Consider the following 44,642-nt stretch of genomic DNA (forward strand, 5'->3'; position numbering starts at 1 on the left):
TGTTTGAAAATTCTCTAGCTGAAAAAATGATGGTTTTTCAGTGGCCTCGTCTCATCGCCGGCGTTTCTTTTGTTTAGAAGGAAGTCATTTCTATACTAATAGCTCTATAGCTCTTCAACGACCAATGCGTCTCTAAAAATCAAGACAAGAATCGCCACGGCAAAGCAATAGACCGCGAAGTACATTAATTTGCTTTTTCTCAAAAGGCTAATCAACCAGACAATCCCTAGCCAGGAAGAAACAAATGCTACCACAAATGCCGCGCTTAGTTCCAGAACACCTGTGCTCGCAAGAAGCGCACCGGAAGACAGATCGCCGATGGCCAGCACGGATGAGCCAAGAATTACCGGAATCGAGAGCAGGAAAGAATAACGGACCGCCGTTTCTTTTGATAGCCCGGCAAACATCCCGGCAATTAATGTGGTCCCGGAGCGAGAAAGACCGGGAATCAGCGCCAGGGTTTGACCAAGACCGACGACAATGGAATCAAGAAACGTCATCTCTTTTTCTGTACGGTTTCCATGTCTGATAAAACGTTCTATAATGATAAGGAACAACCCAGTAACCGCAAGCGCAAGGGCAATGAAAACAGGAGCTTTAAACGTTTCGCTTATATAATCTTCGAAAAGGATGCCTGCGACCCCTGTAATCCCTGTTGCGATGATAATATAGAGACCAAAAAAGAACATCGTTTTGTTCTGGGCAGAACGGTCTGTAAAATAGGCAAAAAACCCGCGAATAATCTCGATTAAATCCTTTCGGTAAAAGAGAATGACAGCGAGAACGGAGGCCAGGTGAAGCAAAATTTCAAAACTTAGTCCTTCAAAAGAAGTGTTAAATAGGCTCTGTACGAGAATCAGATGGGCGGTGCTTGAAATTGGTAGAAATTCACTAATGCCTTGCACAAGCCCGAGCACAATTGCTTCAAATAAATCCATGAGTGATGGTTCCTTTCTATTCCAATAAGTAGAAGTAACTTTTTCATTCTAGCAAACTTTAAAGCAATCGAAAAGAGGAGATTGTTTACTTTAGAGAGGATGACCTAAATGAGAACAAAACGTGTCGTGACATTCGCCGTACTGATTCTCGCGGCGGTTGCGATTTTCCTGTTAGTGTTTCAATTTGACTCCAAGCAAGTTGGCGTTCATGAAGGCAATATTGCCGAAGATTTTACACTTGGCATGCACGAAGCCACTGAAGGCTCTTTGTCTGACTATGAAGGCGATGTCATCGTTTTGAATGTATGGGCCTCATGGTGCACACCGTGCGTGCGAGAGATGCCGGCGTTAATGGAACTTGCGGACGCGTATGAGAACCAAGGCGTCTCCGTGGTGACGGTGAATTGGCAAACCTCGGAAGTGCAGCCGAGCAATAGTGTCGATTTTATTGAAGAGCAAGACATTACCCTCCCCGTATTTTTCGATGCAGAAGGAGCGTTTAGCGAGCAGTACGGCATACGCTCCATGCCAACGACGTATATTATCAATCGAGACTTTGTAATCGAAGACATCATTGAAGGAGAGGTTCACTACGAGATGATGGAAGAACGCGTGCACCCGCTCCTTTAAATGAAGGAGGTTGAAACGTGACAAGAGCTCATGTACGTGTAACCGAGATACTGAAGGAAACCTCTGACGTCCAGCTGTTGCAAACATCCGCTGGTGCAGGCGAGGCGATTCTTTACAAAGCCCTTTTTCGCCCTGCCCAAGTAGGAGAGGAACTCACGGTCAACACGGCCGCGAAAACCTTAGGTCTTGGTACAGGAGGCGTCGATTTTGTGACCTCTACCTCTGGGGAATCTCCTACCCCCGTAGATGGACACATCCTTAAGTGGCGCTACACGCCAAATCAGCATGCCGTGGAAGCAGTGGAAGCACAGGAGTCCGCCTACCACTCTCAATTTAGGGACTCCTTTTCGCTGTACGGGGCCCCGGTGCTGCTGGCTGAACTGCACAGTATGGTTCCCATTATTCACACTGCCGCTAGAGAGTTTATAGAAGACGGTCTCATCGCTTTTATTTTTGATGATCAGGCCTCTTTATCCCTTTCCTTTAGCCGTCACCTCCAGCATTTAAAGAAGCAGCCGAATGTGAAAACGGTGACGATTGGTCAGGCGACGGGCGGCGACTTTGAAGCCGTCACACTTGTCTCTGCCTTGCAATTCGCTAAAGAAATTTTGGGCGCGCGTCTGCTAGTTATCTCGGTGGGTCCGGGCGTTGTGGGCACGGGCACGACATATGGGTTTTCTGGGATGGTAAGCGCCAGCTGGGCGAACACGGTTGGCGCGCTTCAAGGAAGGCCCGTTTGGGTCCCGCGCCTTTCCTTTCTCGAACAGCGTTCGCGGCATTTCGGGCTGAGTCACCACACGATCACGCCGCTGTTTTCCTTCACCTATGCGTTGTCGCTTCTGCCGCTTCCCAAGCTTTCTTTCGAGGAGCGCCATCTTCTGGATCAACAACTGACCTACGCAAGCCGAGGGGCGCTTAATCGACATGGGGTCGTCTACATGAGTGATGGTCGCGGCGAGGAGTTCCTCCTGAATGTTCTCTCCCATCTTAAGACAGATGTTCAAACAATGGGGCGATCGGTTTCTTTGGATCGAGCGTTTTTGATCGGCGTGACCGAGGCGACACGCTTTTGTTTGAGGGGACTTTCATAGACCGCTACTTGCCAGTCTCGAACGGTATCAAAAGTATGAGCCATTTCTTTTAATTTTGCGAGCACTTCCCATTTTTTTCCGGTTAAGACAACGCTAGAGGCGTGGACGTAGATGCGCATTTCGACCCTCCTTTTTTTCGTAGTGTGATACACTCATATGAAAGACATACGTAAAACATGTGAGGAGAGAGTGAATGGTGGATCATTTAATAGAGAAGACGCTTGCCAGAAAGACCCTATACAAAGGAAAAATGATTGATGTGTACCTCGAGGATGTCGAGCTGCCGAATGGCAAGCAGTCGAAACGGGAAATCATCAGACACCCTGGCGCTGTAGCAGTTGTTGCACTAACGAGCGAAGGAAAGCTCGTGCTCGTTGAGCAGTACCGCAAAGCGCTTGAGAAGGCCATCATTGAGATTCCAGCCGGCAAGCTTGAACCGGGAGAAGAACCGAAGAAGACGGCAGGGCGCGAATTGGAAGAGGAGACGGGCTACCTCGCAAGTCAGCTTGACTTCATCGCTTCCTTCTATACCTCACCAGGGTTTGCCGATGAGCTCGTGTACATCTATGAGGCAAAGGGGCTGAAGGCAGGGCGCGTGAGCCTTGATGAGGACGAATTTGTGGACCTGCTAGAAGTCACGTTAGAGGAAGCGGAACAGCTCGTGGCCGAAGAGCGGATTCATGACGCGAAAACATGCTATGCGATCCAGTATCTGCGGCTCGCGCAAAAGAGGAGCTGACTCGGTTTCTCGCAAATACGCTTTTAAGCTGTCATAATCCCCTCGCTTGTTCATAGACTTATGAATAAGCAGAGGAGGGACAGGCCGTGAAGTCGAATCGAATCTATGAAGCGATACATGCTCATGTGGCCGAGCACCGGACCGTCTACATTTTTACATCCATCTTGTTTCTCATCGGCGTTGTCTTTGGTGCCATTGTTGTGAACAGCTTGAATGTGACACAGCGCCACGACCTGTTTACGTATGTGAGCCAGTTTTTTTCGGAGATGGACAACGGCTTTGTGGCCTCATCAAGCGAGCTGTTTGTACATAGCTTCTTGCACTACGGGAAGTATTTTGGTTTCATGTGGATTCTTGGCATCTCGATTATCGGTTTGCCCGTGATTTTTGTATTGCTATTTATCAAGGGCCTTGTTGTTGGATTTACGGTCGGGTTTCTTGTTAACCAAATGGGGGCCCAGGGGTTTCTTTTAGCTTTTGTCGCTGTTCTGCCACAAAACATTATTCTTGTCCCAGCCTTTATTATCGTTGGAACCGCAAGCGTCGCCTTCTGCTTGAAGATGATCAAGCAAACGTTTGCGAAAGGAATGAACGAGCCGATTTTTCCGCAGTTCCTGCGTTATTCGCTCTTGGTGCTCTGTGTAGGAGCGTTTGTAACAATCGCCTCCTTTTTTGAAGCGTATATTTCACCGGTGTTAATGAGAATGATTGTAGGATCTTTTTAAACTGAATGTTACTTGATAATCATTATAAAAATTTTACTTAATAATCATTATCAATTGACACTGTTTCTTCTTCCGTCTATAATGAGAATCAGCTTCACTTGTTAGGAGGGGGACTCAAGATGGAAAACCGTTTAGAGCGCATTAAAAAGCAGTTGCATGCTCAAAGTTACAAGCTCACGCCTCAGCGTGAAGCGACGGTCATGGTTTTACTTGAGCACGAAGAGGATCACTTGAGTGCGGAAGACGTGTACCTCCTCGTCAAGGAAAAGGCCCCAGAAATTGGACTCGCCACCGTGTACCGCACGCTTGAGCTGCTAACAGAATTGAAAGTCGTTGATAAAATTAACTTCGGGGACGGTGTTTCCAGGTTCGATCTTCGCCGTGAAGGAGCCCAGCACTTTCACCATCATCTGGTTTGCATTGAGTGTGGGGCCGTTGACGAAATTCAAGAGGACTTGCTTGGAGATGTGGAAGCTGTCGTCGAACGTGATTTCTTATTTAAAATTAAGGATCACCGTTTAACCTTTCATGGCGTGTGCCATCGATGCCAAGTCGCGGAAACTTCTGATGACAATGAGAATCAACCAGTGGAAAAGCAGTTAAACGAACAAGTATAAAAATGATTAGAGGGAATCGTCGGTGGAGGCGGTTCTTTTTTTGTATGGCGAGGGAGGCGATGACCGAGTGAAGGGGTAGGCAAAATGTGAGCGAGAAGCGCTGGATGTGCGGGAGAAGGGCTCGGATGTGAGAGAGAAGCACGCGGATGTGGGTGAGAAGCACATGGATGTGAGAGAGAAGGGCGCGAATGTGGGTGAGAAGCATGCGGATGTAGGGGAGAGGCACGCGGATGTGGGGGAGAGGGCTCGGATGTGAGAGAGAAGCGCTGGATGTGCGGGAGAAGGGCGCGGATGTGGGTGAGAAGCACGCGAATGTGGGGAAGAGCCCCTAATGTGAAAGGAAGAATCCGGAAAATAAAAAACGCATAGCAACATCTGGGCTTGCATCAACCAATCCAATGTCTACAACCAAATGCAAGGGTATAAAACGCCTCTCATCTGGCATAGATTGTACCAAAGGGATGAGAGGTGAGGAATTTTAAATGAAGACAGGCTTTCAAGTGGTTCTCCAGACGGGGAAGACGATGATTCTATTTGTCGGGTGCACGCTGCTCTTCTATTATGGTATTCTATGGATAAATGAAGAATACTCTAGCTTTCATCGCTATGATGAGCCAAGTGGAAAGGCGATGAAAGTGTTTAAGATGGAAGAGGGGGAGCGTCCTTTAACGGTACAGGAGCGCCTGGCTCTTTTTTATCGAATGGGGGAGTAGCAGGAGGCTTTCGGCGATGAAGCATGACATTCAGGAGTTTATTCATTTTATTCAAGTCGAGCGTGGGTTATCGGTGAACACGGTTGTTTCCTATCGGCGTGACATTGAACACTACGCGAAGTATATGGAACGAGTGGAGCAAATCACGTCATTTGGCGCGATTGAGCGTCCAGCGATTGTCAATTATCTTTATGAGTTAAGGGAAGCCGGGAAGTCAGCGAGAACGGCTGCTCGCTCTGTAGCTTCCATCCGGGCGTTGCACCAATTTTTGCAAAGAGAGGGTTTCTCAGATTCTGACCCGACCGCGCTTCTGGAAACGCCACGAGCGGAAAAAAAGCTCCCGCAAGTACTTTCCTTAGAAGAAGTCGAGGCGCTTCTCGCGTTTCCAGGCACGAGCTCTGCTTTCGAGATTCGAAATCGCGCGATGCTAGAAGTCATTTATGCGACAGGGATTCGCGTGACGGAGCTGATTACCGTAAAAACCGCAGACGTCCACTTGTCTTTAGGGTTTGTGCGAATCGTAGGCAAAGGCGACAAAGAGCGAATTGTTCCGCTTGGGGGGAAAGCAACCGAGGCGTTAGGCGATTATTTAGAACGTGGACGACCTGAGTTGCTCAAAGCCAAACGTCATGATACGCTGTTCGTAAATCATCACGGGAACCCGCTTAGCCGGCAAGGGTTCTGGAAAATATTAAAGCAACTTGCAAAAGGTGCCCATATTGAAAAAGAGTTTAGCCCTCACACACTCAGGCATTCGTTTGCGACCCATCTGCTTGAGAACGGCGCAGATTTGCGTGCCGTACAAGAAATGCTTGGGCATGTGGATATCTCGACAACGCAAATTTATGCGCATGTGACGAAGACGCGTATGAAGGATGTGTATTCACAGTACCATCCGCGAGCGTAAGTGCTCGCTAGCTTTACTTGTCAGACCTCTGACAAGATACATAAAACAATTGGATTGTATGCGGCTTCAGAAAGCGGGTATAGTGGAACTAGGGAGGAAATGGAATGAAATACAAGTCGTTTAAACGCGTCTTTCTGATTGTGATGGATTCGGTGGGGATTGGAGCCGCTCCGGACGCGGAAGCATTTGGTGACGTAGGAACGCACACGCTTGGTTCGATTGCGAACCATTTGAACGGCCTAAACGTCCCGAATCTGGAGAAACTAGGGTTGGGTCGAATTCGCACGGTCAATGGAATAGCCCCTGTGGAAACCCCACTTGCGAGCTATGGCATTATGCAGGAAGCATCGGTCGGAAAAGATACCATGACCGGCCATTGGGAGATTATGGGTTTGAACATCAAAGAGCCCTTCCGCGTCTTTCCGAAAGGGTTTCCAACGGCATTGCTGGACGAACTAACAGAAGCGACAGGGCGAGGCATTCTCGGAAACAAAGTCGCCTCGGGCACGGAAATCCTAGACGAGCTAGGAGCCGAGCATGTGCAGACGGGCGACCTCATCGTCTACACATCCGCCGACTCCGTTTTGCAGATTGCAGCTCATGAGGCCGTTGTCCCGGTTGAGGAACTTTACGCGATCTGTGAAAAAGCGCGAGAGCTCACGTTAAAACCGGAATATATGATTGGTCGCGTGATCGCCAGACCATTTGTTGGCGATGAGAGTGGCTGGAAGCGGACGGCCAATCGTCACGATTACGCATTGAAGCCATTTGGCAAAACCGTCATGAATGAGCTAGAAGATGGCGGCTATGATTCCATTGCCCTTGGGAAAATTTCGGACATTTACGATGGTGAGGGGGTAACCGAGGCGATTCGCACGGTTTCCAACGACGACGGGATGGACAAGCTGATCGCTACAATCGACAAGGATTTTACCGGGCTGTGCTTTTTGAACCTCGTAGATTTCGATGCGCTTTATGGTCACCGACGGGACGTTGAAGGCTACGGAAAGGCGCTTATCGAGTTTGACGAACGCCTGGATGAAGTCATCACCACTCTTCGTGACGACGATGTATTGATAATTACAGCCGATCATGGAAACGATCCGACGCACACGGGCACCGATCATACACGAGAGCTCGTCCCTTTGCTCGTCTACGCCAAAAACAGCCCGGCGTCTGATCTAGGAAAAAGGCAGACGTTTGCCGATATTGGGGCGACAATTGCGGAAAATTTCCAAGTCGAAAAGCCTGCCTACGGGCAAAGTTTTTTACCATCACTAAAACGCAACCATTAAGGATCGACGTAGAGGAGAGACAACAATGACAGAGATCAAGCATGTGCAAGAGGCGGCGCAGGCGGTGAAGGAAAACATCGCCGTTGCTCCAACGATCGGATTAATTCTCGGTTCAGGCCTAGGGGTGCTCGCTGATGAAATTAGCGAAGCCGTGAAGCTGCCGTATGAACAGCTGCCTCACTTTCCGGTGTCAACGGTCGAAGGTCACGCTGGCCAGCTGGTCGCAGGGAAGCTAGAAGGACAAGCGGTGATCGCCATGCAGGGACGATTTCACTTCTATGAAGGGTATTCCATGCAAGATGTCACGTTTCCTGTGCGCGTGATGAAAGAACTTGGTGTCACGCAGGTGATTGTCACTAACGCTGCTGGCGGCGTGAACGAAGCCTTCGACGCGGGAGACTTGATGCTCATTACGGATCATATTAACCATATGGGCGCAAACCCGCTCATTGGAAAAAATGAAGAGGCGCTTGGCCCACGTTTCCCGGACATGTCGAATGCTTACAGCGAGAAGCTCCGCGCTCTAGCTCGGAAAAAGGCAGGAGAACTAGGGCTTCGCTTGCAAGAAGGGGTGTACCTCGGAAACAGCGGTCCCACCTATGAAACGCCCGCCGAAGTTCGTATGGCGCGAAAGGTTGGTGGGGACGCGGTCGGGATGTCCACGGTGCCCGAGGTCATTGTCTGCCGCCATGCCCAACTGGAAGTGCTTGGCATTTCCTGTATTTCCAATATGGCTGCAGGGATTCTGCCCCAACCGTTAACGCACGCCGAAGTAATGGAAACAACGGAACGAGTAAAGAGCGATTTTCTCGCACTGATCAAAGCGATTGTGCACGATATGAACTAAAGGAGACGAGAAGCGATGAGTTTGCTAGACAAAATCAAAGAATCGGTCACATTTATTCAAGAAAAGGGAGCTCTGAAGCCGGAGATAGGCCTCATTCTCGGTTCAGGCCTTGGCGAGCTTGCCGATGAAATCAAGAATCCAACGAACATTGCTTACGAAGACATTCCGCATTTCCCAGTCTCTACGGTTGAAGGCCACGCCGGTCAGCTTGTGCTTGGTGAGCTAGAGGGGAAACCTGTGATTGCCATGCAGGGACGCTTTCATTATTATGAAGGCTATTCTATGCAGGAAGTGACCTTTCCGGTTCGCGTCATGAAGGCGCTTGGCGCAAGCCTTTTGCTTGTGACCAATGCTTGCGGGGGCATGAACAAAACCTTTAAACCTGGCGATCTGATGGTCATTACCGATCATCTCAATATGACTGGAGACAACCCGTTGATTGGAGAGAATGTGGCAGAGCTTGGCCCCCGCTTTCCGGACATGAGCCAAGCCTATTCCTCACAGCGTGTGGCGTACGCGCTGAAGGTGGCCAAAGAACTCTCGCTCGACGTGCAGCAAGGCGTCTATGCTGGGGTTACGGGTCCTACATACATGACCGGCGCGGAGCTCATCATGCTGCGTGAGCTAGGCGGGGATGTCGTTGGCATGTCCACCATTCCGGAAGTCATCGTGGCTGCGCATGCGGGACTTGAAGTTTTGGGTCTTTCCTGTATCACCGATATGGCGATTGGCGAAACCATCGAAGGCATCACCCACGAGGAAGTGGTCGAAGTGGCCAACCGTACCAAGCCGGTGTTCATTCAATATGTCAAAGCGCTCGTAAAAGACGCATAATAAGAAAAGCGAAGGCGGGTTGGTCAGGAGCGAGAATTTTGGAGGCCTGACAAAAGAAATCCCGCCTTTGGATTTCGTTGTCAGGGCGAAAAATCTCGACGCTCCTACCCGCCGTAGCTAGACAAAGAAAAGCGAAGGCGGGTTGGTCAGGAGCGAGAATGTTGGAGACCTGACAACAGAAATCCCGGTTTTGGCTAACGCTTGCCAGGGCGAAAAATCTCGACGCTCCTACCCGCCGNGGGCGAAAAATCTCGACGCTCCTACCCGCCGTAGCTAGACAAAGAAAAGCGAAGGCGGGTTGGTCAGGAGCGAGAATGTTGGAGACCTGACAACAGAAATCCCGGTTTTGGCTAACGCTTGCCAGGGCGAAAAATCTCGACGCTCCTACCCGCCGTAGCTAGACAAAGAAAAGCGAAGGCGGGTTGGTCAGGAGCGAGAATGTTGGAGGCCTGACAACAGAAATCCCGGTTTTGGCTAACGCTTGCCAGGGCGAAAAATCTCGACGCTCCTACCCGCCGCAGCTAGACAAAGAAGCGGAGGCGGGTCACAGAAGGCCCGGCCTTGGCTTGATCTGGCGGCGTGAAGGACTTCGAGCGAGTGGGCGCCGAAGCGAAGAGAATAAAGAAAGGGGAGCGGACAATGAGGATGGTAGACCTGATTGAGAAAAAGCGGGACGGAGAGGCGTTAACAAAAGAAGAAATCGAATGGATGGTTGCAGGATACACGAACGATGAAATTCCTGATTACCAAATGGCGGCACTTTCCATGGCGATCTATTTTCAAAACATGACCCCAAAGGAACGGGCGGAGCTTACGATTGCGATGGCGAATTCCGGGGATACGATTGACCTGTCAGGAATTGACGGTATCAAAGTCGACAAACACTCGACCGGTGGGGTTGGCGACAAAACCACCATTGCTCTCGCACCACTTGTCGCCTCGCTTGGCGTCCCCGTCGCTAAAATGTCGGGGCGTGGCCTCGGGCACACGGGAGGAACGATTGACAAATTGGAAGCGATTCCGAATTTCACTTGTGAAATCGATACGGAGCAGTTCCTTTCCCTCGTCAATGAGAATAAGCTCGCCGTCGTCGGGCAAACGGGCAACCTTACCCCTGCAGATAAAAAACTTTACGGTCTCCGCGATGTCACAGGAACGGTGAACGCTCTTGGCTTAATCGCCAGCTCCATCATGAGCAAGAAAATCGCTTCAGGGGCAGATGCGATCGTACTTGATGTGAAAACCGGGTCAGGTGCTTTTATGAACAGCCTTGAGGACGCGAAAGAGCTTGCAAAAGCGATGGTTGATATCGGCAATGACATTGGCCGTAAAACGGTGGCCATCATTTCTGACATGAACCAGCCGCTCGGTCGGACGGTCGGAAACGCGCTTGAAATCCAGGAAGCGATTGACGTCGTCAAAGGAGGCGGGCCCGAGGACGTTCGCGAGCTCTGTCTCACCCTTGGCAGTCAAATGGTCTACTTGGCAGAGAAAGCGAACTCGGTGGAAGAGGCGAGAAGCATGCTTAAAGAAGCCATGGCCTCTGGGGCAGCGGCGAAGACATTAAAAACATTTATCGCCGCTCAAAACGGGGACGACAGCGTCGTGGACGATCCAAAGAAGCTGCCGCAGGCGACGTATACACATGAAATTAAGGCCAATGAAACAGGTTATGTTAAAGTTATTGCCGCAAATAAAGTCGGTGTGGCAGCGATGCAGCTTGGAGCAGGACGCGCAACGAAAGAAGATACGATTGATCTTGCCGTGGGGCTTGTGATGAACAAAAAAATCGGGGATTATGTGGAAGCAGGAGAATCGCTTGTCACCCTCCATGCCAATCAAGAAGTGGTAGATGATGTTGTCGAGGTGGTTATGAGCGCCTATGAGTTCAGCAAGGAAACCATAGACAAACCAACGCTTATCTATAAACAAATGTGAAAAAGGCGCCGGACCAAGTCCGGTGCCTTTTGTCTAGCTCCAGCGGGTAAGAGCTTCGAGGTTTTTCGCCCTGGCAAGCCTTAGCCAAAACCAGGAGTTCTTTGTCAGGTCTCCAACATTGTCGCTCCTGCCCAACCCGCCTGCGCTTGTCGTTTTCGCTACGTAAATGAAACCGTTTCGGGGGTGTCGTCCTTGCTGTTCATTAAGCGAATCGTCTCTGGCTGAAGTTCTAAAATGATCATGCTCTCATCCTCCGGCCCGTCAAAATAGAGCCCCATCGTGTCATTCCAAAAACGCTCGCGCCACTCTTTGCCTTCTCGGATGACCGCTTTGCCTTGAAATTCAATGAACTCATCACCAAACCCCTCCCCGTCATAGCCGAGGAGGACATGGATGGCTGGATTTTCCTCCACTTCTTCTGTCTTATACGTTTCCTTACTCGTCGGGGTAAAGAGGGTAAATTTTTCATGGAAGAACGTCATATAGCGGGAGTGCGGCTTTCCGTTTTTCACTGTTGCAAGCGAACCAACCTTGTAATCGTCCATAATCGCTAAGGCTCGCTCTTTAGCATCTAGTTTATTCATGATAGAAATCTCCTTTCCTTTCTTAAACTAGTCGTAGTATTCCTGTTCACAGCAAAATAAAACCTCAAAACGCATGTTTAAACTTTCTCCCTAACGTGTATACAGTAAGTGAACGATTTAATGAATCCAATGAGTGATAAAAGGAGTGTTTTTCTGATGGCAGATATCGTATACACATCAAAAGCGACAGCACAGGGTGGCCGTGAAGGGCATGTGGCCTCCGATGACAAAAACATTGACATTGATCTTGTGAAACCAGGGTCAAAACAGGAAGGCACGAATCCAGAGCAGCTGTTTGCCGCTGGGTATGCTTCTTGCTTTGACGGTGCATTGAATCTCATGGCATCGAATGCAAACAAAGAGATTGAGTCTACAACGACTGCCCATGTTTCCCTTGTTAAAGATCCTAGCGATGACGGATTTCAAATTGGGGCTGAGTTAGAAGTCTCCATCAAAGGCGTTTCCCAAGATGAGGCGCAGGACCTCGTGGAAAAAGCGCATAACTTCTGCCCATACTCAAAAGCAACGCGTGGGAACATTCAAGTGAAGCTAACAGCTAAAGCGGAATAATAAGGGGGATGATCGTTTGTCACTAGCAAAGAACCTCAAGCATTTAAGGCAAATTCATTGCGAGGACGGTTGCTTAAGTATTTATTTACGTACCAATCAGGCAAGCACGGACCAGCAAAAAGGCGAATGGAAAATTCGATTGAAGAATGGGCTGAAAAAGCTAGAAGAATATTTGCAGGCAAGTGACAATGATACAGAACTCAAGGCGTTCCAAAAACTGAAGAAACAAGCGGAAGCACAAATTACGGATTTGCAACCGGCGATGCCAAAAGCTGTCGTTTTTATCGGCTCTGCTACGGGAGAGGTGCAGTTGACGAAACTTCAAGTGCCTGTGGAAAACGAGTTCCGCTGGGAGAGACAGCCTGTTGTTGACCAATTAGAGACACTGCAAGCCACCTATCCACGCTCTGGCATTCTCCTTATCCAAAAAACAGACGTGATCGCTGTTGAGACAAGCCTTGGAGAAGTAGAGGAAGAGAGAACGTATTCCTGGGATATTGAAACAGAGGACTGGAAGGAGTATGTGGGCTCCGGCTCAAGTGAAAATGTCGGGGCTGCACTCCATCGTGACCAGTTCGACGATCGCTTTGATGCGAATCAACAGCGCTGGTTCAAGCAGCTAGCTGCAAAGATCGATAAGCGAGCGAAAGACCGCGGGTGGAACTCCGTCCATCTCGTTGGGTCACCGGACCAAACAACTGAATTTGAGCGGCAGCTGACGTTTAAAGAGGTGGTTGTCGTGAAGAAGAATTTAGCGAAGCTCAGATCCCATCAGATCGTGGATGAAGTATTTGAGCCGAGTGCTTAATAAATCAAAAGCCTTGCCAAAGTCTCGATAGACGTTGGCAAGGCTTATTTGTGTGTGTCAGAAAACTAAATAGTTCGGCTGTCGAATCAAATCTGTTGACAGGTCCCCAACGGTTCATTATAATCGTCACGTAGAGAAAACCAATGGGTTTTTGAGTGACTCACTGGTTTAGTGGGCCATGAAAGGGGAGGGTTCTCCTGATGAAAGAGAAGATTCTACAGCAAGCGTTGAAACTCTTTTCCAATGAGGGATATTTTTCGACGCCGATGCAAAAAATTGCCCAGCAATGTGGCATTTCAAAAGCGTCATTATATAAGCAGTTTGAATCCAAAGAAGATTTGTTGATCCAAGCGTTTGAGTATAGTTTAAAGCAAATGTTTCACCGGGCGATGAGCATTAATCTCGATTCGTCCCTATCCAAAATGGAACAACTCGAACAAAAAATTGTGCTTGAGCTCGAAGTCAATAAAGAGCAGCGAGCGTTCATTCAAATGATTGTGCGCAGCTTGCCCAAGGAGCATAATAAAGAAGTCATTGGATTGATGAAACGAACACGATCCGCTCTGCTCAACTGGCACCGAGACTCCCTGCTTGAGGCTTTTGGAGAGGAAATTGGTTCGAATGTCTGGGACCTGGTGCTCGTGTTCCAAGGAACCCTTCGTGAGTACGTGACACTCGTGGTTGACGATAAAAAGAAGCTCTCGCCGCCACTGATCGCAGAGCAAATCGTGAAGATGCTTCAGACGCTTGTAGAGCATACCAAGAGCTGGCCTGAGGTTCTGACGGAATCTGCGATGAGTGATGTCAAAGAGCAAAACCATAAGCTTCATATTAGCAACGAAGAACGCCTGCAAGAACTCGCCAGGCGGATGGTTCAAAAGGTAGAAGCCACTTGCTCTCTTCCCCAAGGTTCCAATGTCCATAAGGCAGCCTATGAGCTGCAAGAGCAACTAGAAAGAGAAGAACCGAAACCTTACTTGGTGGAAGCTCTTGCTCTATATATCCTGACGCATGTAGATATTAAGGATGAAATCGAAACGGTGCAGGCGCTTTTAAACGCCTCCCCGTAAATAAAGAAGGTACAAATGTATGAATAACCGAAAACCAACTGAACCAGCTTCGTTTAACAAGAAACCAATCGTTGCGGTCTTGCTCGTGGGCGCCTTTGTGGCGATTCTCAACCAAACCCTTTTAACGACCGCCTTGCCTCATTTAATGGACGATTTGGCCATTAACGAGAATCAGGCCCAATGGGTCACGACGAGTTTCATGCTGGTGAATGGGATTATGATCCCGATTACGGCTTTTTTAATTGAAAAATTTTCATCACGTTCGCTTTTCTTATTCGCAATGACTTTGTTTGCCGCTGGAACGCTTCTCTGTGCGCTGTCGCCGACGTTCCCCATTTTAATGGTAGGTCGGATTGTACAGGCTGCGGGCGCTGGGGTGATGATGCCGCTCATGCAAACCGTCTTTCTTCTTATTTTTCCAATCGAACGTCGGGGTGCAGCGATGGGGATGGTTGGACTTGTCATTTCTTTTGCCCCTGCCATTGGCCCGACGCTGTCCGGGTGGCTTGTCGGCTCCTATCATTGGACGATTCTCTTTTGGATTATTCTTCCGATAGTCATCATAGATATCATTGCTGCCATCTTCCTAATGAAAAACGTAACAACGCTTCGGAATCCAAGACTGGATATTAGTTCCATTGTCCTGTCGACGCTCGGGTTCGGTGGCTTGCTCTATGGGTTTAGCAATGCCGGACAATACAGCTGGGGAAGTATGCTTGTTGTCCTCCCGATAATTATCGGCGTCATCACGCTGATGATGTTCATTTATAGACAGCTTCATCTTCAAACGCCTGTTCTTGAGTTTCGCGTTCTTCGGTACAAAGTGTTTACATTGACGACGGTCATCGGGATGCTTGTCTTTGTGGCTCTTGTCGGACCGGCCACCTTACTGCCGATCTTTATGCAAAATACCCAGGGGTTCAGTGCGCTGGAAACAGGATTAACGATTATGCCTGGAGCCATTTTGATGGGGATCATGTCTCCAATCACTGGTCGCATTTTTGATAAAGTCGGGGCTCGAACTCTTTCGATTGTCGGACTTGCGCTCGTGTTTATAACGTCAGCCATGTACACCAATTTATCGACAACAACCCCCTTGACCTATTTAACCATCGTCTATGCCATTCGCATGTTTGGCGTTTCGCTTGTCATGATGCCCGTCACTACCGCTGGAATTAACGTGTTGCCGAGGGAGTTAATTCCGCATGGAACGGCGGTCAACAATACATTGCGCCAAGTCTCGGGTTCAATTGGGACAGCGATCCTGGTGACCGTTATGACCTCTTCGGCTGCCGCCAGTCCGGGGGATGAGAACGCGATGGTTGACGGATTCAACCATGCCTTTATGGTCGCTACGGCTATCGCCTTCATTAGCTTAGTTCTAGCGTTTTTCATTAAGCGTAACGAACGTAACGATGGATCGCAGGAACAGGAACAAGAGACACAAGGCTACAATCAAAAGCCAGTCACTGAAAGTTAAGGGAAAAAGAAGTTTGCCTCTCCGTTGAACAGGGTATTTTATTTGTAGAAGCAGATAGAAGGAGAGATAGACAATGAAGGAATATACGGTTGTACCAAACAAAGACGCCACCACATGGTATGTAAAAGCGGAGGATGTCGCTCCCATTGAAGAATATGATCGGCAAACAGAAGCCGTGGAAGAGGGAACGCGTCTAGCGGAAGTGCACAAACCGAGCAAGCTGATTATTTTTGATGAAAACCATGAAAAACAAGAAATCAAAACGTTTTAATCGCGAAGCGCAGGTGGAAGCCTGCGCTTTTCGGTTATAAAAGGGAGCATGGCCTCTTCTTCGTAAAATTTTCCTTTCTCCTCTATCGAACGTATGTTATGCTATTTTAGATAAGCAAACAAACGATCGTTCGACAGTTAGGAGCAACATACCGTGACGGGAAAAACACATATGGTCGGCGGTCTGGTTCTGTGTCAAGCGCTTGATAGCTACGTACTGACACAAGCAGGCACGCCTCTTTTTTACATAAGCGGCGTGGGCGGGGCTTTGCTTCCAGATATCTGCCACGCTCATTCAAAAATCGGAAGGCGCTTGCCTATCGTGTCGCGCGTGATCGCTGCTGTTTTCGGTCATCGTACATTTACGCACAGTCTTCTGTTTCTGGTGCTTGTTTCGTTTCTTTTGAATCTCCTAATGCCGGATGCAACGATGGTGCAGCTAGGCATCCTGACAGGCGTTATCAGTCATGTCATTCTGGATGCCTGGACGGCCAGAGGCGTTCGTCTTCTCTACCCGCTCGACTTGCGAATTCGCTTTCCTCTATTCATTCGTACGGGCGGCTGGGGGGAAAGCGTGGTTCTTGGACTTGGCGTTCTTTTTCTTGCCTGGCAGTGGTGGGGAGACTTCATCCATCTGCTAGTAGGTGCCGTGGCATAAGATGACATCATACCACTCATACTAACTTCAAATAAAGCTAAGGAGATGGAATGATGTGTGGAGGCAACTAGTGCTTTTGGCGATTCTTTTCGCGTTGCTTGTTGGTTGTTCGTTCAACCAATCAGGGGAGACGAGCGAGCGCCTGCACCGCAGGGAGGACATTTCCCGAGGACATGTCGTTCACCAAGGAGACGATGAGGGCGAGCCGCAAGAAGTAGGGGATACGGAGGGGGAAGGACGCACCCAGTCAAATGTAGTGGATAACGTGACGTTGCAGAAATTGTATCCAAACGTTTTGGCTTTGCACGGTCCGGGAGATGAGAATGTCATCGCGCTGACCTTTGATGACGGACCCGATCCCACATACACGCTGCCGCTTCTCGATCTTTTGAAAAAAGAAGGAGTGAAGGCGACTTTTTTTGTCTTGGGGTCGCGGGTGCACGATCATCCGGAACTGCTACGGCAGGTGGCCGCTCGTGGCCACAGCATCGGCAACCACACCTACACGCATAAAAAGCTCGTTGAATTAGACGAACAGGAGCTTGCCGAGGAGATAGAGCTTGCTGAAAAGGTGATTAGCGATGTCATTGGCCGTAAGCCGAGGATGCTTAGGGCGCCTCACGGATTTCTTAATGAAGAAGTGATGGACTCGCTTCATGAGCGTAACGTTTCCGTCATCGGCTGGAGCATCGACTCTCTCGACTGGCAAGAGCCGCCCGTGGAAGAGTTGGTTGAAAATGTAATGGGGCAAGCAAGCCCTGGAGGAATTGTTCTTCATCACGACGGAGCGGGCAACCTTTCGACAATGCTTGAAGCCGTGGAGCAAGAAATTCAACAACTGAAAGCAGAGGGGTATTCGTTTGTCACAGTCCCTGAGCTGCTCGATATTCCGGGAATGAACTAAAGAAGGGCGTACGCGTAAATGGCGTACGTCTTTTTGTGTCTAGCTCCGGCGGGTAGAAGCGTCAAGATTTTTCGCCCCGATAACGAAATCCAAGTACTAGATTTCTTTTATCGGGTCTCCAAAATTTGCGCTTCTGAGCAACCCGCCTGCGCTTTTCGGTGTTGTTTTTTTGAGCGGCTAGGCTAGCCCCATGTTGGTGTCAGTGATACCGAAGCCGACGTGAGCGGTAATGTAGAGAGTGCGACCGTATTAAAAATGACCTGAGTGAGATCCTGTCCCTTCTTAGCGAGTTCAGTTTCGACATGGTGGCAGGGTGGTTTTCCTCTCCATTCCTCCCCATAGTAGTGGCACTCCCGGCAAGAGGTTTCCCACTCATACACCCTTCACTTTTTCCACCCCTCCCCACGTATAAAAGCCGCGAGAATGGGAAAACTAGCGAATAGTTTTGTATGCCATTGAGACGGAGGTCGAAAGATGAAGAAGATATGGATTGGGTTTTGGGTGTTTCTACTGTTTTTCGCAAGTGTGACGCCACATGCATTTGCGGAAGAAGAGAAAAAGCCTGGGGATGCGCTGAATTTGGCAGAAAAAGCGTCGTCTGCAATTGTGATTGAGCGCGATACCGGGGAAGTGCTGTTTGAAAAGGATAGCGACAAATCGTTTCCACCTGCGAGCATGACGAAGATTATGACGATGCTTCTTATTATGGAAGCGATTGATGAAGAGCGATTGGCCTATGATGATATGGTTCGTGTCAGTGAACGCGCTGCGTCTATGGGAGGTTCCCAAGTGTTCCTGGAGCCGGGAGAAGAAATGACCGTGGAGGATATGCTTAAAGCGATTGCGGTGGCTTCCGGAAATGATGCGGCTGTTGCGATGGCTGAGCATATTGCTGGCTCGGAAGACGAGTTCATCAATAGGATGAATGAAAAAGCAAAAGAACTCGGTCTTGAGCATACGGAGTTTCATAACTCGAACGGATTACCGGTGGCCGATCACTACACGTCTGCCCACGACTTAGCGGTCATGAGCAAAGAGCTTTTAAAATACGAAGAAATTACACAGTATACAGGGATTTATGAAGATTATTTGCGAAAAGGCACCGATAACGAATTCTGGCTCGTCAATACGAACAAGCTCGTGAAATTCTATCCGGGGGTCGACGGTTTAAAAACCGGTTATACAAGTGAAGCGAAGTACGGGCTGACGGCAACGGCTGAGAAAGACGGCATGAGAGTGATTGCTGTGGTTATGGGTGCTCCTACGCCGAAGGAGCGCAATGCACAAATCACGGCGATGCTGGATTATTCCTTTAGTCAATATTCGACCACACAAATGCATGAGCGCGGAGAAGTGATTCAGGACGTCAATGTAGCCAAAGGGGAGAAGGATCATGTCCAAGCCGTTGTCTCCGAAAAAGTATCAATTCTCACCAAAAAAGGGATGAAGGTCGATGACGCCACTGTCAAGGCAGACGTAAACGAACAACTCCAAGCGCCGGTTAAACAAAATGAGGTCATCGGTAAGCTTGTGGTTGAAAACGACGGCGACGTTTTGTCGGAAACAGATCTAGTTGCAGGCGAAGATGTGGGAGAAGCTTCCTGGTGGACGTTGGTTAAGCGTATGATGACGAAATTTGGAGGCTAGCCTCGACTTATCCGTCTTTCACACTAGTTTTGTCACACACAAGGATTCCCCCCCTTCTTAAGCGAATAGTGTGTGTAACAAAGCATCAATGTGTGCTAGTGGAGGTGTCAGAAACATGAGCTTGATCATCGATCTTGAACAAAAAAACGATGTGTTGCTCGTTCGCTTAGAGGGCGAGTTGGATCATCACGCCGCAAAGAAACTGCGCGCCGATATTGAAGAAAGACTGGATGAGACGAAGCACATCGTTTTGAATCTAGCTGAACTGACATTTATGGACAGTTCTGGGCTTGGCGTCATTCTGGGCCGCTACAAACAGGTGAGGGCCCAAGGAGGGGAGATGGTCGTGTGTGCCATTTCACCGGCCGTGAAGCGATTGTTTGAGATGTCTGGTCTCTTCAAGATTATTCGCCTTGAAGAGAACGAAACGTTCGCACTGCAAAAATTGGGGGTGGCGTGAGAATGGAAAACAAAATGGATTTAGTCTTTTCGGCGATCAGTGAGAATGAGGCGTTTGCCAGAGTCACAGTAGGCGCGTTTTTGGCACAGCTTGATCCCACCATGGACGAGTTAACAGAAATCAAAACGGTCGTATCTGAAGCGGTCACGAACGCCATCATCCACGGCTATGACAACAACGCGGAAGGGATGGTCTATATTTCAGCAACGATGGTGGAGCGCGAAATTGAACTCATCATTCGCGATGAAGGGCTTGGCATTTCGGATTTGGAAGAAGCGAGACAGCCTCTCTATACAACGAAGCCAGAGCTCGAGCGTTCAGGCATGGGTTTTACCATTATGGAGAACTTCTGTGACAGTGTAAAAGTCATCTCGGAGCCGTTGATTGGAACGACCATCTATCTTAAAAAGCAGTTGTCTGTTACCAAGGCAATCTGCAGTTGAGGAGTTTTGCCTATGGACGTTGAGGTGAAACACACAAGCAGAAAAAAAGAAGCCCATTTCACGGACAACGAAGTAAAAGATCTGATCGCAAGAAGCCAGGAGGGGGATACAGAGGCGCGGGACGCGATTGTGAACCGCAATACTCGACTCGTCTGGTCCGTGGTGCAACGCTTCATGAACAGAGGGTATGAAGCGGATGATCTTTTTCAAATTGGCTGTATCGGCCTGATTAAATCGGTGGACAAATTTGACCTCTCCTACGACGTGAAGTTCTCCACCTATGCGGTACCGATGATTATTGGTGAAATTCAGCGTTTCTTGCGCGACGATGGCACGGTGAAAGTGAGTCGATCGATCAAGGAGCTTAGCAACAAGATTCGCAAGGCTAAAGATGAGCTGACCAAGTCTCTCAAACGAACGCCGACGGTGAATGAACTTGCCGAGTATTTGGGGGTGACGCCAGAGGAGGTTGTCTTTGCTGGAGACGCGAACCGAACGCTTTCCTCCATTCACGAGACCGTCTATGAAAACGATGGCGATCCGATTATGCTCCTTGATCAAATTGCGGATCACACCCAAGTGCGCTGGTTTGATAAAATTGCATTAAAAGAGGCCATTCGTGATTTGAATGAGCGAGAGCGGTTGATTGTTTACTTGCGGTATTACAAAGACCAAACCCAGTCAGAGGTGGCTACGCGCCTCGGCATCTCTCAAGTACAAGTATCTAGACTTGAGAAGAAAATACTTGAACAAATGAAAGAAGAAATGACGGACGATTAATGAGTAAGAAGCAAGCCTGCTTTGAGGAGAAGCAGGCTTGCTTCTTTTGTGTGAAAGGGGCTAAGGAAGAGGAATCTGAAGGATACGTAGGGTAGAACGGAACAGTACGAAACAGTGGACAGATCTAACAGGTGGAGTAGTAGGCCGGATAAACAAAAGCCTGAAGTGAAACCGAGGAAAGAATGATCCACCTGAGGATGCGGATACAGAAGGTGTATGAATAGTATAGACTAGGCATAAAGATTATGTCAAACGTTTTTTTGACAAAATGCACAAAAGTTCGTGCTTTTTTCCTATTGCGCTATTTTCGCGCTTGCACGAGTTCGACCTCCTTTCCTTTTCGCAAGGAAAGTGAATGAAGTTTTTGATTCTAGTCATACTACAACTAAGAAAACGTTCGAAAAGGGGGCTTGTATATGCTAGATAAAGCAAAGCAGGAACAGTACAAAAAGAACATCGCCCTGTATCTTCCCAAGCCCCATTTTCTCAAACACTCGGTTCTGGCCTTTGTTTCAGGCGGCCTTTTTTGTGTACTCGGCCAAGCCCTTCTGCGCCTTTATGAACAGCTTCTAAGCGTTAGTGAAATGGAGGCAACGGGTTATATGCTGGTTACGCTGATTGCTTGTGCGTCTCTTGCAACTGGAATGGGATGGTACAACAAATGGGCGCAGGAACTTGGGGCAGGACTGCTTGTGCCAATGACAGGGTTTGCGAACGCGATGACGAGCGCGGCTCTGGAGCATCGATCCGAAGGGCTTATTTCGGGCATCGGAGCGCAGATGCTTAAGCTTGTAGGTCCGATTATCGTTTTTGGGATTGTCTCTGCGTATGTGGTCAGTTTTTCGCGACTGATCATTCGCACGATTATTCAATAAACCTCGGAATAAAGAATGGACGGTCATTTAGTTAGATAAGAGAGGCGAGAACCATTGATGAAGCGTCTAGGAAGACAAACGTATGTATTCAAAAGTGGTGTCTATGTGGAGGCAACAGGCACAGCCGTCGGGCCGCGGGAAGGCGAGGGCCCCTTAAGGGAAAGTTTTGATTACGCCTTTTCCCGTATGGATTGTGGAGAAAAAAGCTGGGAGCAGGCGGAACGAACGCTGATGCAAAAGGCAATCGATACTTGTCTTGAAAAGAAATCCTTAACGCCGGATCGCGTCAATCTTTTGATAGCTGGCGACCTGTCCAATCAAACGGTCACGTCAAGCTTTGTGGCCCGTGATCTTGGCATTCCGTATTTGGGTTCGTATTCGGCCTGCGCGACCTCGATGGAATCGGTGGCGATCGCTTCGATCTTTATCGACGGAGGATTCACTAGACGAGTCATGGCTGCAGCAAGCAGTCACTACGGAGCGGCTGAGAAGCAGTTTCGCTACCCAACGGAGTTTGCGGTCCAAAAGCCTGACAGTGCACAAACCACGGTGACTGCTGCCGGGGCGATTCTACTCCATAATAAGAAAACAAAGATTCGTGTGTGTGAAGCGACCATCGGGGCTGTTCAGGACTTAGGCGTTGGCAACCCGCTCGATTTAGGGTCGGCAATGGCACCTGCGGCGGCGGAAACCACACTCGCTCATCTGGCGGAAACAAAGCGCTCGATTTCCGATTACGACCTCGTGGTGACAGGAGATCTTGCGCGTGTCGGGAGTGAGATTTTCAGGAAGCTGCTGCGAGAGAAAGGAATCGTAGTAACCCATACATACGAAGACTGCGGCGTGATGATTTACAACACGGACCCAAGCCTGTACGCCGGGGGAAGTGGGGCAGGCTGTTCTTCTGCCGTTGTGTTTGGACATGTGTTACAAGAAATTCAATCAGGGCGGCTTAAGCGTGTGCTCGTGGTCGCCACGGGGGCACTCCTGAGTCCGCTCATGATCCAGCAAAAGCAATCGATTCCCGCGATTGCTCATGCGGTGACGTTTGAAGCGGAGGATGCGTGATGGAATATGTCTGGGCGTTTCTTGTTGGAGGGACAATTTGTTTTGTCGGGCAAGTCCTACTCGATCAAGCCAAGCTCCCCCCGGTTCACATGCTTGTGGTCCTCGTGGTCATTGGCGTGATATTGGATGGCTTTCACTTGTATGAAAGGCTTGTTGCATTCGCCGGAGCGGGCGCAACCGTTCCGATTACCGGGCTTGGCTACTCGCTCATTCACGGCGCGATGAGCGAGGGAGCGCGCTTTGGGTTATTTGCCATCGGCGACGGAGTCTTTGAACTGGCTTCTACGGTGCTGACGTTCTCGGTCGTTTTTAGTTTTTTGACTGCACTCATTTTCAAGCCAAGAGGGTAGGAATGAACCATGAAACAGGTAATTTTCGTGACGGATGGCGATTTGGCCGCCCGTCATGCGATTGAACATATAGCCGAAGAGCTTGGCTGCTTTTGCATCAGTGCCTCAGCGGGCAACCCCTCGATGCTAACGGAGAAAGAACTCTGTTCGCTCGTCTTGCAAGCGCCCGATCGTCCTATCTTCGTCATGTTTGACGACTGTGGATATAGAGAGAACGGCCCAGGTGAAAAAGGGATGCGTGCCCTCGCTCACCATCCGGATATTCACGTGCTCGGGGCCGTCGCGGTCGCCTCCGCAACCCACGCCAAAGAGTGGGCGCATGTGGATGTATCGATCGACCGTTTCGGGGAGCTGACGGCGTACGGCGTGGACAAAGAAGGGCTTAGCGATATGGAGATTGGGCGTATTAATGGAGATACCGTCTATGTCTTGGATGAACTGGATCTTCCTATCGTGGTTGGCATTGGAGACATTGGCAAAATGGCTCGATTTGACGACATTAAAAGAGGGGCTCCGATCACCAAACAAGCGATTGAGTTAATATTTGAAAGGAGCGGGTATCGTGACAGATAAACAGGAGCATAAGCCTGAATTGTTTTCTTCCGATCTGAAGAAAAACGAAGCGCGACTCAAAGAACGGCTCGGTCTCGGCACGTCTTTTGACGTAGGCGTACGAAAGCTACATGTTTTGGATCGAGACGTCTACATTTACTATGTGACGGGTTTAGTTGATAACAACTATCTTATTGAAATTTTAAAAGAATTGATGGACCTGGAGGCGAGGGGCCGAAAGACAACACACGTCTTTTCTGCAGTTAAAAACCATCTCACCCATGTGCAAGTTGAAGAAACGGACTCGATGGACAACGCGATTACGCAAATGCTTTCAGGACTTGTCTTTATTCTCGTTGACGGGGAAGAAAAAGCATTCATTGTCGATGTTCGTGAATACCCTGGACGTTCTCCAGAAGAGCCAGACACGGAACGTGTGGTGCGTGGGGCTCGTGATGGGTATACGGAAAACATCATTTTGAACACAGGGATGACACGGCGGCGCATTCGAGATGAGCGATTGCGCATGGAGATTTTGCAAGTCGGGGTACGTTCGAAGTCCGACATTTGTCTTTGTTATCTTGACGGGGTGGTCGACCCGAAAATGATCAAGCTTGTGAAAAAAGAGCTGGACGGGATTGATATTGATGGATTGACCATGGCGGATAAAGTGGTTGAAGAATACATCGTGAAGCAAGGGGCCAATCCATTGCCACTGGTCCGTTACACAGAGAGGCCAGACGTCGCGGCAACGCATATCTTAGAAGGGCATGTGGTCATGATTGTCGATACGTCTCCTTCTGTCATTATTACGCCCACGACGCTCTTTCATCATGTACAGCATGCGGAGGAGTATCGCCAATCCGCTGCAGTAGGAAGCTTCCTCCGCTGGATGCGATTTGCTGGGATTCTCTTTTCGCTTATGATTGTTCCGTTTTGGTTATTGCTCGCTCAGAATCAAGAACTGCTTCCTCCAGCTCTTGATTTTGTTGGGGTGGAGGAGAATAATAATGTTCCAATCGCCGTGCAGGTTGTTCTCGCTGAAGCAGGCATTGAACTGCTCAGGATGGCCGCGATCCATACGCCTTCTCCGCTTGCCACAGCTCTTGGGCTTGTGGCGGCCCTACTCATTGGCGATATGGCGATTGAGGTGGGGTATTTTACGGCGGAGGTCATCCTTTACGTTGCACTAGGGGCGATTGGGATGTTTGCGACCCCAAGTTATGAGCTTAGCGTAGCGCTAAGGATCGGGCGTTATGTGCTAATTCTTGCTGTCGCCTTGTTTGGTCCGATGGGCTTCGTGCTTTCCATGTTTCTGTTTTTTATCGCGATGGTAGCGATGAAACCCTTCAGCAAACCGTATTTGTGGCCGTTCCTGCCCTTCGATCCACCGGCTCTCTATCAAATCATGTTCCGAACAGCGGTGCCTTCCGTTCGCTGGCGCCCAAGCATTGTTCACCCACAGGATAAAATCAAGCAAGCGCCAACCAAATAAGGGCGCAATGCGTATAGCCAAAAAGAGAGAACTTTGGTACACTGGGGTTAAAATCGTGAACGGGCAAAGTAGCTACTGTACACATCCCTGTAGCTACTTTTTGTCTAGCTCCGGCACCCACTCGCTCGAGGTTTCTTCAGACCGCCAGATCAAGCCAATGGCGGGCTTGATGCTGCCGTTCTTCCAGAACTTGTCGCTCGTGAGCAGGGCGCCTACGCTTTTCGGTATTGTCTAGTTCCGGTGGGTAAGAAAAAGGAGAGAACCACCTATGTATTTACACGGAACAAGCAAAATAAATGTAGCCAATCGCTTGGAAATTGGCGGCGTGGATACCACTGAATTGGCGGTTGAATACGGGACGCCACTTTTTGTCTATGATGTAGCGCTCATTCGCCAGCGGGCGGAGGGCTTTAAACAAGCTTTTGAAAACGAAGGCGTTGCTTACCAAGTGGCCTACGCTAGCAAGGCCTTCAGCTGTCTTGCCATGTACGAACTGGCCAGCGAACTGGATGTAAGCATTGACGTCGTTTCTGGGGGAGAGCTGTATACGGCCCTAGCGGCCGGCGTTGACCCTGGACGCATCCACTTTCATGGCAACAACAAAAGCCGCGATGAACTGCAAATGGCCATTGACGCTGACATCGGCTGCGTGGTTGTTGACAACTTTTACGAACTGAGGGAGCTGGAAGCTCTTTGTGCGGCACAGAGGAGAGGAATGGACATCTTGCTGCGCATCACGCCCGGGGTTGAGGCTCACACCCATGAGTTTATCTCCACGGGGCAGGAAGATTCCAAATTCGGCTTTGATCTTGAGAGCAACCAGGTAAGCGAAGCAATTCGACTCTCCATGGCGAGCGCCCACTTAACATTGCTCGGCATCCATAGCCACATCGGCTCGCAAATTTTTGAGACCGATGGCTTTGTCCTTGCTGTAGAAAAGGTATTTGAACATCTTGGGCAGTGGCGGGCAGAAGAAGGGTTTGTTCCTTCGGTGCTAAACTTCGGAGGCGGCTTTGGCATCCGGTATGTCGAAGGGGACACGCCACTTCCTCCGAGTGCCTATGTTTCAAAGTTGGTTCAAACGGTAAAAACACTCACGCAGCAGCAAGGCATCGATGTACCGGAGATCTGGATAGAGCCAGGCCGCTCTCTCGTCGGTGATGCGGGTACAACGCTGTATACGATTGGGTCAACGAAAGATATCCCGAATGTGCGCCGTTACCTGTCCGTTGATGGCGGCATGAGTGATAACCTCCGTCCGGCTTTATATGATGCCAAATACGAAGGCGTGCTTGCCAATCGCGCGAGTGAGCCAACCACGGAAGTCTACTCAGTCGCTGGGAAGTGCTGTGAAAGCGGCGATATGCTCGTGTGGGATTTGCCGCTCCCCGAAGTGCAGCACGAAGATGTGCTTGCCATGTTCTGTACGGGCGCCTATGGGTATTCCATGGCCAATAATTACAACCGCATCCCGCGTCCGGCCGTCGTTTTTGTGGAAAACGGCAAGTCTCAGCTCGTTGTGAAGCGAGAAACGTATGAGGATCTTGTCCGATTGGATGTGCCGTTGAAAGAGAAAGTAGAGCTGTGAAAGAGGAGCCGCACCATGTGAAGATGGTGCGGTTTTTTCAATACCTTTCCCTAATAAAAATGCAGTGGGAGGTAAAATAAGGAATAAGTTCGGACCAAGTACATACGTTGTGAATGGGGTTAAAATTTAAAAGTAGGTTAGGTGATTCGATGGATAAATCATCATCCAACAATAAAAAATCGGGCGTAGAAAATGCTAAAAATCGGCAGCTGAATAAGTATCGTGTATCAAACACAGGAAAACCATTAACGACCAATCAAGGGAGAAAAATATCAAACGATACGGATCAGTTAAAAGCCGGTGAGCGCGGTCCTGCCGCGCGTCAAGACTATGACTATTTTGAAAAAATGACACGCTTTGTTCATGAAGAGATACCGGAACGAGTGGTTCATGCAAGAGGGTACGCAGCCCATGGGGAATTTGAATGTTATGAGTCGATGAAACAGTTTACAAAAGCAGGATTTTTGCAGGAAGCCGGAAAAAAGACGCCTTTATTTGTACGGTTCTCTACCGTACAAGGGAGCAGAGGGTCCAAGGATACCGCAAGGGATTTACGCTGCTGGGGCACAAAGTTTTATACGGAGGAAGGAAATTACGATCTTACAATGCTTAGTATGCCTGTAAAAGAAAATCAAGATCCGATGCAGTTTCCTGATTTGATGCATGCATACTTCCCAAATCCACGTACTGGTTATCCTACAGCTTCCGGTGCCCATGATACTTTCTGGGACTATATTGCGAACAATCCGGATTCACTTCATATGATCATGTGGGTCATGTCGGATCGAGGCATTGTCAGAAGCTATCGGATGATGGAATCGTTTTCGGTTAATACGTACCTCTTTGTCAATGAACAAGAGAAAGCCACCTTTGTGAGGTTTACGTGGAAACCTGTCCTTGGCACCCATTCCCTGACAATGGATGAGGCACAGAAAATCGGCGGCATCGATCCAGACTACCACCGTAGGGATTTGCGGGAGGCGATTGATCGCGGGGCTTATGTGGAATATGAACTAGGCGTCCAGTTGATACCGGAAGAAGATGAATTCAACTACGATTTCGACGTCATCGATTCTTCTAAATTTTGGCCGGAAGAAGTCGTCCCTGTTCACATGATCGGTAAGATGACTTTAAACAGAAATGTTGATAATGAATTTGCAGAATCGGAACAAGTCGCCTTTAATCCTGCAAATGTCGTTCCGGGTATTGATTTTTCCAATGATCCCGTCCTACAGGGCAGGTTGATTGCTTATCAAAGCGCACAATATTATCGACTTGGAGCAAATTTCCAACACCTACCAATTAATCAACCGATTTGCCCGGTCTTTAATAATATTCGACGAGGCCAAATGAGGGAACGCATCGATGTTGATGAGGTAAGCTATCATAGAAATTCGCTGGCAAATAACACACCACATGAGACGCCTCCAGAAGAAGGTGGCTATAAACATTATCCAAAATGGGTGGAAGGACACCTTACTCGAAAACGGAGCGACACGTTCAAGGATTACTTTTCGCAACCGAGAATCTTTTGGAATAGTTTAAGTTCCGTTGAAAAGCAGCACATGATTGAAGCATTCAGCTATCAGGTTGGAAGCGTAAACAGCAAGTCTGTTCGTCAGCAAGTTGTTGACTTACTTGTCAACGTTGATCAAGAGTTGGCATGTATCGTAGCTGATAACATTGGTGTCAATCGTCCAAGTGGAACCCATGTTAACGTTTCCACAAGTTACCCTTCTCTGAGCCAAGCGAATACGCCCAATTACGCTTATACGCAGAAAGTAGGGGTACTGATTGGCGATGGTTTTGATGGTGACGAGGTCATCAGCGTTCTTAACTACCTTCAACAAAATGGCGTTTTTATCGACATCGTCAGTGATCAACTTGGGACGGTCACAGGAGCGAATGGCACAACCCTTGAAGCCAATAAGACCTTTCTCACATCAAGTCCTTACCTGTTAGATTCGCTCTATGTTGTTGGAGGCCATAGCAAAAATGAAGCCTTGTTTATCTCCGAGATTATGAACTATATCGATGTCGCATACAAACACTACAAACCAATTGGTGTGGCCACAACGGCCCAGTCTTATTTTCAGCATGCCTCACCCGGCGTGATTGTTGCTGCAAACCATCCTGACTTCGGCAATGAATTTGTCTCTGCCATCGCTCAGAAGCGCTTTTGGAATCGAACATGAATGGAAAGGTCGATTCCTCTTACTACTAACCCGGTGGCCACCGGGTTTTGTTTTGGGCACGTTTCTTTTTAAGCTTCCATGGGAATATTCTAATCTCAACAAGCCATGCATACGTATCTAAATAGGGACAGCAAATTCTTACGTAAAGATGGGTGATGACATGGAAAATAAACCATCGTCAAAAAACAAGAAACCGGTGGACGGAACGAGCAAACAGGAGCAACTCGATCAGCATCGTGTGCAAAATACCGGAAAGCCACTGACGACCAAACAAGGAGTCAAAATTTCCAATGATGAGCAAGTTTTAAAAGCCGGTGAACGCGGTCCTTCATTACAAGAAGATTTTCACTTTCAAGAGAAGATGGCACAGTTTGCTCGTGAAGAGATTCCGGAACGAGTGGTCCATGCAAGAGGATACGGCGCCCATGGGGTATTCGAATGTTATGAGTCGATGAGTCATCTGACAAAAGCGGGGTTTTTGCAGGAACCTGGAAAAAAGACCCCGGTGTTTGTCCGATTTTCCACCGTACAAGGCGATAAAGGATCGTATGATACGGCTAGGGATATCCGCTGCTGGGGCACAAAGTTTTATACGGAGGAAGGGAATTACGACCTTACATCGCTCTCATTCCCTGCATTCGCTGTGCAGGACGTGATGAAGTTTGTCGATATCATGCATGCGTATCAACCCGAACCTCGTACGGACATTCCTACTGCCGCTGGCGCACACGACAATTTTTGGGATTTTGTAGCCAGTAATCAGGAAACGGCTCATATGGTTCTGTGGGTGATGTCGGATCGGGGGATTCTAAGAAGTTATCGGATGTTCGAATCGTGGGCGATTAATACGTATCTATTTGTCAACGAGCAGGGAAAAGCCACCTTTGTCCGGTTTGTGTGGAAACCTGTACTCGGTGCCCATTCATTCCTTCAAGATGAGGCTTTGGCATTAGGCGGGCTCGATCCGGATTTCCACCGGCGGGATCTCAAGGAAGCCATTGACCGCGGTGCTTATCCTGAATATGAATTAGGCGTCCAGCTGGTAGCAATGGAGGATGAATTTAACTTCGACTTTGATGTTCTCGATCCTTCCAAGTTTTGGCCGGAAGAAGTGATCCCTGTTCACTGCATTGGTAAACTGACATTAAATAAAAATGTCGATAATCATTTTGCAGAAACAGAACAATCGGCCTTTAACCCTGCAAATGTCGTTCCTGGCATTGACTTTTCCAATGATCCCGTCCTGCAGGGCAGGTTGTTTGTGTATAAAGATACCCAACATCATCGACTTGGCAGCGCCAATTATGAGGAACTCCCCATTAATCGGCCCATCTGCCCTTTTCATAATAACCAGCGACGCGGGGCTATGAGACATCGAATTGATGTGGATCAAGTAAGCTATCATAAAAATTCGCTCGCAGGAAACACCCCATACACCACACCACCGCAAGAAGGCGGCTACGCTCATTACCCTAGAAAAGTGGAAGGCTATGTCACACGAGGCCGAAGCGAATCGTTCAACGATTTCTTTTCTCAAGCAAGGATCTTTTGGAATAGCATGACACCCGTTGAAAAGCAGCACATTATCGAAGCGTTCAGCTATCAGCTTGGAAATGTACAAAGTGCATCTGTTCGTCAGCAAGTCGTTGATATGTACGTGAACGTTGACAAGGAGATGGCATCCATCATTGCAGATAATGTCGGTGTCGATCGTCCAAGTGGGTCCCATGTTCCCGTTTCCACAAGTTACCCTTCTCTGAGCCAGGCCAATCAACCAACATACGCCTACACGCAAAAAGTCGGTGTACTGATTGGTGACGGATTCAATCGCGATGAGGTAACAAGTGTTCTCAATACCCTAAAACAACAGGGGGTTTTTGTAGAAGTCGTGAGTGACCAGCTTGGCACTGTCACAGGTTCCGATGGTACAGAAATCAAAGTGGATCAATCATTTCTTACATCAAGTCCTTTTATGCTTGATGCCCTTTATGTGGTTGGCGGGCATTCTAACAATGAAGTGAAATTCAATCAAGATCTCACGATGTTCATAAGGGAAGCGTACGAACACTACAAACCAATTGGCGTGGCAACAACGGCACAATCGTATTTTCAACATGCTTCGCCTGGCGTTGTCTTTGCGGCAGATAATCCTACCTTCGCAGATGAATTTGTCGCTGCGATCGGTCAGCATCGCTTTTGGGATAGAAGGTAAGGTGGGTATGTTATCTCGAAGCCGATCATAACGGTACATGAATAGAAAGGCTGAATTCAGGGTTGCCTGCGTTGGGTGTGATCAGTGCTGCGCGAACTGGAAATGAGGGAAGGCAAAAGCATTACGAGAGCAATAATCATAAGAAATGACGAAGGCTGTCAAGACATAATCGTTTCACGGGAACCCGTGCCATCTCAGAGAAGGTGACATCAAACCAATTCTCAAATTAATGGGGGAATAATCCCCCAACATCCCCTCCGTCATTCAAAAAAACGGACCCATAATTCCTAAAACTGGAATTGAAGGGTCCGTTTTTTTGTTTGTAATTTCTCTAGTTGAAAAAATGATGGTTTTTCAATGGGCTCAGTTCGCTTTGCAGAGTGTTCCACCTTCAGACTAATAACCCTATGTTCTCATTTAGAGTATAACGAGACATGGACGTTAATCTAAAATAGAAAGCTGCTGAGACCCTTCAGGCAGCTTATTAAACTAAGCAATGGGCTAATGATACATGCCACCACGATTGCTTTCATCTTTCTCTATTGCATCGTTAACTTTTTCAATGGCTTCATGCACCATCTCATCAGCAATCATCACTATGTCCGTATCGTAATTTTCTTTTGTTGGGACATCAAATTGAAGTTTTTCTGCATAAGGTGCTGGCCTATTCATCATAAAAGCCGAGGTCACTTCACAATAGACTTCACGAGCTTTTTTAGCGCTTAACTTACCTGTAACAATATCATTCATTAAGTTAAGAGCAAGAATATTGGCTGCTTCCATATCACATCGAGAAGATACTTCTCCTCTTGTCCTTTCAACGATTACGCTGCCATCAAATTTTGCAAGCTCGCTAAACATTTCTGGTGGTACTGAATAGTTAATATAATTTTCGATCACATCAGTATGCGGTTGTGGGAAATCATGTGGAATTTCATCCCGGTAAACAATCGTCCGTTTCCACGGGCCATTGTTATACCAAATTAATCTGCTGGAAATCGCTTCGTTTGGTGGACCGTATTGTTCAATTGTAAGATTAGCTGCTTTCTTGGACATGGCATTCCAATCATTAGTAATCGCTTGAACGTTGTCCATATCCACCACAGTATCAGTCGTTTTCTCAGCGCCACCCACAGTCTGTACCTTTAGGTCGCTTGCCATTGAAATCCCAACCGTTTTCAATTTTTCTTCTTGTTCCATAGCATGCCTCCTCATAGCGTTTACGTTTAAGATTTACTTAACGACTAAAATTAAACGTAAAATAAACTTCCAACCATAGGATCAATAATTTTCACCATTTCATCCCATACTACGTTTTGGGGTGAATAACATGTACAAAATGTTGTCGCATAATGATTTGGATGGGGTCGCGTGCGGGATTTTGGCGAAACTCGATTTTGGGAACAGGTGAAGGTGCGGTACAATTCTGTTTCAAGTCTCGATTGTGAAGTTGAATGGTTTTTGGGAAACGACAACAAGAATACATTTTTGTTTATTACCGATTTGTACGTAAATGAAGAGAATGAAAAAAGACTAAAAAGACTTGAGACCTTTTATCATCCATGGGAAATGTCCAGTTGCTTTATCACCATAAGTCTGCCATGCATCTGAATGATTATGAATGGGGCACGTCGTTGTTGAGAATGAGGAAGGGAAGTTAGCTTCAGCGACGTCCTTATTTCTTGAATACCTTGTCACTCAGCAACAACTAAAGCCATCAGGGGGCAGTAGCCGAGTTTGTAGAGCTCGTGAGACAGTACGATACATGGGAGTGGGAAAAAAACGACAACGATCAAGCCAGGAGGCTCAACGCTCTCTTTTTTCTAGTTTTGATTGACGAATTTGAGGAAAAAATGCTCCATCGGTTGAAAACAAGCGACCACTTCCAATTTGATGAGTTTGAAACGAAATTACTGGATATGGAAGAAGTTAAGAAAGAGCGCTACATCCGTCGAAAAAGGCGAGAACTCGTTCAGACTCAAGTAGGTGACCATTTTGCGAGTATCGTTTATGCGGAGTCCTATCACTCCGAGCTTGGAAATGAACTCGGAAAAGACTACTCGCATCTTGATTATATCGCGATATTAAATATGGGAGGAAAACGAGTAGGGTTCCGAACGGTTCACGATCATATTGATGTGTCTGAAGTGGCCGGTCGTTTCGGTGGAGGCGGGCATGCAAAAGCATCCGGCTGTTCTTTAACCGAGGAAGCATACAAGCAGTTTGTCGCGGAAACGTTCCACCTGAAACCTCTACATGAAGATGCGAAGAGAAACAGGTATAATTTGAAACTCCTCATTCGGCTCCCTGTATACAAATCAAAAAGAAGATCGCTTTCTTCTTTACCCGGTCAACGATTGTGATTGGGTCATTGAACAAAATAAAACAAAAATGGATAAGACCTTTACAAGTTTTCTTGAAGGGGAAAATTTCTTAAAAAGGTATGATGCAGCCTGGCTTGTAAGAGATGATATATTTGTCAGCTATTTAATGGATGAGGTAAGAAGCAGAAAGCAAATTGAATAGACGGGAAGGGGGAAAGGTGTAGCGGAATTTTGTGAATGTCAGAAAAAGGAGATACTCGTACCAGAGTGATCATTCTGGTACGAGTTTTTTCGTTCATTTGAATAATAAAATGAACATTTGATTATCATATTGACATATTCCTGATTGGAGCATAAACTAATATTCAATTGATCGTTTGAATGAGGTGGGTGTAATGAAAGCAGTTAAAGAAAATAAAGATGCCTGTGAAATTTTTTGTTATGACGAGGAAAAGGTAAATCGGATTTCCGCTCTTGTTAGCGAGGAACATTTTGTCCCCGTTGCGGATCTATTTAAAGCGTTATCCGATGAGACTCGTTTAAAAATTGCTTATTCATTGCTGCAAGAAAACGAACTATGTGTCTGTGATGTAGCCAATATTATCGGATCAACAACCGCGACCGCCTCTCATCATTTACGGCATTTGCGTAATCTTGGCATCGCCAAAAGCCGTAAAGAAGGAAAGCTTGTGTTTTACTCTTTAGATGATGACCACGTGCGGCAACTTGTGACGACGGCCGTCGTTCATAGCAGGGAGGTACAAAGTCGTGTCGAGCGAGAATGACAAACACGTGTACCGGATAGAAGGCTTTACATGCGCCCATTGTGCAGGAACGTTTGAAAAGAACGTTAAAAACCTAGAGGGAGTAGTGGATGCAAAAGTAAACTTCGGCGCCTCAAAAGTAACCGTTCACGGAAATACTTCCATCGAAGACCTTGAAAAAGCAGGGGCCTTTGAAAATTTAAAAGTACGACCAGAAAAAGAAAAATCAAAAGACAACACTCAAGAAAAAGTCCCTTTTCTGCAAAAACATATGACCATTATGGGCGCACTTCTTTTTCTAGCGTTTGGGTTGCTGTCACAATTTATCAATGGCGAAGAGAACCTTGTAACCGTTTTAGCCTTTGCTTCCTCAATGGCGATAGGGGGATACTCTCTCTTTAAAGTTGGTTTGATGAATTTAATTCGCCTCCAATTTGATATGAAAACCCTCATGACCGTGGCGGTGATCGGGGCAGCCATCATTGGCGAGTGGACGGAAGGGGCGATTGTAGTCATTCTTTTTGCTATTAGTGAAGCGCTCGAACGCTTTTCGATGGACCAGGCCAGGCAGTCCATTCGTTCACTCATGGATATTGCCCCGAGCGAAGCGCTGATAAAAAGAAATGGGCAAGAAATGACGGTTCGTGTGGATGATATTGAGATCGGCGATATCATGATTGTTAAGCCGGGGCAAAAACTCGCCATGGACGGGGTGGTGGTAAATGGGAACTCTTCGATTAATCAAGCGGCCATCACAGGGGAATCGATTCCTGTAGAAAAACATGTCGATGACGAAGTTTTTGCTGGAACACTAAACGAAGAAGGTTTACTGGAAGTTCGCGTGACCAAACACGTCGAGGACACAACGATTTCGAAAGTCATCCAATTAGTAGAAGACGCACAAGCCGAACGGGCACCTTCACAGGCTTTTGTGGACCGTTTTGCGAAATATTATACACCGGCCATTATCGTAGTGGCAGCGTTAGTAGCTGTTCTTCCCCCGCTACTGGCAGGAGCCTCTTGGGAAACATGGATTTACCAAGGTCTTGCTGTTCTCGTGGTAGGTTGTCCCTGTGCGCTTGTCATCTCTACCCCCGTTTCCATCATCACCGCAATTGGAAATGCTGCGAAGAATGGTGTGTTAATCAAGGGAGGCGTTTATCTAGAGGAGGCAGGGACCTTAAAAGCGATTGCCTTCGATAAAACAGGAACATTGACCAAAGGAGTTCCGGTTGTCACTGACTTTTCTGTACTAAACGATACGGATGAACAAGGACTACTCTCCATCGTTACAGCCTTAGAATCGCGTTCTCAGCACCCATTAGCTTCTGCTATTGTTCAGAAAGCAGAGCAAGAAAAAGCACCATACAAAGCCATAGAGGTTACTGACTTTTCCTCGATAACCGGGAAAGGCATTAAGGGGGTTATTAACGACACCACCTATTACATCGGAAGCCCGAAGCTTTTTGAAGAATGGTTAGCAGGGGGCCTCCCTGTCGAAGCATCAGGAAAGGTTCAAACCCTTCAACAACAAGGGAAGACGGCGATGATGGTGGGTACAAATCAAGCTGTTCTAGCGGTTATTGCGGTTGCAGATGAAGTGAGGAGTTCGAGTAAGGAAGTGATCTCTAAATTACACGATATGGGGATTGAAAACACCATTATGTTAACGGGGGATAACAAGGAAACCGCTCGCGCCATTGGGGATCAAATCGGCGTAACGAAGGTTCAAGCAGAGTTAATGCCGGAGGATAAACTGACCTCCATCAAAGAAGCTAGAGAGAAATTTGGGAAAGTAGCCATGATTGGGGACGGCGTGAATGATGCCCCTGCTCTTGCCGCTTCGACCGTTGGCATCGCTATGGGAGGAGCTGGCACAGACACCGCTCTCGAAACGGCCGACGTCGCGTTGATGGGAGATGATTTAAAAAAACTTCCGTATACCGTTAAATTGAGCCGTCGAGCCCTGACGATTATTAAACAAAACATTAGCTTCTCATTAGGAATTAAAATAGCCGCTCTCTTACTCGTCGTTCCAGGATGGTTAACGCTTTGGATTGCCATACTTGCGGATGTCGGGGCAACCCTCCTTGTGACTGCGAATGGTCTGCGGTTGTTGCGAGTGAAAGAGTGAATAGACAGTGAGCGTTCAAACAAGTGGGGGATTTCCCGCTTGTTTCTTTTTGTTATCTCCAGACGATTAGAAAACGGAACGAAAAGAAGGAGATTGGTAACAGAACAGCAAAGGAAGGAAAAACAGAAGCGAAGCCAAAAGAATTTTCAACAACAATATTGACAGAATCGGAGAAGAATCGTACCCTAATGTTAACCTTATTATAGTATTAGTTTACGTATAGACGAGGAGATTAACAAGAATGCAAGGGGAAACGGACGATCGTGTTCCCCTCCTTACGTTCAAGGGTCGAAAAAATGGCATCGATCGTATGAATGTGACGTCGCGAATCAATCAAATGGAGGTAGGAAAATGAATCAATGGATGGGACTTGCTGAGCGAGTACTAGATGGTGTGGAAGTCACAAATCAAGAGGCATGTTCGATTTTAGAATGTCCAGATGAAGATGTTTTAGTACTCATGCATGCTGCTTTTCAAATTAGAAAGCACTACTATGGAAAAAAAGTAAAACTGAACATGATTATGAATGCGAAATCGGGACTATGTCCTGAAAACTGCGGCTATTGTTCTCAATCTGCCATTTCAAAAGCATCCATTGACTCCTACCGATTTATAAGCAAGGACTCCCTTGTAGAAGGTGCGAGACGTGCGTATGAGTTAAATATAGGGACGTACTGTATCGTTGCTAGCGGGAGAGGACCATCAAAGAGAGAAGTGGATCAAGTCGTTGATGCTGTAAAAGAAATTAAAGACCAATATGGGTTGAAAATTTGTGCATGTCTTGGGCTGTTAAAGCCTGAGCAAGCGGAGCGGCTAAAAGAAGCCGGAGTCCATCGATATAATCATAATCTCAATACATCCAAGAGCCACCACCCAACCATTACAACTTCACATACGTATGACGACAGAGTCCATACGGTGGAAGTGGCGAAAGGAGCTGGGATGTCTCCATGTTCGGGTGTCATTGTAGGGATGAAAGAAACAAAGCAAGACGTGGTCGATATGGCCAACAGTTTAAAGCTCCTTGATGCTGATTCAATTCCGGTTAATTTTCTACATGCTATAGATGGGACTCCCCTCGAAGGAGTAGACGAACTCAATCCTCTTTACTGCTTGAAAGTTCTGGCGTTATTTCGGTTTATCAATCCAGCAAAAGAAATTCGAATTTCGGGCGGGCGAGAAGTTAACCTTCGTTCACTGCAGCCATTAGGGTTATATGCAGCCAATTCCATCTTCGTTGGCGATTACCTCACAACGGCAGGGCAAGAAGAGACGAACGATCACAAAATGTTGCTTGACCTAGGGTTTGAAGTTGAGTCGGTAGAAGAAATGAAGGCTAGCTTGGCAGGCAGTTAAGAACCGTACAATGTTATTTTTTAACAAATGGAACCAAAAAGTCTCCCCCACTTTAGCAGTAGCTAGTGGGGGAGTTGAACTGAACGCTTTTGAAAAAGCTATCACACCATTCCGATTCTATTCTGCTGATTAGCCGTTATTTCAGAATTCTTCCCCCCATACGGCGACGCTCTCACCACAACGATTTTGGAATCAAGAAGTTTGCCTTCCCTCTTTCCATCATTGGCGGAATGGCACGCGTCCTTTTGCTTGGATAAGCAGGTCTCTCGTTATGATCCCTTCTCGCAGTCCGGCATCATATAGCGCCGTTCTTTCACTGCTTTTGCGATGACCGTGGTGTCTTTCGTGTCATTTTTGTCGGTGGGCCGCACAGCACAAGAAAAATACTCTAAATTCTACCAATAGTGACCGGTCTGTTCGACACCACGATCACTTTGGTTTTTTGTGCTTCTCTTGATGTAAATGGAGTACATGTAAATTGAAATGACCAGTTAATAGCGGTTTTGTGAATAGATGAATTGAACGGTTTACATACTCTTAACATTTTATCCAATGGGGATTTACATGAAGTATTTATCCTGTTACTGAACGGACATCAACTAAGGGGGATTACAAATGCGTGATCTAGTGAAAAAGATTCTTCCGATTGCAACGGCTTCAGTTGTGTTAGCGGCTTGTGGCGGAGGAAGTGAAGATAGTCAAGCTGAGGGTGGGGAAAGTGAAGATAGTCAGGCCGGGGGCGAAGAACAACTCTCTGGTCAAGTATCCATTGATGGATCATCGACTGTATTTCCAATCATTGAAGCTGTTTCGGAAGAGTTTATAGCTGAACAGCCAGATATTCAAGCCCCTGTGGGTGTGTCCGGCACTGGCGGTGGGATGAATCGATTTGTAGCAGGAGAAACCGATTTGAGTAATGCATCAAGGGAAATGCTAGAAGAGGAAAAGCAAGAAGCCGAGGAAAACGGCGTTGAATTTATTGAGCTAGAGCTGGCCTACGATGGATTGTCTGTCGTCGTTAATCCTGAAAACGACTGGGTTGACTATTTAACCGTAGAGGAACTCCAGAAGATATGGACAGATGAGGACGTTGAAACTTGGGCAGACATTAGAGATGAGTGGCCTGAGGAAGAAATTGAGTTTTTTAGCCCAGGGACTGATTCTGGAACGTATGATTACTGGTCAGAAGTCATCCTTGAAGATTCAAACATGCGAAGAGATGCTCAACTCTCAGAGGATGACAACGTCCTTGTAAACGGGGTGGCAGGTAGCAGAAATGGGTTTGGCTACTTCGGCTATGCTTATTATATTGAGAATACAGACAAGCTCAAAATTGTTCCAATAGAAGGAGAGAATGGTGTTGTAGAGCCGACAGAAGAAACGATCAACTCGGGAGAATATGCACCATTGTCTAGGCCTGTCTATACGTACGTTAATACAGAGTCTTTGCAAAGACCTGAAGTACTTGCTTATGTAAACTATTTAAACGAAGTAGTTGGAGAGCTAGCTCTTGAAGTTGGGTATATTAATTCTCCAGCGGAATCTTATGAAAGCAACCAAGAGAAAATAGATGAGGCGACAAATAATTAGTAGAAATTATAGGAAAGAACCGACCGGTTCTTTCCTATAAACATGTTACAGCTAGGGGGAAGCATGATGAATGATCTTGAACGAAGCTCGGTTCGAGATTTGATTGATAAGAAAAAGAAAAAGAAGCGTGGGATTAGTCAAATTGCGGAAAAGGGAATGCCAGCTTTCTTTTTGTTGTGCGCAGTTGTCTCGATCCTTACAACTTTCGGAATCATTTTCACTCTTGTATTTGAGACCGGCCAATTCTTTAGCCAAGTTTCCATTATTGAGTTCATTACTAGCGCTGAATGGTACCCAATGCACAATGACCCTAGTTTTGGGATTCGTCCATTAATCGTGGGGACTTTAACAATTGCAGTTATTGCCATGTGTATAGCCATTCCGATCGGTCTCGCTTCCGCCATCTATTTAAGCGAATATGCATCAGAAAGAAGTAGAAAAATTATTAAACCGATACTTGAGGTCTTAGCAGGGGTACCAACCATCGTGTACGGGTTCTTTGCCCTAACATTCGTTACGCCTATACTTCAAGAAATCATACCCGGTCTAGCAATATATAACGCGTTAAGCCCTGGAATCGTTGTGGGGATAATGATTATCCCAATGATCGCTTCATTGTCCGAAGATGCAATGAGTGCTGTTCCAAACTCAATGCGTGAAGGGGCATTTGCAATGGGAGCGACAAAGTTTGAAGTTGCCATAAAAGTAGTTCTTCCTGCTGCCTTATCTGGGGTTGTTGCCTCTTTTGTACTCGCAATTTCAAGAGCGATAGGAGAAACAATGATTGTCACAGTTGCAGGTGGATCCAATCCGACGTCTACGATTGATATCACGAATGCAGTCCAAACGATGACAGCGTATATAGTACAGATCAGTCTTGGAGATGCTGGATACGCGACAACAGAGTATTACAGTATTTATGCAGTGGGGATGACACTATTCTTGTTTACACTGCTCATGAACTTGACTGCTTATGTCATTTCTCGCCGATTTCGGGAGGTGTACTAAGACATGAATCATGAAAAAGCGGTGAAAAAAATAAAAACCCGAGCGATTAAAAACAGAGCAATGAATTCTTTGTTCATTGGCGCAACAAGCTTCGGTCTAATCGTATTGGCCATTTTATTGTTTAGGATTATTGCTGATGGCATTGGTTATATAAATTGGGACTTTCTCAACAGTTTTGCTTCAAGAAGAGCCGAGGAGTCAGGTATTAAAGCGGCAATTATTGGCTCAATATGGATTATGTGTGTGACGGCTCCTTTGGCATTTGTCCTTGGGGTTGGCACGGCAGTATACCTAGAGGAATACGCCAAAAAAGGAAAGTTCACAAGCTTTGTCCAAATGAACATTTCCAACCTTGCAGGAGTTCCATCAATTGTATTTGGTCTGCTAGGGCTAACGATATTCGTTCGTGAGATGGCCTTAGGAAGAAGTATTCTCGCAGGTGGCATGACAATGGCGTTGCTGATTTTGCCAATAATCGTTGTTGCTTCCCAAGAGGCTATTCGTTCCGTCCCTAGTGACCTAAGAGAAGCTTCTTTTGCAATGGGCGCAAGCAAGTGGCAAACGACTCTAAGAATTGTTTTGCCTTCAGCAATGCCCGGTATCATTACTGGTAACATTCTTGCCCTATCAAGAGCGATTGGCGAAACCGCCCCACTAATTGTCATTGGTGCATTGACGTACGTTGCTTTTCTGCCAGAAGGGATTTTCTCGCAATTCACGACTATGCCCATTCAAATCTTTAATTGGACTAGTAGGCCGCAAGAAGAATTTCAATACGTTGCAGCTGCAGGCATCTTAGTACTACTTATTATGTTAATCTCTATGAACACTGTTGCAGTACTAATTCGGAATAAGTTTTCCAATCGTCATTAAGGGAGTGAGCAAAATGGAAAAAGTGGTAGAGGAAGTACGTGAAACGGTGAATTCGAATACAAGACCAAGCGTAAAGGATACATCATCCGTGTATAACGTCAAAGATCTAAACCTTTGGTACGGGGATAACCATGCTTTAAAAAGTGTTGATATGAACATTCCCGAGAAGACGGTTACAGCCATTATTGGACCATCTGGCTGTGGAAAGTCCACCTTTCTAAAAACACTTAATCGTATGGTTGAAATGACGCCGATAGTTCGAACCACTGGCGATATTCACTACCGGGAGCAGAATATCTTTGATACGAAATATAAAGTCGAAGAATTACGCACTCGGGTAGGGATGGTTTTTCAAAAACCGAACCCTTTTTCTAAGTCGATATTTGAAAATGTGGCTTATGGACCGAGAATTCACGGGATTAAAGACAAGAAAACGCTTGAACAGATTGTGGAAAAAAGTTTAAAAGGGGCAGCGATCTGGGAGGAAGTTAAAGACCGGTTGCACGACAATGCCTATGGTTTGTCAGGAGGACAACAACAAAGAATTTGTATAGCCAGATGTCTCGCCATTGAGCCTGATGTTATCCTAATGGATGAGCCTACTTCCGCATTGGATCCCATATCTACTCTAAAAGTAGAGGAGCTCATCCAAGATCTGAAGCAGAAATACAGCATTATTATCGTCACTCACAATATGCAACAGGCGGCGAGAGTCTCTGATTTTACTGCATTTTTCTTACATGGTGAGCTGATTGAAATGGATAAAACGGATAAACTATTCTCTACCCCTTTAGATAGCAGAACAGATGATTATATTACTGGGCGTTTTGGATAAGGAGGTATATACGATGAGAGAAAATTTCCACCTTCAGTTAGATTCCCTAAAAGAAGACGTTCACACCATTTCCCAAATGACCATCAAAGCACACCAAAAAGCAAATCGGTGTCTGACTGAACACAATAATGTATTGGGAAATGAAGTTATCCGTGAAGATAAAACAATTAATCAAAAAGAAGAAACAATTAATGAAAAGGCAATCCTATTAATAACGAGGGAACAACCAATTGCCTCGGATTTAAGAAGAATTATCGTTGCTTTAAAAGTCTCGAATGATATCGAAAGGATTGCGGACTATGCAGTGAATATTGCCAAAACTGCCCAACGTTATAACTACGATTCATTTAATGATGTGTTACTGCCAATTAGCAAAATGAATGGTGTTGTTCGCGAGATGCTTGAAAACACGATGGAGGCCTATGTAAAAGAAGATGTTAATCGCGCTTTAGAGAGCGCGCAAAAAGACAATGATATTGATCAATTATACAGACAGTCAGTTGGCAAGTTAATGCGCGTTTCGGCTATGAACCAAAACGATTCTGAGGGGATCATGCAGCTATTATTAGTTTGTAAGTATCTTGAGAGAGCAGGAGACCACATCACAAATATTGCAGAGAATATTTTGTACTTGGTCAACGGAACGAAAATGGATTTAAATGATTAAGCTAAGAACCACTTCATTTGGAGTGGTTCTCTTCAATTATTAACATGTATCCTTTGCCTCTATAAGAAGCAATTGAGATATCTGTGACATTATTACTAGTAAGCTTTTTTCTTATATTGTATATATAGGCATCAATCGCTCGGTCATTATCACTATTAGTATCCGTCGTTTTGTTCCATATAGTGTTGATTTGAGGGCGGCTTACGATCTCATTGCGGTGTTTTTGTAATATGTTAAGCAACTGAAATTCACGAACGGTAAAGAAGATTTGTTGTCCTTTATAAAAAACGTTATATTCGTCTAGGTACATCGATAAGTCTCCAAAGGAGACAACATGATTACTTGTATCACTACTAGTTGAAGGTGAACAAACGCAATGGTAAATGCGAATAACACGTTTTATTCGTGAGACAAGTTCCCTTTTATTTTCGTTAGTAAGAATTAAAAACTCATCTGCGCCTGCTTCAATAAACAGCACAGCATGAATATCATCGTATAAATTTGAAACAATGACTAAGGGGATCGTAGGGAAATGACGTTTTATTTTTTGGATAGAGTTTACCTCGTTATGACCTAAAATCTCTGGTGTTGCAAGAATGCAATCAATGTCATTCCTATTCCTTTCGAATAAGTGCTGGAAAGTATGTGCGATGTTTATTGAAAATAGAGGGTTCGAAAGTTGTTCAGTGGTCTTAGAGTTTATCGAAGAGTCATCACTAAGAAGGATAATGGTATACATATTGACGGCTCCTTCCTCTCTGTATATAACACAACAACAATGTAATAAAATATGTATATAAAGTACCATTTATATAACGAGGTGTCAATATACAGGCACATCATTTACTAGACAGAATAAGTTATATTAAACATAATTATTGACTTATATAAAAGGCAGGTAATATAATGAGTGTGAAGGAGATGATACTAGTGGTAGCTACAGCAAATCTAACTTCAGCGGAGGTTGCTCAGTGTTTAAAAGTACTCAGTGACCCTACACGGCTGTTGATTTTGAAACTTGTACAAAAAAAAGAATACTGTGTATGTCAATTTGTAGAGATGTTCGAAATTAGTCAACCGGCGGTTAGTCAACACATTCGGAAGTTGAAGCAAACAGAGTTATTAAAAGAAGTAAGAAGAGGACAGTGGAGATTTTACTCTCTTGATCCTTCATCTAAGCACTATCAGGTCGTTGTGGATGTACTTAATTACATTGATGGTGATGATGAGCAACTAAAAGAGTTATTGATGAAAGAAACACCTGTAATTTGTAATTAAGGGGGGACCTTGTTGACTTCAGTCATTTTGGCATCGACGATTTTTGTCTTAACACTTGTCCTTGTCATCTGGCAGCCTAGAAATTTAAACATCGGCTGGTCAGCATGCGGAGGAGCTATCCTTGCCTTGCTTCTAGGTGTCGTTAATTTTGCAGACGTTATAGAAGTCACAGGCATTGTGTGGAACGCAACATTAACGTTTATCGCGGTCATTATAATATCGCTTATCTTGGACGAAATTGGTTTCTTTGAATGGTCCGCTCTACATATGACAAGAGCAGCCAAAGGGAACGCAGTCCTCATGTTTGTCTATGTATGTGTGTTAGGTTCGATTGTCGCCGCATTCTTTGCAAATGACGGGGCAGCTTTGATTTTAACACCCATCGTTCTGGCAATGGTTCGTTCATTGAATTTTGATGAAAAAATGGTTTTTCCGTTTATTATTGCCAGTGGGTTTATTGCAGACACCACATCACTGCCTTTGATTGTTAGTAACTTGGTGAATATTGTTTCTGCTGATTTCTTTGGCAT

The 44,642-nt window shown here is 46.7% G+C and carries 46 protein-coding genes and 1 pseudogene; 42 read left to right on the plus strand and 5 right to left on the minus strand.

Annotated elements, in window-relative coordinates; translation table 11 throughout:
* Positions 1-104: 104 nt before the first annotated feature.
* Positions 105-938 carry an undecaprenyl-diphosphatase UppP gene (gene uppP, locus AVZ68_RS05585; protein ID WP_059103556.1) on the minus strand — a complete coding sequence of 278 codons (834 nt, stop codon included), beginning with the start codon at positions 936-938 and terminating at the stop codon, positions 105-107.
* 108 nt (positions 939-1,046) lie between these two features.
* On the opposite strand from uppP, the gene AVZ68_RS05590 reads away from it, so the two are divergent.
* Together AVZ68_RS05590 and AVZ68_RS05595 are read left to right on the plus strand one after the other, a co-directional pair.
* Positions 1,047-1,568, plus strand: coding sequence for a TlpA disulfide reductase family protein (locus AVZ68_RS05590; RefSeq protein WP_059103557.1), 522 nt, complete (start codon positions 1,047-1,049; stop codon positions 1,566-1,568).
* 17 nt (positions 1,569-1,585) lie between these two features.
* Positions 1,586-2,659 carry a DUF3866 family protein gene (locus AVZ68_RS05595; protein WP_059103558.1) on the plus strand — a complete coding sequence of 358 codons (1,074 nt, stop codon included), beginning with the start codon at positions 1,586-1,588 and terminating at the stop codon, positions 2,657-2,659.
* Here AVZ68_RS05595 and mciZ read toward each other — a convergent pair.
* The gene (gene mciZ, locus AVZ68_RS19715) at positions 2,569-2,778 is read right to left on the minus strand and encodes a Z-ring formation inhibitor MciZ (RefSeq protein WP_082676325.1); all 210 of its coding nucleotides are present in this window, start codon (positions 2,776-2,778) and stop codon (positions 2,569-2,571) included. The two genes, AVZ68_RS05595 and mciZ, sit on opposite strands and share 91 nt — an antisense overlap.
* 74 nt (positions 2,779-2,852) lie before the next feature.
* Here mciZ and AVZ68_RS05600 point away from each other — a divergent pair, with 74 nt between their 5' ends.
* The 10 genes from AVZ68_RS05600 to AVZ68_RS05640 all read left to right on the plus strand — a co-directional run bounded on the left by AVZ68_RS05600 (position 2,853) and on the right by AVZ68_RS05640 (position 11,274).
* Positions 2,853-3,398 carry an NUDIX domain-containing protein gene (locus AVZ68_RS05600; RefSeq protein WP_059103559.1) on the plus strand — a complete coding sequence of 182 codons (546 nt, stop codon included), beginning with the start codon at positions 2,853-2,855 and terminating at the stop codon, positions 3,396-3,398.
* 86 nt (positions 3,399-3,484) lie between these two features.
* Complete coding sequence (gene spoIIM / locus AVZ68_RS05605; protein ID WP_059103560.1) at positions 3,485-4,123, plus strand: stage II sporulation protein M; 639 nt, start codon at positions 3,485-3,487, stop codon at positions 4,121-4,123.
* A gap of 119 nt (positions 4,124-4,242) precedes the next feature.
* Complete coding sequence (gene fur, locus AVZ68_RS05610) at positions 4,243-4,740, plus strand: ferric iron uptake transcriptional regulator (protein ID WP_059103561.1); 498 nt, start codon at positions 4,243-4,245, stop codon at positions 4,738-4,740.
* Positions 4,741-4,867: 127 nt separating this feature from the next.
* The gene (locus AVZ68_RS20835; RefSeq protein ID WP_281176584.1) at positions 4,868-4,996 is read left to right on the plus strand and encodes a hypothetical protein; all 129 of its coding nucleotides are present in this window, start codon (positions 4,868-4,870) and stop codon (positions 4,994-4,996) included.
* A gap of 226 nt (positions 4,997-5,222) precedes the next feature.
* The gene (locus AVZ68_RS05615) at positions 5,223-5,453 is read left to right on the plus strand and encodes a YqzK family protein (RefSeq protein WP_059103562.1); all 231 of its coding nucleotides are present in this window, start codon (positions 5,223-5,225) and stop codon (positions 5,451-5,453) included.
* Between the two features lie 16 nt (positions 5,454-5,469).
* Complete coding sequence (xerD, locus tag AVZ68_RS05620; RefSeq protein WP_059103563.1) at positions 5,470-6,360, plus strand: site-specific tyrosine recombinase XerD; 891 nt, start codon at positions 5,470-5,472, stop codon at positions 6,358-6,360.
* Between the two features lie 104 nt (positions 6,361-6,464).
* Positions 6,465-7,655: a phosphopentomutase gene (deoB, locus tag AVZ68_RS05625; RefSeq protein WP_059103564.1), complete on the plus strand. Its 1,191-nt coding sequence runs from the start codon at positions 6,465-6,467 to the stop codon at positions 7,653-7,655.
* A gap of 25 nt (positions 7,656-7,680) precedes the next feature.
* Positions 7,681-8,502, plus strand: a complete 822-nt coding sequence (locus AVZ68_RS05630; protein WP_059103565.1) for a purine-nucleoside phosphorylase — start codon at positions 7,681-7,683, stop codon at positions 8,500-8,502.
* Between the two features lie 15 nt (positions 8,503-8,517).
* A complete protein-coding gene (locus AVZ68_RS05635; RefSeq protein WP_059103566.1) occupies positions 8,518-9,336 on the plus strand; it encodes a purine-nucleoside phosphorylase in 819 nt (272 codons plus the stop codon).
* Positions 9,337-9,975: 639 nt separating this feature from the next.
* Positions 9,976-11,274, plus strand: coding sequence for a pyrimidine-nucleoside phosphorylase (locus tag AVZ68_RS05640; protein ID WP_059103567.1), 1,299 nt, complete (start codon positions 9,976-9,978; stop codon positions 11,272-11,274).
* 158 nt (positions 11,275-11,432) lie between these two features.
* Here AVZ68_RS05640 and AVZ68_RS05645 read toward each other — a convergent pair whose 3' ends face one another.
* A complete protein-coding gene (locus AVZ68_RS05645) occupies positions 11,433-11,858 on the minus strand; it encodes a pyridoxamine 5'-phosphate oxidase family protein (protein ID WP_059103568.1) in 426 nt (141 codons plus the stop codon).
* A gap of 156 nt (positions 11,859-12,014) precedes the next feature.
* Between AVZ68_RS05645 and AVZ68_RS05650 the strand changes: the two genes are divergently transcribed.
* From AVZ68_RS05650 to AVZ68_RS05740, 19 genes are all read left to right on the plus strand, one after another.
* On the plus strand, positions 12,015-12,428 hold the full coding sequence (locus AVZ68_RS05650; protein ID WP_059103569.1) for an organic hydroperoxide resistance protein: 414 nt from the start codon (positions 12,015-12,017) through the stop codon (positions 12,426-12,428).
* 16 nt (positions 12,429-12,444) lie between these two features.
* Positions 12,445-13,236: a VLRF1 family aeRF1-type release factor gene (locus tag AVZ68_RS05655; RefSeq protein WP_245628065.1), complete on the plus strand. Its 792-nt coding sequence runs from the start codon at positions 12,445-12,447 to the stop codon at positions 13,234-13,236.
* A gap of 200 nt (positions 13,237-13,436) precedes the next feature.
* Entirely contained in the window at positions 13,437-14,306 is an 870-nt protein-coding gene (locus AVZ68_RS05660) for a TetR/AcrR family transcriptional regulator (RefSeq protein ID WP_059103570.1), read from the plus strand.
* A gap of 19 nt (positions 14,307-14,325) precedes the next feature.
* On the plus strand, positions 14,326-15,786 hold the full coding sequence (locus tag AVZ68_RS05665; RefSeq protein ID WP_059103571.1) for an MDR family MFS transporter: 1,461 nt from the start codon (positions 14,326-14,328) through the stop codon (positions 15,784-15,786).
* A 73-nt stretch (positions 15,787-15,859) separates the two neighbouring features.
* Positions 15,860-16,057: a DUF2188 domain-containing protein gene (locus AVZ68_RS05670; protein ID WP_059103572.1), complete on the plus strand. Its 198-nt coding sequence runs from the start codon at positions 15,860-15,862 to the stop codon at positions 16,055-16,057.
* A 153-nt stretch (positions 16,058-16,210) separates the two neighbouring features.
* On the plus strand, positions 16,211-16,714 hold the full coding sequence (locus tag AVZ68_RS05675; protein ID WP_059103573.1) for a metal-dependent hydrolase: 504 nt from the start codon (positions 16,211-16,213) through the stop codon (positions 16,712-16,714).
* A 55-nt stretch (positions 16,715-16,769) separates the two neighbouring features.
* Complete coding sequence (locus AVZ68_RS05680) at positions 16,770-17,618, plus strand: polysaccharide deacetylase family protein (RefSeq protein WP_180316674.1); 849 nt, start codon at positions 16,770-16,772, stop codon at positions 17,616-17,618.
* A gap of 474 nt (positions 17,619-18,092) precedes the next feature.
* A complete protein-coding gene (locus AVZ68_RS05685; RefSeq protein WP_059103575.1) occupies positions 18,093-19,265 on the plus strand; it encodes a D-alanyl-D-alanine carboxypeptidase family protein in 1,173 nt (390 codons plus the stop codon).
* A gap of 115 nt (positions 19,266-19,380) precedes the next feature.
* Entirely contained in the window at positions 19,381-19,725 is a 345-nt protein-coding gene (gene spoIIAA, locus AVZ68_RS05690) for an anti-sigma F factor antagonist (RefSeq protein WP_059103576.1), read from the plus strand.
* A gap of 2 nt (positions 19,726-19,727) precedes the next feature.
* Entirely contained in the window at positions 19,728-20,168 is a 441-nt protein-coding gene (gene spoIIAB / locus AVZ68_RS05695; RefSeq protein ID WP_059103577.1) for an anti-sigma F factor, read from the plus strand.
* A gap of 12 nt (positions 20,169-20,180) precedes the next feature.
* Positions 20,181-20,948, plus strand: a complete 768-nt coding sequence (gene sigF, locus AVZ68_RS05700) for an RNA polymerase sporulation sigma factor SigF (protein ID WP_059103578.1) — start codon at positions 20,181-20,183, stop codon at positions 20,946-20,948.
* A 416-nt stretch (positions 20,949-21,364) separates the two neighbouring features.
* A complete protein-coding gene (gene spoVAC, locus AVZ68_RS05705; RefSeq protein WP_059103579.1) occupies positions 21,365-21,823 on the plus strand; it encodes a stage V sporulation protein AC in 459 nt (152 codons plus the stop codon).
* Between the two features lie 57 nt (positions 21,824-21,880).
* Entirely contained in the window at positions 21,881-22,891 is a 1,011-nt protein-coding gene (gene spoVAD / locus AVZ68_RS05710; RefSeq protein ID WP_059103580.1) for a stage V sporulation protein AD, read from the plus strand.
* The gene (gene spoVAE, locus AVZ68_RS05715) at positions 22,891-23,241 is read left to right on the plus strand and encodes a stage V sporulation protein AE (protein ID WP_059103581.1); all 351 of its coding nucleotides are present in this window, start codon (positions 22,891-22,893) and stop codon (positions 23,239-23,241) included. Before spoVAD ends, spoVAE begins: the two co-directional genes overlap by 1 nt.
* A gap of 9 nt (positions 23,242-23,250) precedes the next feature.
* On the plus strand, positions 23,251-23,814 hold the full coding sequence (gene spoVAEA / locus AVZ68_RS05720) for a stage V sporulation protein SpoVABEA (protein ID WP_059103582.1): 564 nt from the start codon (positions 23,251-23,253) through the stop codon (positions 23,812-23,814).
* Complete coding sequence (locus AVZ68_RS05725; RefSeq protein WP_059103583.1) at positions 23,804-25,288, plus strand: spore germination protein; 1,485 nt, start codon at positions 23,804-23,806, stop codon at positions 25,286-25,288. Before spoVAEA ends, AVZ68_RS05725 begins: the two co-directional genes overlap by 11 nt.
* A gap of 268 nt (positions 25,289-25,556) precedes the next feature.
* Positions 25,557-26,876: a diaminopimelate decarboxylase gene (lysA, locus tag AVZ68_RS05730; protein ID WP_059103584.1), complete on the plus strand. Its 1,320-nt coding sequence runs from the start codon at positions 25,557-25,559 to the stop codon at positions 26,874-26,876.
* 149 nt (positions 26,877-27,025) lie between these two features.
* Positions 27,026-29,071, plus strand: coding sequence for a catalase (locus AVZ68_RS05735; RefSeq protein ID WP_059103585.1), 2,046 nt, complete (start codon positions 27,026-27,028; stop codon positions 29,069-29,071).
* 160 nt (positions 29,072-29,231) lie between these two features.
* Positions 29,232-31,283, plus strand: a complete 2,052-nt coding sequence (locus AVZ68_RS05740) for a catalase (protein WP_059103586.1) — start codon at positions 29,232-29,234, stop codon at positions 31,281-31,283.
* A 501-nt stretch (positions 31,284-31,784) separates the two neighbouring features.
* Here the strand turns inward: AVZ68_RS05740 and AVZ68_RS05745 are convergent.
* On the minus strand, positions 31,785-32,483 hold the full coding sequence (locus AVZ68_RS05745; RefSeq protein WP_180316675.1) for a hypothetical protein: 699 nt from the start codon (positions 32,481-32,483) through the stop codon (positions 31,785-31,787).
* Between the two features lie 130 nt (positions 32,484-32,613).
* Between AVZ68_RS05745 and AVZ68_RS05750 the strand changes: the two are divergent.
* The 9 genes and pseudogenes from AVZ68_RS05750 to phoU all read left to right on the plus strand — a co-directional run bounded on the left by AVZ68_RS05750 (position 32,614) and on the right by phoU (position 42,834).
* Positions 32,614-33,809 (plus strand): annotated as a pseudogene (locus AVZ68_RS05750) (DHH family phosphoesterase).
* A 193-nt stretch (positions 33,810-34,002) separates the two neighbouring features.
* Positions 34,003-34,392 (plus strand): ArsR/SmtB family transcription factor, encoded by a 390-nt coding sequence (locus AVZ68_RS05755; RefSeq protein WP_059103587.1) that lies wholly within the window; start codon positions 34,003-34,005, stop codon positions 34,390-34,392.
* Positions 34,376-36,505, plus strand: a complete 2,130-nt coding sequence (locus tag AVZ68_RS05760; protein ID WP_157404589.1) for a heavy metal translocating P-type ATPase — start codon at positions 34,376-34,378, stop codon at positions 36,503-36,505. Before AVZ68_RS05755 ends, AVZ68_RS05760 begins: the two co-directional genes overlap by 17 nt.
* Before the next feature lie 351 nt (positions 36,506-36,856).
* Positions 36,857-37,861, plus strand: a complete 1,005-nt coding sequence (gene bioB, locus AVZ68_RS05770; RefSeq protein ID WP_059103590.1) for a biotin synthase BioB — start codon at positions 36,857-36,859, stop codon at positions 37,859-37,861.
* Between the two features lie 615 nt (positions 37,862-38,476).
* Positions 38,477-39,451, plus strand: coding sequence for a PstS family phosphate ABC transporter substrate-binding protein (locus tag AVZ68_RS05775; RefSeq protein WP_059103591.1), 975 nt, complete (start codon positions 38,477-38,479; stop codon positions 39,449-39,451).
* A gap of 66 nt (positions 39,452-39,517) precedes the next feature.
* Positions 39,518-40,459 (plus strand): phosphate ABC transporter permease subunit PstC, encoded by a 942-nt coding sequence (gene pstC / locus AVZ68_RS05780; RefSeq protein ID WP_437182677.1) that lies wholly within the window; start codon positions 39,518-39,520, stop codon positions 40,457-40,459.
* A gap of 60 nt (positions 40,460-40,519) precedes the next feature.
* Positions 40,520-41,332: a phosphate ABC transporter permease PstA gene (pstA, locus tag AVZ68_RS05785; RefSeq protein ID WP_437182678.1), complete on the plus strand. Its 813-nt coding sequence runs from the start codon at positions 40,520-40,522 to the stop codon at positions 41,330-41,332.
* Entirely contained in the window at positions 41,328-42,167 is an 840-nt protein-coding gene (pstB, locus tag AVZ68_RS05790) for a phosphate ABC transporter ATP-binding protein PstB (RefSeq protein ID WP_437182679.1), read from the plus strand. Before pstA ends, pstB begins: the two co-directional genes overlap by 5 nt.
* A gap of 13 nt (positions 42,168-42,180) precedes the next feature.
* A complete protein-coding gene (gene phoU / locus AVZ68_RS05795; RefSeq protein WP_059103594.1) occupies positions 42,181-42,834 on the plus strand; it encodes a phosphate signaling complex protein PhoU in 654 nt (217 codons plus the stop codon).
* Positions 42,835-42,847: 13 nt separating this feature from the next.
* On the opposite strand, the gene AVZ68_RS05800 is transcribed toward phoU, so the two are convergent.
* On the minus strand, positions 42,848-43,573 hold the full coding sequence (locus tag AVZ68_RS05800) for a response regulator transcription factor (RefSeq protein ID WP_059103595.1): 726 nt from the start codon (positions 43,571-43,573) through the stop codon (positions 42,848-42,850).
* A 182-nt stretch (positions 43,574-43,755) separates the two neighbouring features.
* Here AVZ68_RS05800 and AVZ68_RS05805 point away from each other — a divergent pair, with 182 nt between their 5' ends.
* A complete protein-coding gene (locus AVZ68_RS05805; protein ID WP_059103598.1) occupies positions 43,756-44,112 on the plus strand; it encodes an ArsR/SmtB family transcription factor in 357 nt (118 codons plus the stop codon).
* A gap of 12 nt (positions 44,113-44,124) precedes the next feature.
* Positions 44,125-44,642 (plus strand): ArsB/NhaD family transporter (locus AVZ68_RS05810; RefSeq protein WP_180316676.1); only part of this gene is annotated, 518 nt, incomplete at its 3' end.

The sequence above is a fragment of the Shouchella shacheensis genome (assembly GCF_001484965.1).
In the GTDB taxonomy this organism is placed as follows: Bacteria; Bacillota; Bacilli; order Bacillales; family Bacillaceae_D; genus Shouchella; species Shouchella shacheensis.

Coding starts and splice junctions, on each gene's coding strand:
- spoVAEA (WP_059103582.1), top strand. CDS start 23,251: ATGAAACAGGTAATTTTCGTGACGGATGGCGATTTGGCCGCCCGTCAT.
- xerD (WP_059103563.1), top strand. CDS start 5,470: ATGAAGCATGACATTCAGGAGTTTATTCATTTTATTCAAGTCGAGCGT.
- spoIIAA (WP_059103576.1), top strand. CDS start 19,381: ATGAGCTTGATCATCGATCTTGAACAAAAAAACGATGTGTTGCTCGTT.
- AVZ68_RS05800 (WP_059103595.1), bottom strand. CDS start 43,573: ATGTATACCATTATCCTTCTTAGTGATGACTCTTCGATAAACTCTAAG.
- AVZ68_RS05740 (WP_059103586.1), top strand. CDS start 29,232: ATGGAAAATAAACCATCGTCAAAAAACAAGAAACCGGTGGACGGAACG.
- pstC (WP_437182677.1), top strand. CDS start 39,518: ATGAATGATCTTGAACGAAGCTCGGTTCGAGATTTGATTGATAAGAAA.
- deoB (WP_059103564.1), top strand. CDS start 6,465: ATGAAATACAAGTCGTTTAAACGCGTCTTTCTGATTGTGATGGATTCG.
- uppP (WP_059103556.1), bottom strand. CDS start 938: ATGGATTTATTTGAAGCAATTGTGCTCGGGCTTGTGCAAGGCATTAGT.
- AVZ68_RS05590 (WP_059103557.1), top strand. CDS start 1,047: ATGAGAACAAAACGTGTCGTGACATTCGCCGTACTGATTCTCGCGGCG.
- bioB (WP_059103590.1), top strand. CDS start 36,857: ATGAATCAATGGATGGGACTTGCTGAGCGAGTACTAGATGGTGTGGAA.
- spoVAD (WP_059103580.1), top strand. CDS start 21,881: ATGAAGCGTCTAGGAAGACAAACGTATGTATTCAAAAGTGGTGTCTAT.
- AVZ68_RS05615 (WP_059103562.1), top strand. CDS start 5,223: ATGAAGACAGGCTTTCAAGTGGTTCTCCAGACGGGGAAGACGATGATT.
- AVZ68_RS05650 (WP_059103569.1), top strand. CDS start 12,015: ATGGCAGATATCGTATACACATCAAAAGCGACAGCACAGGGTGGCCGT.
- sigF (WP_059103578.1), top strand. CDS start 20,181: ATGGACGTTGAGGTGAAACACACAAGCAGAAAAAAAGAAGCCCATTTC.
- AVZ68_RS05745 (WP_180316675.1), bottom strand. CDS start 32,483: ATGGAACAAGAAGAAAAATTGAAAACGGTTGGGATTTCAATGGCAAGC.
- AVZ68_RS05630 (WP_059103565.1), top strand. CDS start 7,681: ATGACAGAGATCAAGCATGTGCAAGAGGCGGCGCAGGCGGTGAAGGAA.
- AVZ68_RS05600 (WP_059103559.1), top strand. CDS start 2,853: ATGGTGGATCATTTAATAGAGAAGACGCTTGCCAGAAAGACCCTATAC.
- AVZ68_RS05670 (WP_059103572.1), top strand. CDS start 15,860: ATGAAGGAATATACGGTTGTACCAAACAAAGACGCCACCACATGGTAT.
- fur (WP_059103561.1), top strand. CDS start 4,243: ATGGAAAACCGTTTAGAGCGCATTAAAAAGCAGTTGCATGCTCAAAGT.
- AVZ68_RS05635 (WP_059103566.1), top strand. CDS start 8,518: ATGAGTTTGCTAGACAAAATCAAAGAATCGGTCACATTTATTCAAGAA.
- AVZ68_RS05640 (WP_059103567.1), top strand. CDS start 9,976: ATGAGGATGGTAGACCTGATTGAGAAAAAGCGGGACGGAGAGGCGTTA.
- spoIIAB (WP_059103577.1), top strand. CDS start 19,728: ATGGAAAACAAAATGGATTTAGTCTTTTCGGCGATCAGTGAGAATGAG.
- phoU (WP_059103594.1), top strand. CDS start 42,181: ATGAGAGAAAATTTCCACCTTCAGTTAGATTCCCTAAAAGAAGACGTT.
- AVZ68_RS05665 (WP_059103571.1), top strand. CDS start 14,326: ATGAATAACCGAAAACCAACTGAACCAGCTTCGTTTAACAAGAAACCA.
- AVZ68_RS05735 (WP_059103585.1), top strand. CDS start 27,026: ATGGATAAATCATCATCCAACAATAAAAAATCGGGCGTAGAAAATGCT.
- spoVAE (WP_059103581.1), top strand. CDS start 22,891: ATGGAATATGTCTGGGCGTTTCTTGTTGGAGGGACAATTTGTTTTGTC.
- mciZ (WP_082676325.1), bottom strand. CDS start 2,778: ATGCGCATCTACGTCCACGCCTCTAGCGTTGTCTTAACCGGAAAAAAA.
- AVZ68_RS05775 (WP_059103591.1), top strand. CDS start 38,477: ATGCGTGATCTAGTGAAAAAGATTCTTCCGATTGCAACGGCTTCAGTT.
- AVZ68_RS05685 (WP_059103575.1), top strand. CDS start 18,093: ATGAAGAAGATATGGATTGGGTTTTGGGTGTTTCTACTGTTTTTCGCA.
- AVZ68_RS05645 (WP_059103568.1), bottom strand. CDS start 11,858: ATGAATAAACTAGATGCTAAAGAGCGAGCCTTAGCGATTATGGACGAT.
- AVZ68_RS05660 (WP_059103570.1), top strand. CDS start 13,437: ATGAAAGAGAAGATTCTACAGCAAGCGTTGAAACTCTTTTCCAATGAG.
- spoVAC (WP_059103579.1), top strand. CDS start 21,365: ATGCTAGATAAAGCAAAGCAGGAACAGTACAAAAAGAACATCGCCCTG.
- AVZ68_RS05805 (WP_059103598.1), top strand. CDS start 43,756: ATGATACTAGTGGTAGCTACAGCAAATCTAACTTCAGCGGAGGTTGCT.
- pstA (WP_437182678.1), top strand. CDS start 40,520: ATGAATTCTTTGTTCATTGGCGCAACAAGCTTCGGTCTAATCGTATTG.
- lysA (WP_059103584.1), top strand. CDS start 25,557: ATGTATTTACACGGAACAAGCAAAATAAATGTAGCCAATCGCTTGGAA.
- AVZ68_RS05755 (WP_059103587.1), top strand. CDS start 34,003: ATGAAAGCAGTTAAAGAAAATAAAGATGCCTGTGAAATTTTTTGTTAT.